Genomic DNA, 55699 nt, shown 5'->3' on the forward strand with positions numbered 1-55699 from the left:
CGCACCAAGGGTCGCGGGATGTCCGGCGCGGCGCTGTTCGCCGCCTTGCGTGCCTCGGCGCGGGAGAAGGGCGTGCAGCTGCAGAGCCAGTGCGAAGTGCGCCGGCTGGTGCAGGACGACGGCGGCCGGGTGGTCGGCGTCGAAGCCTGGCGCCTGCCGCCGGGCAGTTTCGCCGCGCGCCGTCACGCCTGGCTGAGCCGCACCGCGACGGCATTGCATCCCTATGCGCCGCCGCTGGCCGAGCGACTGATCGCGGCCTTGCGGCGTATAGAGGAACGGCACGCTCGACCGATGCTGATCCGCGCACGCAAGGGCGTGCTGCTCAGCGCCGGCGGCTTCATCTTCAACCGCGAGATGCTCGCCGAGCACGCACCGCAATACCTGCCGGGTCTGCCGCTGGGCACGTCGGGTTGCGATGGCAGCGGCATCCGCCTCGGTCTTGGCGTGGGCGCCGCCGCGCAGCGCCTGGACAAGGTCAGCGCCTGGCGCTTCATCAACCCGCCGCTGGCATGGGCGCGCGGAGTGATAGTCAATGCCCAGGGCGAGCGCTACTGCAACGAGGAGGTCTACGGCGCCACCCTCGGCCACGCCATGGTGGAAGAGCAGGGCGGCCGCGCCATCCTGATCCTCGACCGCGCACTGCTCAGGGAGTCCCTGCGCCAGGTCGGGCCGGGCAAGGTCTGGTCGTTCCAGCGCCTGCCGGTGCTGCTCAACCTGCTGTTCAACCGCCGCCGTGGTGAAACCCCCGAAGCGCTGGCCCGCGCCATCGGCGTGCCGGCGCAGAACCTGCGGCGCAGCCTGGAAGAGTACAGCCGGGCCGCGCGCGGCGAGCACACCGACGCCTTCGGCAAGTCCCAGGCGATGCTCGCCGACCTCGACGACGGTCCCTGGTACGCGCTGGACCTGTCGTTCGACAGCAAGCTCTTTCCCTGCCCGGCGATCACCCTGGGCGGCCTGCGCGTCTGCGAGCGCAGCGGGCGCGTGCTGGACGCTGCCGGAGAGCCCATCGCCGGTCTCTACAGCGCCGGCCGCAATGCCGTGGGCGTTGCCTCCAACCTCTACGTATCCGGCCTGTCCATCGCCGACTGCGTGTATTCCGGTCGCCGCGCCGCCGCCCATGCGGCGTCCCGCGCGGCGGCCGTCATCCCCGAAAACGCCTGAAGGAAAACAAGCATGAATCGAGTACAAGGCAAGGTCTGCATCGTTACCGGCGCCGCCAGCGGCATCGGCCGCGAGGACGCGCTGCTGCTGGCCGGCGAGGGGGGCCGCGTGGTTCTCACCGACCTCAACGAGGAAGCCGGCCGCGCGCTGGCCGAGCAGATCGGCGGCGACGCGCTGTTCATCCGCCACGACATCGCCAGCGAAAGCGACTGGCAGCACGTGGTGAAGACCACCCTGGAGCGTTTCGGCCGCCTCGATGTGCTGGTCAACAACGCCGCCATCCTCGCCCTTGGCAGCATCGAGGACACCAGCCTGGAGCTGTGGCGCAAGGTGCAGACCATCAACGGCGAGGGCTACTTCCTCGGCTGCAAGTACGCCATCGCGGCGATGAAGGAGAGCGGCGGTGGTTCCATCGTCAACATGTCCTCGGTGGCGGCGCTGGGCGGCATGCCGATGTTCTGCGCCTACTCGGCGTCCAAGGGCGCGGTGGCAGCCATGACCCGTTCCATCGCCCTGCATTGCAAGCAGCAGGGCTACCGTATCCGCTGCAACAGCGTGCACCCCGATGGCGTCAACACGCCGATGACCCAGGCCCTGGCCGGCGGCCAGCCGATCCCCCAGGAGGCGCTGGACGCCGACCCGCTGAACCGCATGTGCGCGCCGCGGGATATCGCCAATGTGGTGCTGTTCCTCGCTTCGGACGAGTCGCGCTTCATCAATGGCGCCGAGATCCGCGTGGACAACGCCCAGCTGATCAGCGGTATCTGAGATGGACTGCGCGCAGTCCCTGGAGTCCCAGGCGCCGGGCGTCGCCTCCAGCTTCCAGCTGGAGGTGGCGCAGGTCATCGAGGAAACCGCCGACGCCCGCTCGCTGGTGCTGCGCGTACCGGAGCAACTGGCCGGGCGCTTCGCCTACCGGGCCGGGCAGTTCCTCGGTTTCCGCGTCAGCATGGCGGGCAAGTGCCTGCTGCGCTGCTACTCCATGTCCAGCGCGCCGGGGCTCGATGCGGCGCTGCGGGTCACCATCAAGCGCGTCGACGGCGGGCGCGTGTCGAACTGGATGAACGACAGCGTGCGCGCTGGCGATCATCTGGAAGTGCTGCCTCCGGCCGGGCATTTCCACCTGGGCAATGAGGTGCGCGACCTGCTGCTGTTCGGCGGCGGTTCGGGCATCACCCCGGTGTTTTCCATCCTGCGCGAGGCGCTGGCCAGCCGCGATTGCCGCATCCGCCTGGTGTACGCCAACCGCGACGCCGAGTCGGTGATCTTCCGCGAGGCGCTGCGTGAACTGCTGCGTGAGCATGGCGAACGGCTGCAGGTGATCCATGTGCTGGACAGCGTGCAGGGCTTCCTTGCTGGCAGCGATGTGCGCCACCTGCTGCGTGGCTGGGAGGAGGCGGAATGCTTCATCTGCGGCCCCGGACCGTTCATGGAAACCGTGGAGAACGGCCTGCTGGGTGCGGGTGTGCCTCCGGCGCGGGTTCACGTCGAGCGCTTCGTCTCGCCGGTCGATCCGGACGAGCTGGAAGCGGCCGAGCAGAAGGCACGGCAAGCCGTCGCCGGCATCGAGGTGGAGCGCCTGCGCGTGATTCTCGACGGCGCCGAGCACGAAGTCGCCTGCGAGCCCGGCGACACCTTGCTGGACAGCTGCCGCCGCGCCGGACTGGCGGCGCCGTCTTCCTGCGAGGAAGGCTTCTGTGGCGCCTGCATGTGCCAGGTGGAGCAGGGCGAAGTGCTGCTGCCGCGCAACGATGTGCTCAGCGCCGCCGAGCTGGCCGACGGCTGGACCCTGGCTTGCCAGGGCCGCGCCGGCAGCCGCGAGGTGCGGGTGCGCTTCCCGGACTGAATGTCGGACTTGAAAGATTGCTCATGAGTGAGGGGCGGTGCCTGCCCCCTTTTTTGCCCGGCTCCGGCCGGGCTTTTTTCATTCCTGGCACGGGGCCTGTGCGTAGGGCGCATAACGCGCCAGCGTTATCCGCCGGATGACCATCGGCGGATAACCTGTTCCAGCTTATGTGCCCTGCGCTATGCCCTTTCTGGCCCTTGCCAAGGCTCTAGTCCCAATGGACGATTTGCCGCCGCCGCAGGCCCGCTAGTCTGCGGCGCAGAGCAAACCGACAACAACAAGCAGAGGTGTGCGAATGAATCGACTGCAAGGCAAGGTTGCCGTGGTCACGGGTGCTGCATCGGGTATCGGGCTGGCCTGCGCCCGCTGTTTCGCCGAAGAGGGCGCCCAGGTCGTCGGCCTGGACGTGGGCAATGCGCCGGCGGATTTCCCCGGCCTGTTCATGGCCCTGGACGTGCGCAACGAGAACAACATCGAGCAGGTGATGGGCGAGGTGGTCTCGCGCCATGGCCGCATCGACGTGCTGGTCAACGCCGCCGGTGTCGCCAGCCAGGGCAACGTCACCAGCTCGCCGACCAGCGAATGGCAACGCGTGCTGGACATCAACCTCACCGGCAGCATGCTCACCAGCAAGCACGCGGTGGCGCAGATGGTCCGGCAGCGCAGCGGCTCGATCATCAACATCGGCTCGATCTTCGGCCTGCAGGGTTGCGACGGCAACACCGCGTACAACGTCGCCAAGGGCGGCATCAACCAGCTGACGCGCTCCATGGCCATCGACTACGGCCATGCCAACGTGCGCGTCAACGGCCTCTGCCCGGGCCTGATCGAAACCCCGATGACGCAGATGGTCCGCGAGCAGGAAGCTTTCCACGCCTTCTTCGCCTCGCAGCACATGCTGTGCCGCGCCGGGCAACCGGAAGAGGTGGCCAAGGCTGCGCTGTTCCTCGCCTCCGACGATGCCTCCTTCGTCAGTGGGCAGATGATTGCCGTTGACGGCGGCTTCTCCGCCGGCCGCCGCTTCGCGCCGCCCCAGGCCTGATACCGGCCTTGTCAGCGGGCCGGCCCGGTGCCGGCCCACTTTCGATTTCCGTTCGCCCTGAGCTGCCCGCCATGAACTGCCCGTCCTCCGCCCTGACCATTCCCCAGTTGCTCGCCGCCACTGCCGCGGCCTACGCTGACCTGCCGGCCATCGAGGACGGCGACGTCCACCTCAGCTACCGCGAGCTGCACCAGTGGCGCCGCCGTGCCGCCCGCGCGCTGCTGGCGTTGGGAGTCGGTCATGGCGAGCGGGTGGCGGTGTGGGCGCCAAATCTCTGGGAGTGGATAGTCGCGGCCACCGCGCTGCACAGTGTCGGCGCGGTGCTGGTGCCGCTGAACACCCGGATGAAGGGCGCCGAGGCGGCGCTGGTGCTGCGCGAGAGCGGCGCCAGCCTGCTGTTCGTGATGGGCGAATTCCTCGGCATCGACTACCCGGCGTTGCTGGCGGGCGAGGAACTGCCGGCGCTGCGCCAGCGCGTGATCCTGCGCGGCTCGCGCGAGGGAGCGCTGGACTGGACGACCTTCCTGGCGCTCGCCGATGGCGTCGAGGAAGCTGCGCTGGACGCACGCGAAGCCGCGCTGTCCACCGATGACCTGTGCGACCTGCTGTTCACCTCCGGTACCACCGGCAAGCCCAAGGGTGTGATGACCGCCCACGGGCAGAACCTGCAACTGGTGCGCGACTGGAGCGAGATGGTCGGCCTGCGCGAAAGCGATCGCTACCTGATCGTCAACCCGTTCTTCCACAGCTTCGGCTACAAGGCCGGCTGGCTGGCGGCGCTGATGCGCGGTTGCTGCGTGCTGCCGCAGGCGGTGTTCGACGTACCGCTGCTGCTGCAGCGCGTGGCGGCCGAGCGCGTGACAGTGCTGCCGGGCCCGCCGACGCTCTATCAATCACTGCTGGCGCATCCGCATCGTCAGGAGTTCGACCTGTCGTCCCTGCGCGTAGCGGTTACCGGCGCCGCTTCGGTGCCGGTGGAGATGGTCCGGCGCATGCGCAGCGAGCTGGGCTTCGCGACCATAGTCACTGCCTACGGCCTCACCGAGACCTGCGGCTTCGTCACCATCTGCCGGCCCGGCGACGACGCCGAGACCGTCGCCACGACGAGCGGCCGCGCCTTCCCCAACGTCGAAGTACGCTGCGTCGATCCCCAGGGCAACAGCCTGCCGCCGGGCGAGCCGGGGGAAGTGGTGGTGCGCGGCTACAACCTGATGCGCGGCTACTTCGGCAACCCCGGGGCCACCGCCGAAGCCATCGATCCGCAGGGCTGGCTGCACACCGGCGATGTCGGCGTGCTCGACGAGCGCGGCTACCTGCGCATCACCGACCGCCTCAAGGACATGTTCATCAACGGCGGCTTCAACGTCTATCCGGCGGAGGTCGAGCAGGCCATCCTCGGCTACCCCGGCGTGGCCCAGGCGGCGGTGATCGGCATCCCCGACGAGCGCCTGGGCGAGGTGGCCATGGCCTTCCTGCTGCCAGCCGCCGGCCAGGCCATCGACCTCGACGCCTTCCTCGCCTGGTGCCGCGAGCGCATGGCCAACTACAAGGCGCCGCGGCGGGCCATGCTGCTCGACGCACTGCCGCTCAATGCCGCCGGCAAGGTGACCAAGGCGGCGCTGCGGGAGTTGGCGGCGAACTCCTGAATGCAAAAGCCCGGCTCGGGCGGGGCTTTCGGGGAGTCAAACGGACTCTAACTGTTCAGGAACGGATCCTGTGCGAGGTACGTGCAGTAGTCGACCAGCACCTTGCGCGCATCCTGTCGCTCATGGATCACCAGGTGGACCACCACGGCATCATCCAGCACCTGATAGAACACCCGATAGCCGTCCTGCGTAACGTACTCGCGGAACTCCGTCAGGCCGGTGTGCTCGGCTACTTCACGGGAGATCGGATAGCCCAGCGGTGCATTCGATAACGCTTGCACCAGCTCATCCAAAAGAGCGTCGATATGCTGTGCGGCCTTTTCCTTTCCAGCCCTGGCGGCCAGGAAATCTTCCCGGTCGATGATCAGGCTGTCGGCGATCGGCGTAGTGAGGACAGGTCGGCGCTGACTCATCGGATTCCCTTACTGCTCGCTGGAGCGCCTCTTGGCCAGCCGGCTGCGCAGGTCGTCGACGGTGTTGGATTTCCCCTCGGTGTGCTGCCGCGAACTGATGGCGAGCAGCTTGACCAGCGCGAGCGCTTTCTCCCGTCTGACGGACTCCTCGTAGGACTCCACCACCAGCTTGGGCAGGCCATTCTGGGTGACGACCATGGGCTCCGACAGGTCCAGGTCCGCGGCGTGTTTCTTCAGGAAACTGATGGTCTCGATTCGCATGGGGTGTACCTCGATTGCGTGCGCATGCTGAAGCGTAGTGGTCCAAATTTAGGCTGTATATGAGCTTGTGGTCAATTCCTGCCGACCATCGACCGCGTTCACCGGCAGGTGGCACAACCCGCCGGTCCTCATTCCGACCCACGCCCCACGGCCCTTTTGCGCTAGTCCCATTGGACGATGTTGGCCATCTCCCACGCTGTTTGAATCCTCATCACCAGCCGATCCGCACGACGCATCGGCGATGACGATGAGGAGAGCACCATGGATATCCGCGGACTGGGCTACGTGACCGTCCTGGCCACCGACCTGGAGCGCTGGCGCAGCTACGCCAGCGACGTGCTGGGCATGATGGTGGACGCCGCCGCCCCCGAAGGCGCGCTGTACCTGAAGATGGACGAGCGCCACTACCGCGTGCTGGTGCTGCGTGACGAGCGCGACGGCTACGGCGCCAGCGGCTGGGAAGTCGCCGGCAAGGCCGCCTTCGAGCAGGCGATTGCCGAGCTGCAGCAGGCCGATGTCGAAGTTACCCGCGGCAGTGCCGCCGACTGTGCACTGCGCAAGATCCAGGAGCTGGCGCTGTTTCACGATCCCGACGGCAACCGCCACGAACTGTTCTGGGGGCCGTGCCAGGACTTCCGTCCGTTCGTCTCACCGGTGGGTGTCAGCGGCTTCGTCACCGGCGCCATGGGCATGGGCCACGTGGTGCTGCCGGCGCCGGCCTTCGAGCGTTGCCGGGATTTCTACGAACAGGTCATGGGCTTCGGCCTCTCCGACCTGATGAAGGTGCGTTTCACCCCCGACCCGCAGGAGCCGGAGAAGCGCATCCACTTCCTCCACTGCAACAACGCCCGCCACCACTCCCTGGCGATCTTCGAGTGCCCGATCCCCAGCGGCTGCGTGCACATGATGCTGGAGACCGCCGCCCTCGACGACGTCGGCCGCGCGCTGGACCGCATGCACGCCGCCGGCGTGAAGCTCTCTGCGACTCTGGGCAAACACACCAACGACCACATGGTGTCGTTCTACATGCAGAGCCCCGGCGGCTTCGACATCGAGTACGGCCATGGCGGCCTGGAAGTGGACTGGGAGGCGCACACGCCTTTCGAAAGCACCGTGGTCAGCCATTGGGGCCACGACTTCAGCGTCGGCCGCCAGTAAGGAGCACAACATGGACAAACGCATGACGGCCACCGAGATGGTCGCCCAGCTGCGCGACGGCATGACCCTCGGCATCGGTGGCTGGGGCCCGCGGCGCAAGCCCATGGCACTGATCCGCGAGATCCTCCGTTCCGAGCTCAAGGACCTCACCATCGTCGCCTACGGCGGCGCCGACGTCGGCATGCTGTGTGCCGCCGGCAAGGTGAGGAAGCTGGTGTTCGCCTTCGTCTCGCTGGACTTCATCCCGCTCGAACCCTACTTCCGCAAGGCCCGCCAGGCCGGCGAGCTGGAAGTGATGGAGATCGACGAGGGCATGTTGTTGCTGGGCCTGCGCGCGGCGGCCATGCACGTGCCGTTCCTGCCCACGGCCGTGGGCCTGGGCACCGATGTGCTCAGGCACAACCCGCAGATCAAGCTGGTTGCCTCGCCCTACGCCGATGGCCGCGACTGGGTCGCCATGCCGGCGCTGGAACTGGATGCGGCGCTGGTCCATGTCGACCGCGCCGACGCTCGCGGCGTCTGCCAGATCGACGGGCCTGACCACTACATGGACGACCTGTTCGTCCGCGCCGCGAAGCAGACCTTCGTCAGCTGCGACGAGCTGGTGGAGCCTGCGCACTTCCACGCCAACCCGCAGGCCGCGCGCACGGTGTTCTGGGAACGCAACCTCACCGACGGCGTGGTGCACGTCCCCGGCGGCGCCCATCCCAGTTCCTGCGCGCCGCTGTACGGCTTCGACGTGGCGCACTTCCAGCGCTACAACGCTTCGGCCCAGGAGGAGGGCGGCTGGCAGCGCTACTACGACGAGTTCATCCGCGACGGCGAAGCCGCCTACCTGGACAAGGTCGGTGGCATCGAGTCTCTCCGCAAGCTGCCCCTGCCGGTGTTCTGACCATGACTGACGCAACCGCTTCCTGCAGCCTCGCCGAGCTGTTGATCTGCGCCGCCAGCGAGTGCTGGCGTGACGACGGCGAAGTGCTCGCCACCGGCATCGGCGTGGTCCCGCGCCTGGCCGCTTCCCTGGCCATGCTGAGCAGCAATCCTGACCTGCTGATGACCGACTCCGAGGCCTTCATGGTTGCCGAGCCGGTGCCGCTCGGCGCGCGCAACGGCTACGTGCCGAAGTTCGACAGCTGGATGGGCTTCTCGCGCATCTTCGACAACGTCTGGGGCGGGCGCCGCCACGCGCTGGTCGGGCCGACCCAGATCGATCGCTTCGGCCAGGCCAACATCTCCTGCATCGGCGACTACGCCAGACCCAAGGCGCAGATGCTCGGTGTGCGCGGCTTCCCCGGCAATTCCATCAGCCACGCCAACTCCTTCTTCGTGCCGGCGCACAGCCGCCGGGTGTTCGTCGAGGGGGAGGTCGACATGGTCGCCTCGGTCGGCTACAACCCGGCACGCCTGGCCCGTGGCTGGTCGCTGGACGATATCGACATCCGCCTGATCGTCACCGACCTCTGCGTGCTCGACTTCGGCGGCCCGCAGCGGCAGATGCGCGTGCGCTCGCTGCATCCGGGGGTAGAACTGGCACAGGTGCTGGACAACACCAGCTTCGACCTGGCGCTGCCGGCGCAGATCGCCACCACCGCCATGCCCAGCGCCGCGCAGCTGGAAATCCTCCAGCGCCTTGACCCGCACAACCTGCGTGCCCGCCAGCTCAAGGACAACCCACCGGCGCTGCGCAGCGCCGAAGGGGCACGGCCATGAGCCGCTGCGAAGAGGTCGTGCTCTACGAGGTGCAGGGCCCGGTGGCCATCGTCAGCATGAACCGCCCCGAGTACCACAACGCGCAGAACTCGAAGATGACCTACGCGCTGGACGCGGCCTTCCGCCGTGCCTGCGACGACGATGCGGTGAAGGTCATCGTCCTGCGCGGCGAGGGCAAGCACTTCTCCGCCGGCCATGACATCGGCACGCCGGGCCGCGATGTCAACGAAAGCTTCGAGCGCGCGAGCCTGTGGTACGACCATGTGAACAAGCCCGGCGGCGAGTTCCTTTATGCCCGCGAGCAGGAGGTCTACCTGGGCATGTGCCGGCGCTGGCGGGAGATGCCCAAGCCGACCGTGGCCATGGTACAGGGCGCCTGCATTGCCGGCGGGCTGATGCTGGCCTGGGTCTGCGACCTGATAGTCGCCAGCGACGACGCCTACTTCCGCGACCCGGTGGTGCGCATGGGCATCCCCGGCGTCGAGTACTTCGCCCACGTGCATGAGCTGAGCCCGCGCGTCGCCAAGGAGTTCCTCTTCCTCGGCGAGCGACTGCCGGCCGAGCGCGCCTGGCAGCTGGGCATGGTCAACAAGGTGGTGTCGCGCGACGTGCTGCTCGACGTGACCCTGGACATGGCTCGTCGCGTGGCCGAAATGCCGCGCCTGGGCCTGCAGCTGGCCAAGCAGGCGGTGAACAACGCCGAGGACCTGATGGGCAAGCGCGCCACCATGGACATGGTGTTCGGCCTGCACCACTTCGCCCATGCGCACAACGAGCTGGTCAGCGGCGACCGCCTCGGCGGCTACGACGCCCGCGCCATGGCCAGCTCGCAGCGCGAGCCGGTGGAGGGAGGCCGATGAGCCCGGACCTGAGCACCCGCGTCACCCAGCTGCTCGGTTGCCGCTACCCGATCATCCAGACCGCCATGGGCTGGGTGGCCGATCCGCGCCTGGTGGCTGCCACCGGCAACGCTGGCGGCTTCGGCTTCCTCGCCGGCGCGACCATCGAGCCGCAGCAAATGGAAGCGGCAATCCTTGAGACGAAGTCGCTGACCTCGGCGCCATTTGGCGTCAACTTCCATATGTATCAGCCCAACGCCGGCGAGATCGTCGACCTGGTGCTGCGCCATGGCGTGAAGGCAGTGAGCTACAGCCGCTCGCCGGGCAAGCAGATGGTCGCCCGGCTTAAAGACGCCGGGGTGGTCTGCATGCCCACGGTCGGCGCGCTCAAGCACGCGCAGAAGGCCGTGGAGATGGGCGCCGATATCGTCACCATCCAAGGCGGCGAGGGCGGCGGTCATACCGGCTCGGTGCCCACCGCGCTGCTGCTGGCGCAAGTGCGCGAAGCCGTGCAGGTGCCGGTCGTGGCGGCCGGTGGCTTGCACGACGGTGCCGGGCTGGTGGCTGCGCTGGCGCTGGGCGCCGACGGCGTGGCCATGGGGACGCGCTTCCTGATGAGCCAGGAAAGCCCGGTGCCGGATGCCACCCTGGCGCGCTACCTGGGCGTGACGGACCCGGCGAAGGTCATCGTCAGCCGCGCCCTCGACGGCCTGCCGCAGCGGATGATCCGCAACGAACTGCTCGACGCCCTGGAGGCCGCCGGCCCCTGGCGGCGCCTGGGCCTTGCCGTGCAGTGCGCGCTGGCCTACCGGCGCCACTCCGGTATGAGCCTCGCGCAGATGCTCCAGGCCCTGCGCCACCGTGGCGAGCTGACCCTTGCCCAGGCACTGCTGGCCGCCAACGCGCCCATGGTGATCCAGAAGGCCATGGTCAACGGCCAGCCCGCAGACGGCGTGCTGCCGGCGGGCCAGGTCGCCGCGCTGCTGGGCAGCCGCCCGCCGTGCACCGAGATCATCCAGACCATCGTCACCCAGGCCCAGGCCCGGCTCACCGAGCTGGCCCGCCGGGTGCAACCGCAACAGACCCAGGAGAGCCTCCATGCCGCCGTTTCGCGTTGAGATCCACGAGCACATCGCCGAGCTGGTGTTCGACCGCCCGCCGGTGAATGCCTTCGACTGCGCCGGCTGGGCGGCCATCGCCGCGGAGCTGGAACGCCTGGGGCGCGACGACGCGGTGCGGGTCATCGTCATTCGCGCCGAGGGCCGGGGCTTCTGCGCCGGTGTCGACATCAAGGAACTGGCCGCCGACGGCAACCTGATCGTCGCGGTGAACAAGGGCAACTACGACAGCTTCAAGGCTGTGCACCGCAATCCCAAGCCGGTGATCGCCGCCGTGCATGGCTTCGTCCTCGGTGGCGGCATCGGCCTGTGCGGTGCGGCGGACATAGTCCTCGCCAGCGAGTGCGCGACCTTCGGCGTGCCCGAGGTGGATCGCGGCGCCATGGGCGGCGGCGCCCATCTGCAGCGCCTGTTCCCGGTGCAGAAGGTGCGCCACATGTACTTCACCGGTGAGCCCATCGACGCCTATGAAGCCTATCGCCTGGGCGCGGTGGAGCGCGTGGTGCCGCGCGACCAGCTGCGCGACGCGGCCCTGGACGTGGCGCGCCGGATCGCCGCCAAGAGCCCGGCGATGATCGCCCTGGCCAAGGAAGCGCTGACCGGCATCGAGGACGGCAATCTCGAAGACAAGTACCGCTGGGAGCAGGGCTTCACCCTGGAAGCCTACCGCTCGCTGGACTCCCAGGAAGCCCGCGACTCCTTCGTCGAGAAGCGCGAAGCGCAATTCAACTGATCACAGGCAGCAGCCCATGGACCTGAACTACAACAACGAACAACAGGCCTTCCGCGAGGAAGTCCGCGCCTGGCTGGCGGCCAACGTGCCGAAGAACCCCTTGCCCTCGTACGACACCGAGGAAGGTTTCCGCCTGCACCGCGAGTGGGAAGCGCGCCTGCACGACGGCCACTGGGGCATGGTGACCTGGCCGCAGGAATACGGCGGCCGCGGCTGCGACCTGATCCAGTGGCTGATCTTCGAGGAAGAGTACTATCGCGCTGGTGCTCCCGGCCGGGTCAACCAGAACGGCATCTTCCTGCTCGGCCCGACCCTGATGGAGTTCGGCAGCCAGGAGCAGAAGGCGCGCTTCCTGCCGCGCATGGCCCGTGGCCTGGATGTCTGGGCCCAAGGCTGGTCGGAGCCGGGCGCCGGTTCCGACATGGCGGCCATCCGCTCCCGCGCCGAGCGGGTCGGCGACCACTACGTGATCAACGGCCAGAAGACCTGGTCGACCCGCGCCGTGTGGGCCGACTGGCTGTTCGGCATGTTCCGCACCGACCCGGCGTCCAGCCGCCACCACGGCCTGACCTTCATCCTGGTGCCGCTGGACTCGCCGGGCATCACCGTGCGGCCGATCGCCCAGCTCGACGGCCTGCCGGGCTTCGCCGAGATCTTCTTCGACGATGTGAAGGTGCCGGTGGAGAACGTACTGGGCGGCGAAGGGCAGGGCTGGCACGTGGCGATGTCCACTGCCGGCTTCGAGCGTGGGCTGATGCTGCGTTCCCCGGCGCGCTTCCAGGAAACCGCGCGGCGCCTGCTGCAGCTGTACCTGGCGAACCGCGAAGCCGCCGACCGCGACCCGGCCATCGGCGAGGCGGTGATGCGCGCCTGGCTGGACGCCGAGGCCTACACCCTGAGCACCTACATGACCGCCTCGCGCCTGCAGCAGGGTGGACGCATCGGCCCGGAATCCTCGACCAACAAGATCTTCTGGTCGGAGCTGGACCAGCGCATGCACGACACCGCGCTGAGCATCCTCGGTGCCCGCGCCGAGCTGCTGCCCGGCGAGCCGCTGGCCGCTGACGTCGGCCGCTGGCTGGACGGCTTCCTGTTCTCCCTGGCCGGCCCGATCTACGCCGGCACCAACGAAATCCAGCGCAACATCATCGCCGAACGCATGCTCGGCATGCCGCGCGCCTGAGGAGCCGGGACATGGACTTCACTTTCAACGACGATCAGCTGAGTTTCCACGACAGCGTGCGGGCCTTCCTCACCAACCAGGTGACCCCGGAGCGCCAGCGCGAACTCTGGGCCAGCGAAACCGGGCGCAGCGACGAGCTCTGGGCGCAGCTCGCCGAACTGGGCCTGACTGCCCTCAACCTGCCCGAAGCCTTTGGCGGCCTGGGCCTGGACGAAACCGACTGGGTGCTGCCGGCGCAGGAATGCGGCTACGCCGCGCTGGCCGAGCCGCTGCTGGACACCGTGCTGGTGAGTGCGCCCTTGCTGGCCGGATTGGGCGACGAGCACGAGGCACTCAAGGCGGACTGGTTGGGACGCGTTGCGGCGGGTCAGGCGCGCGTGGCTATCGGTCATCCGGACAGCCTGCTGGTGGCCGATGCCCACGTCGCCGACCTGCTGATCCTGGGCAGCCAAGAAGAAATCCACCTGGTGCCGCGCGAGGCCGTGCAGTTAACCCGCAGCCTTGCGCTCGACCCGGCGCGCCGTCTGTTCAGCGTGGCCTGGACGTCCAGCGCCGCTACCCGTGTGGCCAGCGGCGAGCAGGCTTGCGCGCTGTGGGCCGCTGCTTTCGAGCGCGGAGCCCTTGCCTGCGCCGCCCAGCAGCTGGGCCTGGCGCGGCGCATGGTCGACCTGGCGGTGGACTACAGCTTCGAGCGCAAGCAGTTCGGCAAAGCGATCGGCAGCTTCCAGGCGGTCAAGCACCTGATGGCCAACGTCGCGGTGCTCATCGAATTTGCCAAGGCGCCGCTGTACCGCGCCGCGCAATCGCTCGCCGAGGTCCATCCGCAGGCCGCACTGCATGTCTCACAGGCAGCCCTGGCCTGCGCCGAGGCCGCTCAACTGGCGGCGAAGAACGCCATCCAGGTGCACGGCGCCATGGGGTACACCTGGGAGGTCGACCTGCAGCTCTACATGAAGCGCGCCTGGGCGCTGGACAAGGCCTGGGGCGACCGCAGCCTGCACAAGGCGCGGCTGTGCCAGGCGCTGTTCGGTGGTGCGGTCAATGCCGGCGCCGGCCATACCTTTGCGGTCTGAGGAGAACCCAATGGCAGAAGCCTACATAGTCGACGCCCTGCGCACGCCCACCGGCAAGCGCAAGGGTGGCCTGGCGCAGATCCACGCTGCTGACCTGGGCGCCCACGTGCTGCGCGAACTGGTGCAGCGCAACGGCATCCCGGATGCGGACTACGACGACGTCATCTTCGGCTGCGTCGACACCATCGGCCCGCTGGCTGGCGACATTGCCCGCACCTGCTGGCTGGCCGCCGGCCTCGACCAGGGCGTGCCCGGCACCACGGTGGACCGCCAGTGCGGCTCCTCGCAGCAGGCCGTGCACTTCGCCGCCCAGGCAGTGATGAGCGGCACCCAGGACGTGGTGATTGCCGGCGGCGTGCAGACCATGACGAAGATTCCGATTTCCTCGGCCATGACCGCCGCCGAGCCGCTGGGCTTCAGCGACCCGTTCAGCGGCTCGGAAGGCTGGGTGAAGCGCTACGGCGCTGCGCCGCCGAGCCAGTTCCGTTCCGCGCAGATGATCGCCGAGAAATGGGACATCAGCCGCGAGGCGCTGGAAGCCTATTCACTGGAATCCCATCGCCGCGCCCTGCGTGCCATCGAGGCCGGTTGCTTCGCCCGCGAGATCGTCCCGCTGGCGGGCGTGCAGCACGATGAGACGCCGCGCCAGACCAGCCTGGCGAAGATGGCCGAATTGGACACCCTGTTCGGTTGCGACCGGGTCACGGCCGGCGTGTCCAGCCAGACCTGCGATGCTGCCAGCGCGCTGCTGATCGTTTCCGAGCGCGCGCTCAAGCGCTACAACCTGAAGCCACGGGCGCGCATCCACCACCTCAGCGTGCGCGCCGACGACCCGCTGTGGATGCTCACGGCACCGATCCCGGCCACCGCCTACGCGCTGAAGAAGGCCGGCATGCGCCTGGACGACATCGACCGGGTGGAGATCAACGAAGCCTTTGCCTCGGTGGTCATGGCCTGGCTGCAGGAAACCGGCTACCCCCTCGAACGCACCAACGTCAACGGCGGTGCCATCGCCCTCGGCCACCCGCTGGGCGCCACCGGCGCACGGCTGATGACCACGCTGCTGCACGAACTGGAACGCACGGGCGGCCGTTATGGCCTGCAGACCATGTGCGAGGGCGGCGGGCAGGCCAACGTGACCATCCTCGAACGACTGTAACGCGACCACTCCCCGGGGCGTGACGTGGACGGGCCTGACGCCAGGCCATCTCCGCAGCACGGACGGCCCCCTCTCCCTTCAGGGAGATGGTTGGGGAGAGGGCGCTTGCCGCCTGCATTCAACTCTCAGGAGAACCCCATGCAACTCTGCAAAGACCGCGTCGTCATCATCACCGGCGCTGGCGGCGGCCTCGGCCGCGCCTACGCCCTGGCCCTGGCGGCCGAAGGCGCGAAAGTGCTGGTCAACGACATCAACCGCGAAGCCGTGACCGGCGTCGTCGCGTTGATCCGCGACCAGGGCGGCGAGGCCATCGGCGACTGCCACGACATCACCGACTACAACGAGGCCGGCGAGATCGTCCGTGCCGCCATCGATGCCTTCGGCGACCTGCACGCGGTGGTCAACAATGCCGGCATCTGCCGCGACCGCATGTTCGCCAGCCTCACCGAAGCCGACTGGGACGCGGTGATGAACGTGCATCTGAAGGGCCACTTCTGCATCGCCAGCCACGCCGTGCATCACTGGCGTGACCAGGCCAAGGCCGGCGTGAAGGTGCAGGCGCGGATCATCAACACCAGCTCCGGCGCCGGATTGCAGGGCTCCATCGGCCAGTCCAACTACTCGGCGGCCAAGGGCGGCATCGCCTCGCTGACCCTGGTGCAGGCGGCGGAACTGGCGCGCTACGGCATCACCGCCAACGCCCTGGCCCCGGCCGCGCGCACCGGCATGACCGAGCAGGTGTTCGCCGAGGTGATGAAAAAGCCCGAAGACGGCTTCGACCACTTCGCCCCGGAAAACGTCGCGCCGCTGGTGGCCTGGCTGGTCAGCGAAGACTCCCAGCACGTCAGCGGCCGCCTGTTCGAAGTGGAAGGCGGCAAGCTCTCCCTCGCCGACGGCTGGCGCCGCGGCCCGGAACGCGACAAGGGCGCGCGCTGGTTGCCGGCGGAAGTCGGCGCTGTGGTGGCAGAACTGATCGAAAGCGCCGTATCGGCGCAGAAGGTCTACGGCACTTGATCCACTGTGTGACTCGCTCCTGCAAGATCAAAGGCCCCTCACCCTAACCCTCTCCCGCAAGCGGGAGAGGGGACCGTTCGGTGCAGGATCAAATCTCGGCATCAGCCGGCACGATCTGCCCCCTCTCCCTCCGGGAGAGGGTTGGGGTGAGGGGAAGCGCTGGCGCGGAATATTCCGGTGAACAGTTGCTCCTGCATTGCAAACCTTGGCGTGTGGTTCGCGAGCAAGCTCGCTTCTGCAATATCTCGCCAACCCCCTCACTTCCCCCCACGTCCATTCGGACGATTCCCGCCCGAGCATCTCCCGCCAGACTGCGCCCATCCGACACCACAGGGCCGCTTTCCATGGAATTCGCCTTCACCGACGAGCAGCTGATGATCCGCGACAGCGCGGACGGCTTTCTCGCCGATGCTTCACCCTCCAGCGCCGTGCGCGCAGCCATGGCCACCGGCGGGCAAGACCTGGCGCTCTGGCAACGCATCTGCCAGGAACTCGGCTGGCAGGCGCTGCTGGTGCCCGAGGCCCATGGTGGCCTGGGGCTGGGCTTCGTCGAGCTGGCCATCGTCCAGGAACAGCTCGGCCGGTGCCTGGCTTCGCTGCCGTTCTTCACCAGCTCGGTGGCCGTCTGCGCCCTGCGTCTGCTCGCTGATGAGGCGCAGCAGTCGCGCTGGCTGCCGGCGCTGGCCGAAGGCAGTCTGAGCGCCACCCTGGCGCTGGGCGCCGAAGGCGTGCCCGATGCAAGCGCGGTGCAGGTGGTGGCACGCAAGGAAGGCGAGGGGTTCGTCCTCGACGGTCGCCTGCGCCCGGTGCTCGACGGCGCCAGTGCCGACCTGCTGCTGATCCCCGCGCGCCTGGCTGGCAGTCGGGGCGCGGACGGCATCTGCCTGTTCGCGGTTGCCGCCGTCAGCGCTGGCCTGCAGCGTCGCGCACTGCCCACGCTGGACCAGACCCGCCAGCTGGCCGAGGTCGATCTCAATGGCCTGTACCTGTCCGCCGATGCCCTGCTGGGGAATGCCGGCGCTGCCTGGCCGGTGCTGGACAAGGTCCTGCAACTGGCCGCCATCGCCCTGGCCGCCGAGCAGGTCGGCGGTGCGCAGCAGGCGCTCGATCTGACCGTCGCCTACACCCGCGAACGCCAGCAGTTCGGCCGCCCGGTAGGCAGCTTCCAGGCACTCAAGCACCGCATGGCGGACATGATGTTGCAGGTGGAATGCGCGCGTTCGGCGCTCTACTACGCAGCCTGCGTGGCCCAGGAAGCGCTGGATGGGCAGAGCGACTCCACACTCGCTGCCGAGCTGCCACTGGCCGCCGCGCTGGCCAAGTCTCGTGCCTCGGAGGCCTTCTTCCATTGCGCCGCCGAGTCGATCCAGCTGCACGGCGGCGTCGGCTTCACCTGGGAATACGACCCGCACCTGTACTTCAAGCGTGCCCGCGCCGGCGAGGCCCTGCTCGGCACGCCGGCCTGGCACCGCGAGCGCATTGCCGCTGCCATCCTGGAGGAACGCCCATGAAGATCGGATTCGACGCCGCTGACGAGGCCTTCCGCGGCGAAGTTGCCCAGTGGCTGGCGGACAACCTGCGTGGCGAGTTCGCACCGCTGCGTTTCCGTGGCGGGCCGGGCGACGAACACAGCTTCCCCGAACAGCGCAAGGTCTGGGAGCGCAAACTCGCCGAGGGCGGCTGGACCTGCGTGGGCTGGGCCAGGGAGCACGGCGGGCGCGGCCTGTCGATCAACCAGCAGGTGATCTTCCACGAGGAGTACGCCCGCGTCGGCGGCCCCGGCCGCATGGGCCACATCGGCGAGGGCCTGGCCGGACCGACCATCGCCGCCTTTGGCAGCGATGAGCAGAAACGCCGGCTGTTGCCGGGCATCGTCAGCGGCCGGGAGTTCTGGTGCCAGGGCTACTCCGAGCCGGGCGCCGGCTCCGACCTGGCCGCCGTGAAAACCCGCGCCACCTTCGATGCCGAGCGCAACGTCTGGCGCATCAACGGGCAGAAGGTCTGGACCTCGCTGGCCCATGAGTCCGACTGGTGCTTCGTCATCGCCCGCTGCGAGCCGGGCAGCGTCGGTCATCACGGCCTGGCCTTCCTGCTGGTGCCGATGGATCAGCCGGGCATCAGCGTGCGGCCCATCGAGCAGCTCACCGGCACCAGCGAATTCAACGAGGTGTTCTTCGACAATGCCCAGACCGCCGCCGAAAACCTGCTCGGTGCGCCGGGCGACGGCTGGAAGATCGCCATGGCGCTGCTGGGCTTCGAGCGCGGCGTATCCACCCTCGGCCAGCAGATGCAGTTCCACAACGAGCTGGACGAAATCATCCGCATCGCCCGCGCCAACGGCGCCGCCCGCGACCCGCTGTTGCGCCAGCGCCTGGCCGACGCCTGGGGCGGGCTCAAGGTGCTGCGCTACAACTCGCTGCGGATGCTCTCCGGCGCCCAGGACGGCAGCCTGCGGCCCGAAGCGCTGATCTACAAGCTGTGCTGGTCCGACTGGCACGCGCGCCTGGGCAAGCTGGCCATGGACGTGCTCGGCGCCGAGGCGGAAATCCTCGACGCCGCTCCCTACCAGCTCAGCCGCCTGCAGGGCCTGTTCCTGTTCAGCCGCTCCGACACCATTTACGGCGGCAGCAACGAAATCCAGCGCAACCTCATCGCCGAGCGTGCGCTCGGCCTGCCCCGCGAACCCAAGGTTCCCCGTTAGGAGAAAGCTCCATGCTCAAACCCGAATACGTCTCCGGCCGCGGCCTGTTGCGCGGCAAGTCGGTGCTGATCACCGCCGCTGCGGGCGCCGGCATCGGCTTCTCCGCCGCCCTGCGTGCCGCCGAGGAAGGCTGCCGCGCGCTGATGATCAGCGATATCCACGAGGGCCGCCTGAACGAGGCGGTGGAGCGCATCCGCCAGGCCTGCGGGCTGCAGGCGGTCTACGGGCAGGTGTGCAACGTCACCAGCGAGGAGCAGGTGCGTGCCCTGGTGGCCGCTGCCGAAGAGCGCCTGGGCGGGGTCGACGTGCTGATCAACAACGCCGGCCTTGGCGGTTCGCGCACGCTGGTGGAGATGGTCGATGAGGAATGGCAGCGCGTCCTCGACGTCACCCTCACCGGCACCATGCGCATGACCCGCGCCATGCTGCCGCACATGATGGAGCGCCGCGCCGGCGCCATCGTCAACAACGCCTCGGTGCTCGGCTGGCGCGCGCAGAAGGAGCAGAGCCACTACGCCGCGGCCAAGGCCGGGGTGATGGCGCTGACCCGTTGTGCGGCGGTGGAGGCAGCCGAGTATGGCATCCGCATCAACGCGGTGAGTCCGAGCATCGCCCTGCACGATTTCCTGCGCCGTTCCGCGCCGCAGGAACTGCTGGACCAACTGGCCGCCAACGAGGCTTTCGGCCGCGCCGCCGAGGTCTGGGAAATCGCCAACGTGATGATGTTCCTGGCCAGCGACTACAGCTCCTACATGACCGGCGAAGTGCTGTCGGTCTCCAGCCAGAGGGCCTGAGATGACGCGAGTCTTCGAGCATCCCGAAGAGCTTCTGGCCTGTGTCGGCGAGGCCCTCGGCGAGAGCGACTGGCTCAGCGTCGAGCAGTCGCGCATCGACCAGTTCGCGCAGGCGACTGGCGATCACCAGTGGATTCATGTCGACCCGGCCCGTGCGGCCAGCGGCCCCTACGGCAGCTGCATTGCCCACGGCTACCTGACGCTGTCGCTGGTCAACCTGTTCCTGCCGCAGATCGTCGAGGTGCGCGGCATTGCCATGGGCGTGAACTACGGCTGTGACCGCGTGCGCTTCCCCAATGTGGTCAAGGCCGGCGCCCGCGTGCGCGGCCGTGCCGAGCTGGTCGCCGCTGAGGCGGTGAAGGGCGCCGTGCAGGCCACCGTGCGCGTCAGCGTCGAGATCGAGGGCGAAGAGCGCCCTGGCTGCGTGGTGGACACCATCAGCCGTTACTTCTCACTTTGAAAAGCTGCCCACTTTGAAGAGCCACCCCGCCTGACCGGCTCTTCGTAGGAGCGAGCTTGCTCGCGAACCGGCCTTGCAGTGGGGCTGTTCGCGAGCAAGCTCGCTCCTACAGGGCGTCAACCCAGTGCGTAGGGCGAATAACCTGGAACAGGTTACCCGCCGGCTCTGCGGCGGTGGATAACGCTGGCGCGTTATGCGCCCTACGAAGACAGAAAGCCTGGACCAACCTGAGGATTCGCAATGAGAGAAGCCGTCATCGTCTCCACCGCCCGCACTGCCATCGGCAAGGCCTTCCGCGGCGCCTTCAACGACACCGAGGCGCCTGCGCTGGGCGGCGCGGTGGTGGCCGAGGTGGTCCGTCGTGCCGGCGTCGAGCCGGACGAAGTGGAGGACGTCATCATCGGCGCCGCCGCGCAGCAGGGCACCCAGGCCTACAACCTCGGCCGCCTCTGCGCCATCGCCGGCGGCCTGCCGTCCAGCGTCGCCGGCATGGCAGTGGAGCGCCAGTGCGCCTCCGGCCTGATGAGCATCGCCATCGCCGCCAAGTCGATTGCCTGCAACGAGCTGGACATCGCCGTGGCCGGCGGCCTGGAGTCCATCTCCCTGGTGCAGAACAAGCACAAGAACGCCTACCGCAACCAGTCCCAGGCCGTTCTGGAGCGCGACCCGGCGGCCTATATCCCGATGATCGAGACTGCCGAGATCGTCGCTGCGCGCTACAACATCAGCCGCGAAGCCCAGGACGCCTACTCGCTGCTCAGCCAGCAACGTACCGCCGCCGCCCAGCGCGACGGCCTGTTCGCCGACGAGATACTGCCCATGCACGCGCAGCGCCTGGTGGTGGACAAGACCACCGGCGAAAGCCGCCACGAATCGGTGCTGATCGACCGCGACGAGTGCAACCGCGCCGACACCAGCCTGGCCAGCCTCGCCGCGCTGGAGCCGGTGTGGCAGGGCGGCCAGTGGAGCGGGGCGGGGCGCTTCATCACCGCTGGCAACGCTTCGCAACTGTCCGACGGCGCCTCGGCGTCGCTGCTGATGGAAGCCCGCGAGGCCGAACGCCGTGGCCTGCAGCCGCTGGGCATCTACCGTGGCCTGGCGGTGGCCGGCTGCAATGCCGACGAGATGGGCATCGGCCCGGTCTTCGCGGTGCCCAGACTGCTCAAGCGCCATGGCCTGAAGGTGGACGACATCGGCCTGTGGGAGATCAACGAAGCCTTCGCCTGCCAGGTGCTGTTCTGCCAGGACAAGCTGGGCATCCCCGGCGAGCGCCTGAACGTCAACGGCGGCGCCATCGCCATCGGCCATCCGTTCGGCATGTCCGGCGCGCGCATGGCCGGCCACGCGTTGCTGGAAGGTCGTCGCCGCGGCGTGCGCTACGTGGTGGTGAGCATGTGCATCGGCGGCGGCATGGGTGCGGCCGCGCTGTTCGAGGTGGCCTGATGGATACTCAACTGATCCGCCGGCGCATGGCGCGCTATGTGGAGCTGGTGGATGCCGGCGATATCGACGGCATTCTCTCGCTGTATGCCGATGACGCGGTGGTCGAGGACCCGGTGGGGGCGCCGGCATTGACCGGCATCGCGGCCATCGCGCGGTTCTATCGCGAAGGCCTGGGCCGCGCCGAAGTCAGCGCCCAGCTCACCGGGCCGGTGCGGGTCACCGGCAACGGCTGCGGCGCCATGCCGTTCCGTGTCGACATGCACTGGAACGGCGAGCCGTGCAGCCTGCATGTGATCGACGTGATGGAGTTCGACGGGCAGGGGCGCATCCGTTCGATGAAGGCCTACTGGGGCGATCTCAACGTGGAGCGGCGGCCGGAATGAACCTGGAACAGCGCATCGAACGGTTGGAGGCGCTCGAAGCCATCCGCCAGCTCAAGCACCGTTATCTCAACGCCTGCGACCTGAAGGATGTGGACGCGATACGCGGCTGTTTCGCGGTTGGCGTGGTGCTGATCGACTACGGCCCGCTGGGGGTGTTCCGCGACCGCGAGCCGTTCCTGGCGCTGTACCAGGAGCTGGCCTGCGTGCCGCGGGTGATCGACCTGCACCATGCGGCGAATCCGGAGATCGAACTGGAGGATGCCGACAACGCCAGCGCGCGCTGGGCGCTGCATTACCAGAACCGCGACGGCGAGACCGGGGCGACCCGGCAGCTGGGTGGTTTCTACCAGGATCGCTATCGACGTGTGGATGGCCGCTGGGTGATTGTCGAGACGATCTTCCGGGGGCATTTCGAGGTGGCGCGGGATTGATCACGGAAAAGCAGATGCTCTTCGCAGGGTCGAGGGGGACGCCCAGTTTTTGCTCGCGAAGCCATGCCCCGCAGCAGGGTTGGTTCGCGAGCAAGCTCGCTCCTACAGGTGGGCTTGGCGCCTCGTAGGAGCGGACTCTGTCCGAGATGGCATGTCCGCGATGGCATCCGGCGCGATGCGGACTGATCGCGGACGAAGTCCGCTCCTACGCATGGCCAATCTCATGGGACGGATGAGTAATCCGGATTCTGGCTTTCGCCTGTTTCGTAGAACGCCTTGAGGTTCACCGCGATCTTCGCCACGGTCTTGTTCAGCACACCCGCCAGCAACCATTCTCCAACCCGCCCGCCACGCAGGTCGCCGTCCAGGCTGAGGCACAGGCGGGTGCGGCCGTCGTCAGCGGGATGCAGCGCATAGCGGAAGCTGGCCACACGGAAGGGGAAGGGCGGGCCCTGCTCGGCGCGGTGCAGGCGCAGCACCAGGCCCTGGCCTTCGCGCCAGTCCACCACGCTTTCATCAAGGAAGCCGCGCTTCATCCGCACCCGGCGGCTGGCGCCGAGGCCTTCGCGCGGGCCGGGGTGGAAGTCGCAGCCGGTCAGGCCCGGCACATAGTGCGGCGCCAGGCTGAGGTCGCGCAGGCGCGCCCAGGCAGCATCAGGGGGGAGGTCGAGTAGGAGTTCGTGACGGGCGCTGAGCATGATCTTATCCCTGTGCTGCTTCGAGGAAGGCCGGACGTTCGCCACCGCCATGCAGGGCGATCTCGGCGCCGCTGACATACGCCGCCAGCGACGAGGCCAGGTACAGGCAGGCATCGCCGATGTCGCCCGGCTCGGCCAGCCGCCCCAGCGGTATGGTCGCGGCTACGCGTTGCAGGCCATCCTCGTTGCCGTAGTGCAGGTGGCTCTGCTCGGTGCGGATCAGCCCACCGATCACCGCGTTCACCCGCACCTTCGGCGCCCATTCCACTGCCAGCGAACGCCCCAGGTTGAGCAGCCCGGCCTTGGCCGCGCCATAGGCGGCGGTGCCGGGGGAAGGCCGGGTAGCGCTGACGCTGCAGATATTGATGATCGCGCCGCCGCCGACCTGTTGCTGCATGCGCTGGTTGGCCAGCTGGCAGAGGTTCAGCGGTGCCAGCAGGTTGAGCCGGACGATGGCCTCGGAGAAGCGCGGCGAGGCATCCGCCGCATCGGCGTGGGGGGCGCCGCCAGCGTTGTTGACCAGCACGTCGAGGCGCCCGTGGCGTTCGTCGATGGCGGCCATCAGTGCCTGCAACTGCTCGAAGTCGCGCACGTCGCAAGGGATGAACCAGGCTTCTCGGCCCTGGTGTTCGGGCAGGTGGTCAGGCGCTTCGCGTCCGCAGATCACCACCTCGGCGCCCTGTTCCAGAAAGCGCTGGCTGATGCCACGGCCCACGCCCTTGCCGCCGCCGGTGACCAGCACCACCTGGCCGCTGAAATCCACTGTTCTTGTCATGTCCGCTACTCGATGGGGAAGGCTTGCAGCCTAGGCGCGGCGACATATGGCGCCCACGTCCGAAGGGACTAGGGGCACGCGTTTCTAGACACGGGCGATGCCCGCGAGCTCCTGCACCGGTCCGGTTCGCTCACAGGGTTGGCAAATCCGTAGGGCGCATAACGCGCCAGCGTTATCCGCCGTGGGGGCGGCGGCGGATAACCCGTTCCGGGTTATGCGCCCTACGTCTGGCTGAGCACGGGCTTCCCTTGAAACGCCGGAGCGTAGGATGGGTGGAGCGCAGCGATACCCATGCGGTGGCGCGAGGAAAATTGATGGGTATCGCTGCGCTCCACACCATCCTACGAAGAGCGATCGGTGCTCGCCGGGGCCCCCGTAGTCCTCTCGGACGATGTGCCCGCCGCCAAGACGCCCGAATAATCCCGGCACCTTCCACTGCCAGGAGCGACGCCATGGCCGCCTTGCCGCAAGGGCACTTCGTCACCCTCAACGACGGACTCCGATTGCATTACCTGGACAGCGGCAGCGGCGACGCCGTGCTGTTCATCCATGGCAGCGGCCCCGGTGCCAGCGGCCACAGCAACTTCAAGCAGAACTACCCGGATTTCGCCGCCGCCGGCCACCGCGTGCTGGTGCCGGACCTGCCCGGCTACGGTGGCAGCGACAAGCCGGAAAACGACTACACCCTGGACTTCTTCGTCGAGGCGATGTTCGGCCTGCTCGATGCCCTGGACATCCCGCGCTGCACCCTGGTGGGCAACTCGCTGGGTGGGGCCATCGCCATCAAGATGGCCCTCGACCAGCCACAGCGCATCGCGCGCCTGGTGCTGATGGCCCCCGGTGGGCTGATGGAGAAGGAGCAGTATTACCTGCAGATGGAAGGCATCCAGAAGATGGGCGCGGCCTTCGCCAACGGTGAGCTGAACGATGTCGACGGTATGCGCCGGCTGCTCTCGCTGCAGCTCTTCGATCCCTCGCAGATCAGCGACGAGACGGTCAACGAGCGCGTCGCCGTGGTCAAGGAGCAGCCGCGCTGCGTGCTGACCCGCATGCAGGTGCCGAACCTGTCGGCGCAACTGGCCGAGCTGAACTGCCCGATCCTCGGCTTCTGGGGCATGAACGACAAGTTCTGCCCCGCCAGCGGCGTACAGACGCTGATGGAGGCCTGCCGACACATCCGCTTCGTGTTGCTCAGCGAGTGCGGGCACTGGGTGATGGTCGAGCACCGCGCGCTGTTCAACCGCGAAGTGCTGACCTTCCTGGCGGAGACCCCGGCATGAGCCAGTCACTCCAGCAGCAGTACGCCGAGGAGCTCTACCGCGCGCTGGCCGACGGCCGCAGCGTGGCGCCGCTGACCGAGCGCTGGCCACAGATCGCCGTCGAGGATGCCTACCGCATCTCCCACCTGATCCTGCAGCTGCGCCTGGCCGACGGTGACGAACTGGTCGGCAAGAAGATCGGCGTCACCTCCGCGGCCGTGCAGCGCATGCTCGACGTGCACCAGCCGGATTTCGGCTTCATCACCCGCAGGATGTGGTTCGCCAATGGCGCCGACATCTCGCTGGCGGAAAACAGGCTGATCCAGCCGCGCGCCGAGGGTGAGATCGCCTTCCGCCTCAAGCATGACCTCAGGGGCCCAGGCGTCACCGAAGCCGATGTGCTGGCTGCCACCGAGTGCGTGATGGCCTGCTTCGAGATCGTCGATTCGCGCATCCGCGACTGGAAGATCCGCATCCAGGACACTGTGGCCGACAACGCCTCCTGCGGCGTGTTCGTGCTCGGCGAGGTGGAGCGCGACCCGCGCGAGCTGGACCTGCCCAACCTGCGCATGCGCGTGTTCAAGAACGGCGCACCGATCAGCGAGGGCCTGGGCTCCGCCGTGCAGGGCAACCCGCTGACCGCCGTGGCCTGGCTGGCCAACACCCTGGGCGCCTTCGGCATTCCCTTCAAGGCCGGCGAAATCATCCTCTCCGGCTCGCTGGTACCGCTGGAGCCGGTGCAGGCGGGCGACCGTTTCGACCTGGACATCGACGGCCTGGGCAGCGCCCGGGTGTCCTTCCGTGCATAGGAGTCATCCATGAGCAAGAAACTTCGGGCCGCGATCATCGGCCCCGGCAACATCGGCACCGACCTGCTGATGAAGATGCGCAGGTCCGACTGGATCGAGCCGGTCTGGATGGTTGGCGTCGACCCGTCCTCCGACGGCCTGGCGCGCGCCCGCGAGTTCGGGCTGAAGACCACTGCCGACGGCGTCGACGGCCTGCTGCCGCACGTGCTGGACGACGATATCCGCATCGCCTTCGATGCGACTTCCGCCTACGTCCACGCCGAGAACAGCCGCAAGCTCAATGCCCTGGGCGTGATCATGGTCGACCTGACACCGGCCGCCATCGGCCCGTTCTGCGTGCCGCCGGTGAACCTCGCCGAGCACGCCGGCAACCTGGCGATGAACGTCAACATGGTCACCTGCGGCGGCCAGGCCACCATCCCGATGGTGGCGGCGGTGTCGCGGGTACAGCCGGTGGATTACGCCGAGATCGTCGCCACCGTGTCCTCCCGTTCGGTGGGGCCGGGCACGCGCAAGAACATCGACGAATTCACCCGCACCACCGCCGGCGCCATCGAGCAGGTGGGCGGGGCGAAACAGGGCAAGGCGATCATCGTCATCAACCCGGCCGAGCCGCCGCTGATGATGCGCGACACCATCCACTGCCTGACCGCCGGCACACCGGACCAGGGCGCCATCCGCGCCTCGGTGCACGAGATGATCCGCGAGGTGCAGCGCTACGTGCCGGGCTACAAGCTGATCAACGGCCCGGTGTTCGAAGGCAATCGCGTCTCGGTGTACCTGGAGGTGGAAGGCCTGGGCGACTACCTGCCCAGGTCCGCCGGCAACCTCGACATCATGACCGCCGCCGGCCTGCGCACCGCCGAGATGTTCGCCGAACAAGCCCACCAGGGCGTCCTGCAACTGCCGGCCCGCTGAGGAGAGAAATCCATGAACCTGCAAGGCAAGCGCGTGCGCCTGCACGATATGAGCCTGCGCGACGGCATGCATGCCAAGCGCCACCAGATCAGCCTGGAACAGATGGTCTCCGTGGCCACCGGCCTGGATGAAGCCGGCGTGCCGCTGATCGAGATCACCCACGGCGACGGCCTGGGCGGCGCCTCGGTGAACTACGGCTTCCCGGCCCACACCGACCGCGAGTACTTCGAGGCGGTGATTCCCCGGCTGAAGCAGGCCAAGGTCTCGGCGCTGCTGCTGCCCGGCATCGGCACCGTCGAGCACCTGAAAATGGCCCACGGCTGCGGCGTCTCCACCATCCGCGTGGCGACCCACTGCACCGAGGCGGACGTCTCCGAGCAGCACATCGGCATGTCCCGCGAGATGGGGCTGGACACCGTGGGCTTCCTGATGATGGCGCACATGGTCAGCGCCGAGCAGCTGCTGGAGCAGGCGCGGCTGATGGAAAGCTTCGGCGCCAACTGCATCTACTGCACCGACTCAGCCGGCTACATGCTGCCCGCCGAGGTCAGCCAGAAGATCGGCCTGCTGCGCGCCGAGCTGAAAACGAGTACCGAGATCGGCTTCCACGGCCACCACAACCTGGGCATGGCCATTGCCAACTCCCTGGCCGCCATCGAAGCGGGCGCGGTGCGCATCGACGGCTCGGTCGCGGGCCTGGGCGCCGGCGCGGGCAACACGCCGCTGGAAGTCTTCGTCGCGGTGCTCAAGCGCATGGGCGTGGATTGCGGTGTCGACCTCTACGGCATCATGGATGTTGCCGAAGACCGCGTGGTGCCGATGATGGACCAGCCGATCCGCCTCGACCGCGATGCGCTGACCCTCGGCTATGCCGGGGTGTACAGCTCGTTCCTGCTGTTCGCCAAGCGCGCCGAGGCGCGCTATGCGATCTCTGCCCGCGACCTGCTGGTGGAACTGGGGCGGCGCGGCACGGTGGGTGGCCAGGAAGACATGATCGAGGACCTGGCACTGACCATGGCGGCCAAGGCCGGACTGCTGCCGACCTGAGGCACAGCACTCAGTCAGGCAGGCCCGCCTTGCGGAAGCCCTCGACGAAGTGCTCGCGCACGGCCGCATCGCGCAGCGGTTCGGTGGCCACCCAGTGGCGGATGCTGAAGGCCGGGTTGCCCACCAGGAACAACTCGGTTTCCGCGTGCGCTTCCTCCAGCCGGCCCAGCTGGGCAAGGCTGGCGGCGAGGAAGCGGCGCGAGCTGCTGCGGTAGGTTTCCTCGCGGCGCAAGGTGTGGATCGCGCCGAGGTAATCGCGGACGGCGTACTGCGCCTGGCCCAGCGTCAGGTAGTACCAGCCGGCGGGGAAGGGGTTGAGGCGCAGCGCCCGGCGGATGTGCTCCAGGCCCTCGTCGATGCGCCCTGCCAGCACGCTGACGTCGGACAATGCCGTCCAGGCGTCGGCGTCGTTGGGGTCCAGTTCGATGGCGCGCTGGAACTGCGCGTCGCCTTCGGCGTACTGCCGCTCGTAGGTCAGCAGGTAGGCCAGGCTCCAGCGGCAGCCGGCATCGTTGGGGTCGATGGCCACCGCCTCGCGGGCTTGCGCCAGGGCGGTTTCGCGTTCCTGCGGTGTCGGGCCGCCGCTGTGTATCCAGCCCATCCAGTGGTTCATCGCCAGCCAGCGGCGCGCCTCGGCGTACTGCGGGTCAAGGGCGATGGCGCGGCTGAGCAGCAGGTGCGCCTCCTTGGCCGCCAGTGGCGAATCGTCCATCAACTGGCGGGCGCGCACGCAGAGTTCGTAGGCCTCCAGGTTATTCGGCCGGTTGCGCGGCAATGGCCTGCGCAAGTGGCCGAGCAGGGCCTGGAGTATTTGCCCGCAGACCTGGTCCTGCAGGTCGAACAGGTCCTCGACGTCACTCTCGAAACGCTCCGCCCAGACGTGCTCGCCGGTACTCGCGTCGAGCAGCTTGGCGTTGATCCGCACGCGTGCATCGGCGCGCCGGGCGCTGCCTTCGAGCAGGTAGCGCACGCCCAGCTGGCGGGCGATCTCGCGCACGTCCATGGCTTTGCCCTTGTAGGCGAAGGCCGAGGTGCGGGCGATGACGAACAGCCCGCCGGCGCGGGACAGTTCGGTGGTCAGGTCTTCGCTCAGGCCGTCGGCGAAGAAGGCCTGCTGCGGGTCGTCGCTGAGGTTGACGAAGGGCAGCACGGCAATCGACGGTTGTTCGGGCAACGCCAGCGCGACCGGCTCCAGCGCCGCGACCTGCCGCACTGCCGCGCTGAATCGATAGCCCACCCGCGGCAGCGTGACGATCCACTGGCCGCCGTCCGCCGCCGGGCCAAGGGCCTTGCGCAGCTGGGCAATCTGCACCGTGAGGTTACCTTCCTCGACCACCAGGCCGGGCCAAGCGGCTTCCAGCAACTCGGCCTTGGAGATGGCTTCCCCGGCCCGCTCCAGCAGCGCCGCCAGCAGCTGCAGCGCGCGATTGCCCAGGATGACCGGCGCGCCATTGCGCGTGAGCGTGCCCGCTCGAGTATCGAGCAGGAAGTCGCCGAAGGCAAAGCCCGGTTGCGCCATGAAGGTCTCCGTTTGCAAGTTTTCGCAATGCTTTGGACGCGCTTAAGGACCGCGCGCCCGGCGTTCGCCATGCTCCTGCTAAACCCGTGGAGGGTTGTACAGGAGGCTGTGATGAACCATAGCGCGATGACAGGCGAGCGGATGGAAATCAGCTCGACGCAGTTGCTGCGCCAAGCTCCGCCACTGTGCCCCAGCCCTGCTGCGCTGGGCCAGTTGTTCGCCCTCTGGCAGGCGCGCGTCCAGTTGCGTCGGCAACTGGCGCGGATGGCGCGGGCCAATCCCTACCTGATCGAGGACATCGGCCTGACCCGTGCGCAGGTCGCGGCCGAGATTGCCAAGCCGTTCTGGCGTGGCTGAGCGTCGCGGCCTCAGAAGTCGTAGCGGGTGCTCAGCATCACGTTGCGCGGGTCGCCGTAGTAGCCGCTGTAGAAGGTGGTATCCAGCGCGCTCAGGTACTTCTTGTCGAACAGGTTGTTGACGTTGAGCGTGGTGGAAAGCTGGTCGGTCAGCTGGTAGCGGGCCATCAGGTCGAACACTGCGTAGTCGTCCTGTCGGGCCTTCACCGTGCCGGGCAGGCCGGACGGCGTCGCGGTGAAGTGGATGCCGCTCTGCCAGTTCATGCCGCCGCCAACGGTGAGGTGGTCCAGCTCGCCGGGCAGGCGATAGGTGCTCCACAGCTTGACGGTGTTGGCCGGGCTGACGCTGTTGATGCGCTCGCCGTCGGCGTCCTTGGTGATGCTGTGGTTGTAGCTGGCACTGAGGTTCCAGTTGGGCAGCAGCTCACCCTCCAGCTCCATCTCGAAACCCTTGGTGGTGGCGCCGTTCACGGCGCGGTAGGCCGCCGTGGTGGTGCCCGGCACGACCTGGCCCGGGTCCGCTTCGGCGAGGTTGTCCTGCTTGATGACGAAGGCCGCGACGCTGGTGTTCAGGCGCCCGCCGAAGTACTCGCTCTTGAAGCCGATCTCGTAGTTGTCGCCCTCGCGCGGTTTGAGGGTCGCACCGGTGCGGTCACGCACGCTCTGCGGCTTGAAGATATTGGTGTAGCTGGCATAGACCGAGTGGATGTCGTCGAGGTCGTAGACCACCCCGGCGTAGGGCGTGACTACGCCGCTTTCCTTGTATTTGGTGACGCGGTTCGAGGCGGGCGTCAGGACGTAGCTCAGGTCGTAGGTGTAGTCGTAGTCGCTGGTGCGGGCGCCGAGGATCACCGACAGGTCGTCAGTGGGGCGCAGGCGGGTCGCGAAGTAGGCGCCGCGCTGGTAGATGGTGGTGTCGCCGTCATAGAGCTTGCCCAGCGAGGTGTTGGGCCGCGCGGTGTAGTTGTCCCAGGTGTAGAAGTTGACGTAGCGGCCCTCGACGGCGGTGCCGCGCAGCGGGCTGTGGCGGTTCTCGTACTTCGAGTAGTTGTAACCGACGATGGCCTCGTGACGGCGGCCGAACAGCTCGAACGGTCCCTGGGCCTGCAGGTCCACGCCGGTCTGCTTCTGCCAGGTACTGCCGGCGCCGCCATAGAGGCGCACGCCTTCGCCGCTGACCTTGTCGGGGAAGCCCCAGCTGGCGGTGGCCAGTTCGTAGTCGCTGCGGTCGATGTACATCTGGTTCAGCGAGGCCTTCAGCGACCAGTCGTGGTCGAGCTTCTGCTCCAGGCTGAGGAAGCTGTTGAGGGTGTTCTGCTGGTTGGAGCTCCAGCGCGCGGCGCTGTTGGTGGAGCGGGAGAAGTCGGTCTGCTCGCCGTTGCTGTAGAACAGCGGGAAGGCCACCGAGGAAGAACCCTCGGGCTTGTTCTTCTGGTAATCCATGCCCAGGGTTAGCAGGGTGCTGTCGGTGAGGTCGGCTTCGAGGATGCCGTAGTAGACCTCGCGCTCCTGGTGGTAGTGGTCCATGAAACTGTCATTCTGCTGGTAGGCCAGCACGGTCCGTCCACGGATGTTGCCGGTGGGCGTCAGCGGACCGGACAGGTCGACCTCGCCGCGGTACTTGTTCCATGAGCCGAGGCCGCCGCTGACGTGGCCCTGGAACTGCGCGGTGGGGCGCTTGCGTACCATGTTGATGGTCGCCGACGGGTCGCCGGCACCCGTCATCAGGCCAGTGGCGCCGCGCAGGACTTCGACGCGGTCGTAGATCGCCATGTCGGCCAGGCTCTGCGCCGAGACCTGGCTGACGATATCCAGCGTGGTGGGGATGCCGTCGAACTGGAAGTTGTCGACCGAGTAGCCGCGCGAGTAGATGTTGAAGCGCTCGCTGCCCAGGTTCTGCACGGTGATGCCGGGCGTCTGTTCGAGAACCTCGGGCAGGCTCGCGAGGTTCTGGTCATCCATCCGCTGCCGGGTCATCACGCTCACCGACTGCGGCGTCTCGCGCAGGGACAGGTTCATCTTCGTCGCGGTGCTGGAGCTGCCGGTGGTGTAGGAGCCGCTGCCCTCGGTGGTGGCGCCCAGGGACTGGCCGGTGATGCTGGTGGCGTCCAGTTCGAGCACGTCGTCGCTGCCGCGCGGTGCCAGCAGGTAGTCGCCGGAGTCGCCGCGGGTGACCTTCAGGCCGCTGCCGGCCAGCAGCTGGGCGAAGCCCTGTTCCAGCGTGTAGCTGCCGTTGAGGCCCTGGCTGTGCAGGCCGCTGGTGAGCCCGGCGTCGAACGACAGCACCACGCCGGATTCGCTGGCGAAGCGGCCCAGCACGGCGCCGAGCGGGCCTGGGGCGATGGCGTACTGGCGGGCAGCCGACGCGGCCGCAGCCTGGCTGCCGGAGCTGAACAGGGGCTGCAGCACGCCGGCCTGCAACGCCAGGCTGGCGCCGAGGATGGCGATGGCCAGCGGTTTGCGGGAATGGGGTACGCAGCGGAAAAGCGGGCGGGTGGCGCGGAACATGAAGACTCCTTCGGATGCCTTGAGGCTGTTTTGCAGAAGGAGTCGTGCGAGCGGCTGCAAATCGACAATCGGCAATGAGAATATTTTTCGAAAAGGTCCGGAAGCCCGTCAGCTGCGGGGTTGCACGCGGACCCAGAAGCGCGTGCGGGTTTCGATGCGTACCGGCAGCGCCTGGCTGATGGCGGCCAGTGCCCGGTCGCTGTCATCCAGCGGGAAGGCGCCGGAGACGCGCAGGCCGGCGACTTCCGGGGCGCACTGGATGAAGCCCGACCGGTAGCGCTGCAGTTCTTCCAGGGCGCGTTGCAGCGGCCAGTCGTCGATCACCAGCCGACCGTTGCGCCAGTCGGCCTGCTGCGGGCTGGAGGGCCGCGGGTCGGGCAGGGGGCTGGCACCGAAATCGAGGCGGCTGCCGGCCTGCACGATGAGTTCGGCGCGCTCCGGTGCGTTGCGCACGGCGACGGCGTGCTCGAAGACGTCGAGCTGGGTGTGGTCGTCGAACTGGCGCACACTGAAGCGCGTGCCCAGCGCACGCATCTCGCCCTGGGCGCTGCGCACCTTGAGTGGGCGCGGGTCCTTGGCGGTCTGCAGCCAGATTTCCCCGGCGCGCAGGATGATCAGGCGCTGGTTGGCGTCGTAGCGGATGTCCACGGCGCTGGCGGTGTTCAGGGCGATCTGCGTGCCGTCGTCGAGTGTCAGATTGCGGCGCTCGCCGGTGCGCGTGCGCAGGTCAGCCATCCACACCGGCATCTGCCGGTAGCCGGACCATGCCAGGCCGGCGCTGCCGATGCCCAGCAGCAGGCCCTTGAGTACGCTGCGGCGATCCAGGCGCGGCTCGCCTGCCAGCAATGTGTGTCGCGCCAGCGGCCCGGACAGCCCGGCCAGTTCCGCCTGGAAGTTCTGCAGGCGCTGCCAGGCCCACTGGTGCAGGGCGTCCTGCTGGTGCCAGGCCTGCCACTGGCCCTGGGTGGCCGCGCAGCCCGGAGCAGCGCCGAGGCGTGCGTGCCATTGAGCGGCGTCGCGCAGGGCCAGGCGCTGCTTGGCAGCGCTCATGCTTCGGCATCCAGGGCGAACAACAGGCATTGCTCGGTGGCCTTGGCCATGTACTTGGTGACCGAACTGACCGACACGCCGAGGCGCCTGGCGATCTCCGCGTACCCCAGCCCGTCGAGCTGGGCCAGGAGGAACGCCTGGCGCACCTTGTGGCCGAGGCCGTCGAGCATGGCGTCGAGTTGCAGGAGGGTTTCCAGCACCAGCAGTTGCTGTTCGGGCGAGCAGGCCTGCAGTTCCGGTTCCCGCGCCAGGGCTTCCAGATAGGCCTGTTCCAGGCTGCGCCGGCGCAGGTGGTCGATCATCACCCGTTTGGCCACGGTGGCGAGGAAGTGGCGGGGTTCGCGCAGTGGGTGGGCGACGGTGCCGGTGAGCAGGCGCAGGAAGGTGTCGTGGGTGATGTCCGCGGCCTTGTCGCGGTCGGCCAGGCGCTTGCGCAGCCAGCCGGTGAGCCAGCCGCTGTGGGCGCGGTAGAGGCTGTCCAGCTGCTGGTGCTGTAGCGAGGGCGGCAGAACTGCGGACACCGCGAACTCCCTTTCTAGTGCGGATAAGAATTAATCGCAATTGTAGGGAGGGCATCGGGATTTGGGAATAGGGCGAAGGGATTGATCAGCCGGGTGCCGTGGACTGGGGGAACACGAACCCCCAGTCGGGCACCGGCTGTGGTCAGTCGAACACGCCGCGCAGGGTGAGGGTGAAGTTGCGCGGCTCGCCGTAGTAGTTGCCGTACTCCGAGGTGCCGACGCTGGCGTAGTAGCGGCGGTCGAACAGGTTGTTGCCGTTGGCGGCCAGCGTCCAGTGCTGGTCGACCTTGTACTCGACCAGGGCGTCGTAGACCACATAGCCGGACTGGCTGAAGTCGTAGGCGCGGCTGTCGATGGTGTTGCCATTGGCATCGAAGCGATAGGCGGTGCCGCTGACGTAGGTCGGGCTCTGGGTGGTCACGCCGGCACCGACACGCCACGCGGCGAAATCGCCCGGCAGGGTGTAGGCGGTCCAGAGCTTGAACAGGTGCTTGGGCGTGACGGTGCTGTAGAGGGTTTCCTCGGTGTCGTTGCGCACCTGGTTGTAGGTGTAGCCGGCGAGCACTTCCCAGCCCGGCGCGATCTCGCCGGTGGCTTCCAGGTCGATGCCCTTGCTGGTGATCTTGTCCTGGGCGACGAAGCAGCACGAGCCGCTGTAGCTGAACGGCGGGTTGGGGTAGTTCGGGTCGGTGGCGGCCTGGTGCTCACGCTGGGTGTAGAACAGCGCGGCGCTGAGGTTCAGCTTGCCGTCCAGCAGCTCGCCCTTGATGCCGGTCTCGTAGGTCTTGCCGGTCATGGGTTCGATGGAGCTGGGAGCGTCCTCGGGGCCTTTGAATTTCTGCGCCTGGGGCTTGAACACTTCCGAGTAGCTGACGTAGGTCGACCAGTTGTCATCCAGCGCGTAGATCAGGCCGCCGAAGGGCACCAGGGTGGTCGGCTCGCGGTCCGCCACCTTGTCCTGCAGTACCCAGGGGCCGCTGCCGTCGCTGTTGCGCATGCTGTAGGCCTGCTCGAACTTGTAGCGCTGGGCGCGGGCGCCGACCACCAGCTTGAGCGGGTCGCTCAGCTGCAGGCGCAGGGTCGAATAGACGCCGTACTGCTCGCGGGTGTTGGGCGAATAGTCGCGGAACAGGTTGTGGTTCGAGTCATTGCTCGGCAGCGGTGTCGACGACGGGTCCCAGAGGTCGATCAGGCCGCCCTTGTCGATCATGCCCTGGGCGGAACTCCAGCGGCTGGTGACCTTCTGGTAGTCGGCGCCCAGCAGCAGCTCGTGCTGGCGGCCGAAGGCATCGAAGTGGCCGGACAGGTTGACGTCGAACACCGATTGCTCGCTCCAGCTCTCGATGTAGCTGCCCCACCAGTAGGGGCCGGTGTTGGTGGTTTCGTCCACCGAGCCGTAGGGGATCACCCCTTCGGTGGTCGAGCCGTTATAGGACCAGGTGTAGGAGCTGTTGAGCTTCCAGTTGTCGTCGAGGTAGTGGTCGACCTTGGCGAACCATTCGCGGGTGTAGCTATCGGCCCAGGCGCTGTTGCTGGTGTACCAGCTGTGCCGTGGCAGGTGCACGTCGCCGCCGGTGCTGTAGCGCGGCAGGCCGTCGCCGGTGCCGTTTTCCTTGACCTTGTCGTAGCTGCCGCCGACGGTCAGTAGGGTGGCGTCGCTGATGTCCGCTTCGAGGGTGCCGAACAGGTAGGGACGCTCGGTGCTGCGGTTGTCCATGAAGTACTGGCGGTCGGTGTAGGCCGCCACCATGCGCCCGCGCAGCCGGCCGTCGAAGGCCAGCGGGCCGGTCAGGTCGACTTCGCTGCGGTAGTTGTCCCAGGAGCCGGCCGAGGTTTCCAGCTTGAGCTGGTAGTGGTCCAGAGGGCGCTTGCGCACCAGGTTGACGATGCCGCCGGGGTCGCCGGTGCCGCCGAGCAGGCCGCTGGCGCCGCGCAGGACTTCGACGTGGTCGTAGCCGGCCATGTCGTACTGGCGGTTGCTGTAGAAGGTGCCGATGCCGCTGCCGATGTCCATCGGAGCCGCGCCGTCGATCTGCAGGTTGTCGATGGGGAAGCCGCGGGAATAGTACTGCTGCGAGTTGTAGCTGCCATTGCGCACGGTGATGCCGGGCGTGCTCTTCATGGTCTCGGGCAGGGTCGTCAGGTTGCGGTCCTGAATCATCTTGCGGGTGACGACCGACACGCTCTGCGGGGTTTCCTTCAGGCTCACCGGGGTCTTGGAGCCGACGCTGACCAGCCCGGTGGTGTAGGAGTCGGAGTTCTCCGTCACCTCGCCCATGCCCTGGCCCATGATCACGGTTTCGCTCATCTCCAGGGCATTCTGCGCAGCAGGGTTCAGCGGTTGCAGCGTAAAGCTGCCGGCCTGCCGCTGCGAGGCCTGCAGGCCGCTGCCGTCGAGCAGCAGCATCAGCGCCGTGCCGGCGGCGAAGCGCCCGCGCACGCCTGGCGATTGCCGGCCGTGGGCTGCGCCGGGCTCGTAGGACACGGTGACGCCTGCGGTATCGGAGAACGCCGCGATGGCGTCTTCCAGCGGGCCGGCGGGGATGTCGAAGGCGTATTCGGCCTGGACGCTCTGTGCCCAGCTCGGCGCGGCGACCAGCGCAGCCACCGGCGCGGTGAGCAGGGCGCCGCTCAGGGCGCCACTCAGAGAGAGGTAAATGGGGTGGAACCGGGATCGACGGAATTGCGGGTGGTTGCCTGACATGACTGCGCTCTTCTCCATTGGCAGATTGCGGCGTCTCTGCGCCTCTACTGTCCTTGTCGAGCGAGAATCAGAATCACCAACACCTCGCGGAATTATTTTTTCTCCCGGGGATTTCGCTTTCGGTCACGCCGCTCTGATCGGTGGCGGCGGATCAGCGTCTTTCCACCCGTGCCCACCAGCGCGTCAGGCGCCGCGTACGCACTGGCAGCGTGCCGCTGAGGTTGTCCAGCACGGTATCGATCTCGTGCAGCTGGAAGGCCCCGGAGATGCGCAACGCGCCGGCATCGGCGGCGCAGCCCAGATAGCCGGGGTGGTAGCGCGACAGCTCGGCGATGAAGTCCTCCAGCCGCCAGTCGTCGACCAGCAGCTGCCCGCGCGCCCAGGCGTCCGCCCCGCGCGGCAGTGGTCCGGGCTGGCTTAGGGTTGCTGCGCTGAAGTTCAGCTGTTGCCCGGCCTCGACCCGTGTGACCCGCTGGTGGGCGTCGCGCGGGCGAACCTCCACCGCATGCTGCAGCACGCCGACTCGCGCCCCGTTGTCGTCGCTGCGAACCAGGAAGCGCGTGCCGAGGGCGCGCACGCTGCCGTACGGCGTATGCACGACGAAGGGGCGGGAAAGGCTGTCCGGCGCGGTCTGGATCAGCACTTCACCTTCGCGCAGATCGAGCCGTCGCAGGGCGCTGTCGTACTTCAGGTCGACGGCGGTGCGGGTATTCAGGGTCAGGCGGCTGCCATCGGGCAGCTCGACGTCGCGGGTTTCTCCGGTGCTGGTGCGGTAGTCGGCCAGGGCGTCGCGCGTTGGGCCGTAGCGAGTGCCGAGCAGCGTCGCGCCGCCGGCAGCGAGCAGCACGGAAAGCACCTTGAGCGCCGCGCGGCGCTTGATGCGCGAATTCTGCAGGGTCGGTCGGGCGATGTCCGCTGTGACCCGGCCGAGTTTCGCCTGCAGGCGTTCCACCCGCGCCCAGGCCTGGGCGTGCCGCGGGTCGCTGGCCAGCCAGTGGCTGTGGGCTTCGCGGGCGGCCTCGCCCTGCTCGGCGAGGGTGACGTACCAGTGGGCGGCGGCTTCGAGGGTCTTCAGGTCGAGGGCGGAGGACATCGGTTCAGTCGTCCAGCAGCACGAGGCAGTGGGTCATTGCCCGGACGAAATGCTTGCGCACCGAGTTGGCGGAGAGGCTCAGGCGCTTGCCGATCTCGACGAAGCTCAGGCCGTCGAGCTGGGCCATGAGGAAGATTTCCCGAGTGCGCGCGGCCATGCCGTCGAGCAGGGCGTCGATCTCCATCAGCGTCTGCAGGATGATGCAGCGGGTCTGCGGGGAAATTTCCAGCGGCTCGGGCAGGGCCGCGAGGGTTTCCAGGTAGGCCTGTTCCAGGGTCCGCCGGCGGTAGTGGTCGACCACCAGGCTGCGCGCCACCGTGGTCAGGTAGGCGCGCGGCTGGCGCAGCTCCAGCTGCTTGCGCTGGGTGATGAGGCGGATGAAGGTGTCCTGCGCCAGGTCCGCCGCCTGTTCGCGGCAGCCGAGCTTGCGCCGCAGCCACTGCTGCAGCCAGCCGTGATGGTCACTGTAGAGTTGGTGCAGGGCCTGCTGGCTGATGGCGTCGGTCATGGAAGGCGCGGAGTGCTGATGTGATAAATGATAATCTATCGCATTTGTAGCCTGCCGCGCGACTGCTGTCTTCGATTCTCCCGCTGGCACGCCTGTGCCTGGGTTCATCGCCTCATGGCGTGGCCCGCAACCCGGCGATACCCGCCTTGGCCACCCGCGCATCCTGCTCCGCGCGCACGCCGGAGACGCCCACCGCGCCGACCACCTGGCCGTCCACCAGGATCGGCACGCCACCTTCCAGCGAGGTCAGCAGCGGGGCGCTGAGGAAGGCCGTGCGGCCGTCGTTGACCATGTTTTCGTAGTCGCGGGTTTCGCGGCGGCCGAGGGCGGCGCTGCGGGCCTTTTCCGTGGCGATATAGGCGCTGGCCTGGGCGCAGCCGTCCAGGCGCAGCAGCGCCAGCGGGTGGCCGCCGTCGTCGGCCACGGCAATGGTCACGGCCCAGCCCTGGCGCCGGGCTTCGTCGGTGGCGGCGGCGAGGATGCGCTTGACGTCGAGTTGGTCGAGTACGGCTTTGTGTTGCATGGAAGCTCTCTGTGGATGCGGCGCCGGGCGCCGCGGGTCTTGTGAAGCGGCGCGCGGCGCCGGACGGGAGTACAGGGGAATCAGACCACCGAGCCTTCCGGCGGCTGCTCCAGCACCGCTACCACCACGGCACTGCCGACGATCAGCAGGATGCCGACCAGCGACAGCAGGCTCAGCACTTCGCCCCAGATCACGTAGCCGAACAGGCTCGCCCAGATGATGCTGGTGTAGGTGTAAGGCGCCAGTGTGGCGGCGTGGGCGCGGCGCACGGCGATGGTGAACAGCAGCTGGCCGAAGGTGGCGAGCAGGCCGAGGGCGAGCATCAGGCCGAGGTCCGGCAGGCTCGGTGTGCTCCAGGAAAACGGCAGCGTGGCGCCGGTGACCAGGGTGCCGACCACGGTGAAATACAGCACCGTGGTGGTGGAGTCGTCGCTGGCGCGGATGCGCCGAATCTGGATCATCGACAGCGCGCCGAAGAAGGCGCTGGCCACCAGCAGCGCCGGGCCGAGCAGGCTGGCGTCGGCGTTGTCCGGCTTGACCACCATCAGCACGCCGAGGAAGCCGAGCACCGCCGCCAGAGCATTGCGCGGCAGCAGGCGTTCACCCAGCAACAGCGGCGCCAGCACGATCACCAGCAGCGCCTCGGAGTAGGCGATGGAGATGGCCTCGCTCAGCGCCATGTACGGCAGGCCGGCGAAGAACAGCGCCGAGGAGCCGAGCAACGTCACTGCACGGATGCTCTGCCCGCGCACGTCGAGCTGCCGCCAGCGCTGCGCCAGCGGTCGCCCGCGCAGGCAGAGGAGGAAGGCCGGCAGCACGCCGAAGGCCATGCGGAAGAAGGTCACCTCGTTGGCCGGGTACTTCAGTGCTACCACCTTGGCCAGGGCATCCACCACGGCGAAGCAGAACATCGACAACAGCATCAGGCCGACGCTGCGCAAGACATGGCTGCGGGGGACGGCGAGGGTCAGCTGGGGCATGTCGTGTTCTCCTTCTGTTGGGGTGAAAGCCGGTACTTCAGAGCGAGCCGAAGCGACGGGCGAGGAAGGGTGTCACCGGTACGCTGGTGACCTGGTCGCTGGCCTGCTCGGCGAGCAGCTGGCCGGTGATCGCGCCAAGGGTCAGGCCGATGTGGCCGTGGCCGAAGTTGTAGAAGACCTGTGGCAGCCGCCGTGACGGGCCGAGCACCGGCATGCTGTCCGGTACCGAGGAGCGGAAGCCCATCCACTGCGATACCGGCTCGTGTTGCAGGCGCAGGAAGCGCCGCGCGCCACGGGTCAGATAGCGGTAGCGCGCCGGGCTCGGCAGCGCGTCCAGCCCGGCGAATTCCACCGTGCCGGCGATGCGCAGGCCCTGGGCCATGGGCGTCATGTAGAAGCCACCGGCGCCCCAGCAGACCGGGCGGTTGAGCACTTGCCCGGCATGGCCGAAGAGCACGTGGTAGCCGCGCTCGGTGTCCTGCGGCACGGCATCGCCGAGCTGCTCCACCAGGGTGCGCGACCAGGCGCCGGTGCACAGCGCCACGCGGTCGGCGGCCAAGCGCTCGCCGGTCGCCAGTTGTGCGAGCACCGCATCGCGCCCCGAGCCGGCCGGCTCGATGCCCAGCAGCTCGCCACGGCGGAATTCGCCGCCCATGGCGAGGAAGCGCTCGAACAGGCGCAGGCTCAGCGCGTAAGGGTCGAGCGTGCGGCTCACCCCCGGCAGCTCCACTGCGCAGCTGGCGCGGGCGTTGAGTGCCGGTTCCAGTTCGCGCAGCTCGGGGCCTTCGACGAGGCGGATCGGCACCTCGAAGCGCCGGTGGTAATCCACCATGGCCTCGGCGTCGCCGCGCTCGTGGCTTTCGAAGATGTACAGCGAACCGTCGTGGCGGATCAGGTCGTTGGCGCCGGCGTCGTCGAACAGCTTCTGCCAGGCGCCCATGCACGGGCGCAGCAGGGTGTTGAGGTCGTGGCCGATGGCTTCCACCCGCTCGCGCCGCGAGGCCGCGAGGAACTGCAGCAGCCAGGGTGCGATGCGCGGCAGGTAGGCCGGGCGGATCGCCAGCGGGCTGTCCGGGCGCAGCAGCATGCCCGGCGCCTTGCGCCAGATGCCGGGGGTCGCCACCGGCTCCACCGAGTAGGTAGCGAAGGTGCAGGCATTGCCGAAGGAGGTGGCCAGGCCCGGCGGGTTGCGGTCCAGCAGGGTCACGCGCAGGCCAGCGCGCTGCAGTTGCAGCGCGCTGGCCAGGCCGACCACGCCGGCGCCGACCATCAGGGCGTGGCGGCGCGTGTCGTGGGCGTGGGTCATTTGCCGCTCATCACGCGGGTCCACAGGCGGGTGCTCATGCGCATGCCGGAGGGCGACAGGGTCTTGATCGGGAACAGGGTGTCGAGCACTTCCTGCGGCGGGTAGACGGCCGGGTTGCTGCGCAGCTCGGGCTTCACGTACTGGGTCGCGGCGGCGTTGCCGTTGGGGTACTGCACGGCGTTGCTGATGTTGGCGATCACTTCGGGTTGCAGCAGGTAGTCCATGTAGGCGTAGGCGTTGTCCAGGTGCGGCGYGCCCTTGGGAATGACCACGGTGTCYACCGCGATGGTGCTGCCTTCGCGCGGCAGGCTGTAGTTGATCTTCACGCCGTTGCCGGCCTGCTGGGCGGTGGTCATGGCCTGCAGCACGTCGCCGCTGAAGCCGATGGCGACGCAGATGTTGCCGTTGGCCAGGTCGCTGACGTACTTGGACTGGTGGAAGTAGCGGATCGACGGGCGCACGGCCTGCAGCGCCGCCTCGGCGGCCTTGAAGTCGTCCGGGTTCTGGCTGGCCGCGTCGCGGCCGAGCACCTTGAGGGTGATGGGGACCATCTGGGTGGCGTTGTCGATCACCGCGATACCGCACTGTGCGAGCTTCTCGGCGTTCTTCGGGTCGAACAGCAGCTGCCAGCTGCGGGTCACGTCGGTGTTGCCGAAGATGGCCTTGATCTTGTCCTCGTTGTAGCCGATGCCCACGGTCACCCACAGGTAGGGGATGGCGTAGCGGTTACCCGGATCGCTGGTTTCGAGGATCTTCATCAGCTTCGGGTCGAGGTTGTTCCAGTGCGGCAGCTTGCTCTTGTCCAGCTCCTGGATGGCGCCAGCCTTGATCAGCCGCGGCAGGAAGTGGTTGGACGGGCTGGCCAGGTCGTAGCCGCTGGCGCCGGTCATCAGCTTGGCTTCGGTGGTCTCGTTGCTGTCCACCAGGTCGTAGGTGGTCTGGATGCCGGTCTGCCTGGTGAAGTTGGCCAGGGTGTCGTCGGCGATGTAGCTGCTCCAGTTGGCGATGGTGACGGTCTGCGCCGCATGGACGGAACCGCTGCCTGCCGCAAGCGCGAGGCCGGCCAGGGTGAAGCTGGCCAGGGTCTTGGAACGATTGATCATGCTGCCCTCGGATTTTTTGTTCTTGGAGATGGTTTTTTTTGGCGGATTGTCGTGATGGATCGTTTGCGTGGGTAAACGGTTTGTCAGGCCTCGGCGCGCGCGCGGCGCACTTCCCAGGCCATGCGCAGCGAGGCGCCGATATCGAAGAACGGGCTGGGCGGCAGGTAGCCGGGGTTGGCATGGGCCAGCACATCGCTCAGTACCGGCGAGCTGCCGCCGCTGGCCATTTCCACCAGCAGGCGGCCCCACAGGGTGCCGCGGGCGACGCCCGAGCCGTTGCAACCGGCCACGGCGTGCAGCCCCTGGTCGACGCGGGCGAAGTACGGCTCGCCGGAGCGCGTGCCGCTGAGGTGGCCGGTCCAGCTGTAGGCGATGTCGGCCTCGACCAGGCCCGGGAAACGCTTCTGCAGGCCGGCGAAATGGCGCTGGCGGCGCTCGGCGAGGGCGGCGTTGTCGAGGTCGCGATGACGGTACTCGACGGTGTTGCGCATCAGCAGCCGGCGCCCCGGCAGCAGGCGCACGGTGCCGCCGCCGGGCAGGGGCGCGAGCACGCCCCACTGGCGCTCGCCGAACAGGCTCTGCCAGTGCGGCTCGTCCAGCGGGCGGGTGATGCTCGCGCTCAGCTCCAGCGGGAAGGCGCCGCTGTCGCGCAGGCCGGCGCGGGCGATGAAGGCACCCAGGCAGACCAGTACCTGTGGCGCCTGCACCTCGCCCTGCGCGGTGCGCGCGACCCAGCCCTGGCCGCTGCGGCGCAGGTCGGTCACGCCGCTGTTCTCGAATACGTCCACCGAGTTGGGCAGGCTCGCGGCCAGGCCCTTCACGTAGCGCGCCGGTTGCAGCAGGGCGTTGCCGCCCGCGCAGTGGATGGCCCGCGCATAGAACTCGCTGCCCAGGCGCTGCTGCAGCGCCGAACCTTCGTAATAGCGCGCGCTGGCGCCAACCGCGGCGAGGGTGGCGATGATGCCGTCGATGTCTTCCAGGTGCTCGGCGCGGTGCGCGGCGAAGTGGTAGCCGTCCTCGTACAGCTCGCAGTCGATACCCAGTTGGGCGACGCGCTGGCGGACTTCCTCGGCGGCAGCGACGCTGACCCGCGTAGACACCTGGTAGGCGGCGTGGCCGGGTTGACCGAGACGTTCGGCAGGTGCCGGCATTTCATGGGCGACGACGAAGCCGGAGTTGCGCGCCGAGGCGCCCTGGGCGATGCGCTGGCGCTCCAGCAGCACCACGCGTTGTTGCGGGAAACGCGCCGCCAGCGTGTGCGCGGCGGACAGCCCGGTGATGCCGCCACCGATGATCAGCCAGTCCGCCCGCTGGGTCCCGCCGAGGGACTCGCGCTCAGGCAGTTCGCCCGCCAGGGCGATCCAGCCGCAGTGATTGTTCATTGCCCGGCACTCCTTCACAATCCATGCGCCGGATGTATCCAGGGGTATTTCCCCGTTGGCGCGTCATGGCCAGAATCTACGGGGAGTTGAGCGCGATCAGCCAACGCTCATTTTTCATCCTTCCATTCCCATCTCGCATAGATCGCTGCACGGTCAGGCACCCGGACGACTCGCATGGACAAACTGCTTCGCGTTCCCTCCCTGCAGGCCTTGCAGGCCCTGGTGCAGGTCGCCGAGGCCGGCAGCTTCACCGCCGCCGCGCGCCAGTTGCACCTGACCCAGAGCGCCATCAGCCGCCAGGTGCAGCAGCTGGAGGAGTACTACCGGGTGCCGCTGTTCGACCGCACCAGCCGCAAGGTCGCGCTCAACGAGGCCGGCCACGAGGTCTATGCGGTGGCGCGGGACATGCTCAGGGAGCTGCTGCGCCTGGAGGAGCGCCTGGCCCCGGCGGTGCAGGACCGGCCGTTCCGCATCCGCATCTTCGTCTCGCTGGCGGTGCGCTGGCTGCTGCCCCGGCTCAGCTCGTTCTATACCGAGCACCCGGAGCTGTGCCTGTCCATCGAGACGGTGGGCGGCGAAGTGGTGGACGACGGCGGCGACTGCGACGCCTACGTGCTCTACCTGCCCAGCGGCAGCGACCCGCAGGACCGCGCACTGACTCCGCTGTACGACGAGTACCTGATCCCGGTGTGTGCGCCGCGCCTGAACGACGGCCAGGAGCCGCCGCGCTCGCTGGACGAGTTGGCCCGCCATGCGCTGATCCACTCATCCACCGGCCGCCTGGAGTGGCCGCAGTGGCTGCGCGCCCAGGGCGACCCGCCGCCGACGCAGTTCAAGCACATCCTCTTCAACCTCGACGACCTGGCGCTGGACGCCGCCACCCGTGGCATGGGCGTGGCCATGACCGACCGCATGCTGGCCCACGACGCCCTGCAGCGCGGCGACCTCATCGTGCCCTTCGGCGCAGCGCTGAAGACCGGCGGCCGCTACGCCCTCTGGGTGCGTGACAGCGGCGCCGCGCACCCGGCCTGCCAGGCGGTGCTGGACTGGTTCGAGCTGCAGCGCAACAACCTCGATTTCTGAACCTGCACAGGCTCAGTGGGAGGAGACGAACTGCGCCGCCTCCTGCGCGGGCGGCACAGCGAAGTGCTCGCGCATGCGCCGTGCCTCCGCCAGCGGCGAGCGGCCGAACAGGCGCTTGAACTCGCGGTTGAACTGCGAGGCGCTGGCATAACCCACCGCCAGGCTGGCGGCCTGGGCAGTCATGCCCTGGCGGGCGATCAGCAGGCGCGCCTGGTGCAGGCGGGTGCACTTCACGTACTGCATGGGAGAGGTGCGGGTGATGGCCTTGAAGTGGCTGTGGAAGGACGGCGCGCTCATGCCTGCCACGGCGGCCAGTTGCGGCAGGTCCAGCGCCTGCGCGTAGGCGCTGTGGATGTGGCGCAGCGCGCGGGCGATGTTGCCGAAGCGCCCGCGCATGCCCAGCGCCGCGCGCATGGCGCTGCCCTGGGCGCCGGTGAGCACGCGGAAGTACAGCTCGCGCAGCAGGCCCGGCGCGAGGATCGCCGACTCCAGCGGATCGCCCAGCGCTTCGAGCAGGCGCAGCACTGCTTGCGTCACCGGCCCATCCATCGGGCTGGACATCAGGCTCTGCGCCGCCTCTTCGGGGGCTGCGTCCTGGCCAGTGCCGGGGCTGCGCAGCTGGTCGATCTGCAGCATCAGCTCGGCGGCCAGCTGGAAGTCCAGGTGCAGGTAGATCGCCAGCAGCGGCTGTTCGGCCGTGGCATCGGTCTCCATGGTGAAGGGCACCGGCACGGCCACCGCCAGGTACTGCTGCTCGTCGTAGACGTAGACCTGCTCGCCGAAGTAGCCGCGCTTGCGGCCCTGGCAGACGATCACGATGCCTGGATCGTAGAGCACCGGGGTGCGCGCCAGCGGCCGGTTCGAGCGCAGCAGGCGCACGCCGGGCAGGGCGGTGAGGTTGTAACCCTCCTGCGGCGCCTGGGCGGCGAGCAGGGCGATCAGGCGTTCCTGCTCGGCGCTGCGCGGCGGGGTATTGTCGGTGGCAGGTTGGGGTGTCTTCATAGAATCAGGCAATGAAGTCAGCGGATCAGGTCTCTGAATGCTTGGGTGTGATGAGTATTGTGCACTCATTCCCGACGCAATGGAGTCACTCTCATGTCCTCAGGCAAAACCCTTCTGATCACCGGCGCCAGCAGTGGCTTCGGTCGCGCCCTGGCCGAGCAGGCTGTGGCCGCCGGCCATCAAGTAGTCGGCACCGTCCGCAACGAGCAGGCCCGCGCCGAGCTGGAGCAACTGGCGCCGGGGCGTATTTTTGCGCGCCTGCTCGACGTCACCGACCTCGCGGCCATCGAGCCGCTGGTGGCGGCCATCGAAGCGGACATCGGCGCCATCGACGTGCTGGTGAACAGCGCCGGCTATGGCCACGAAGGCATCCTCGAAGAATCGCCGCTGGAAGAGATGCGCCGGCAGTTCGAGGTCAATGTGTTCGGCGCGGTGGCGATGATCCGCGCGGTGCTGCCGTTCATGCGCCAGCGGCGTCGCGGGCACATCCTCAACATCACTTCCATGGGCGGCTACATCACCATGCCCGGCATCGCCTACTACTGCGGCAGCAAGTTCGCGCTGGAGGGGATTTCCGAAACACTGGGCAAGGAGGTGGCCGGCCTCGGCATCGCCGTGACGGCGGTTGCGCCGGGTTCCTTCCGCACCGACTGGGCGGGGCGCTCCATGGTGCGCAGCCCGCGCTGCATCGCCGATTACGACGCGCTGTTCGACCCGGTACGCCAGGCGCGGCAGGAGAAGAGCGGCAAGCAGCTGGGCGACCCGCAGAAAGCCGCGCAGGCGATGCTGGCGGCCATCGACGCCGAACAGCCGCCCAGCCACCTGCTGCTGGGTAGCGACGCGGTGGGGCTGGTGCGGCAGAAGCTCGCCGCGCTGGAGGCGGAGATCACTCGCTGGGAAGGCCTGAGCCTCTCCACCGACGGCTGAATCCGCGCTGCTGAATCATTGCTCTTCGGGGCGCAGGGTGAGCACTTCGAAGCCAGTCGCGGTGACCGCCACGGTGTGCTCGAACTGCGCCGAGAGCTTGCCGTCGAGGGTGACCACGGTCCACTCATCCTTCAAGGTCTTCACCCCGGAGTGGCCCTGGTTGAGCATCGGCTCGATGGTGAACACCATGCCCTCGCGCAGCACCCGGCCGGTGTTCGGGCGGCCGAAGTGCAGCACCTGCGGCTCCTCGTGCATCTCGCGGCCGATGCCGTGGCCGCAGTAGTCCTCGACCACGCTGTAGCCGTGCTGGCGGGCGTGCCGCTCGATGGCGTGGCCGACATCGCCCAGGCGCGCGCCGGGCTTCACCGCGCGGATGCCTTGCCACATGGCCTCGTAGGTGATTTCCACCAGGCGCCTGGCCGCCGGGGCGACGTTGCCGATCAGGTAGGTCTTGCTGGAGTCGGCGATGAAGCCGTTCTTCTCCAGGGTGATGTCGAAGTTGACGATGTCGCCGTCCTCCAGGCGCTCCGTCGGCGATGGCACGCCGTGGCAGACCACCTGGTTGCGCGAGGAGTTGAGCACGTAGGCAAAGCCGTACTGGCCCTTGCTGGCCGGGCGCGCGGCGAGTTCTTCGACTATGTAGCGCTCCACCGCATCGTTCACTTCCAGGGTGCTCATGCCCTGCAGCGGCAACTGGTCGACGAAGCCGAAGACCTTCGCCAGCAGCCGCCCGGATTCCGCCATCAGCGCCAGTTCGGCCGGAGTCTTGATCACTTCGCCGCTCCCGCCAGGGGATAGCTGACCCCGGCTTCCTGCAACTCGCGGGCGACTATCTGGTTGAAGCTCAGGGTCGGGTTCAGCTCGCAGGCCATGCCGATCCTGATCCAGAACGCCGCCTGGGCGTTCACCGAGCGGCAGCTGACCGAGCTGGCGCGGCGCAGCTGGTCGTGCAGTTCGTCATCGAGGTTGATGATGCCCATGGGTGGATTCCTATATGAAACATAACAAAAGATATATGGATCATATGGGATGCCGGCCGCCGATGCAAAACCGCCCGCCACTGCGCTGGGGTATGATCGCCGGGTTGGCCGGAACGCAAGGGTTCCGCCTGAACCAGTCTGGATCGGCCGGAAGCCCGCCATGATCAACATCCCCCTGCACAGCGTCGACGCCACCGACCGGCCGGTGCTGGCCATTGCCACCGATTACCCGCTGGCCAAGCTGCTCACCGCCCACGCCCACCGCCGGGCGCAGTTCCTCTATGGCATGAGCGGCCTGATGGAGGTCGAGACCGAGGACGGCGCCTGGGTGATTCCGCCCTACAGCGGCGTGTGGATTCCGCCGGGCAAGAGCCATCGCGTGCTGATGCGCGGGGTGAGCACGCGCAGCCTGTACATCGAGCCGGATGTGCCGGTGCGCGACAGCGCGTTGTGCGAGGCGGTGGTGGTGTCGCCGCTGCTGCACCAGTTGCTGCTCTCCAGCGCTACGGTGCCGGCCGCGTATGACGAGCAGGGCCGAGATGGCGACCTGGTGCGCCTGCTGCTCCACGAGCTGCGCGGCGCGCCGAGCCTGCCGCTGTTCGCGCCGTTCCCGCGGGATGCGCGGCTGGCCGAGCTGTGCCGCGAGTTCATGCGCGAGCCGGGCATCGGCGTGCTGGAGGACGACTGGGCCGCGCGGCTGAGCTGCAGCGCGCGGACCTTCCGCCGGCTGTTCCGCCAGCAGACCGGGTTGTCGTTCGGCGCCTGGCGCCAGCAGGCCTGCCTGCTCGCAGCGGTCACCCGCCTGGCTGCCGGCACGCCGGTGACGCGGGTGGCGCTGGAGCTGGGCTACGATAGTCCCAGCGCCTTTTCCAGCATGTTCCGCCGTTGCCTGGGCAGCGCGCCGAGCGCCTACCTGCGCGCGCTGAGCGTGGCCGAGGAGGGCACGGCCTAGCCGGCCTCAGCGCTTGATCTTCGGCTTCGGCCGGCCCTGCACGCACTTGAAGCGCGGGTTGGATTTGCAGATCACGTAGACCCGCCCGCGGCGCCGCACCACCTGGCAATCGCGGTGGCGCAGCTTGGCGGTTTTCAGCGATGCGAGGACTTTCATCAGGCGCCCTTGTTGCCGGCAAACCCGGCGAAGCGCTTGTTGAAGCCAGCCACGCGGCCCTCGGACTTGGTCTTGCGCTGCTCGCCGGTATACACCGGGTGCGAGGCGCTGGAGACGTCCAGGGTCATGTAGGGGTAGGTCTGGCCGTCGCTGTGGGTGAAGGTCTTGTCCGTCTGCACGGTGGAGCGGATGAGGAAGAACGCATCGGCGGTGGTGTCGTGGAAGAGCACCAGGCGATAGTCGGGGTGGATGCCGGGTTTCATGGGGAATCTCCTTTCTGTGATGTAATAATATTACATTATCCTTCCCGGAAAGACGAGATTCATTCCCAACGGTGCCGATCAATGGTCGGCGCGGCGCTCTCGAGTCCGGCTTGTCAGCGCTCCAGCCCCAGCCGTTCGTGCCACTGCGCGATGGACTCCTCCGGGTAGCCGTCGAACTGCAGATCGTGCGGCCCGGCCTGTACCTCGACCCACTCCGCTTTCGAATCCAGCAGCAGGTGGGTGTGTTCCGGCGGCACCGGCAACGGCGTGTCGATGGCCGAGGCGAACGGGTGGATCAGCTCCGGCCACTGCGCGTCATACAGCCACAGGCCGCTGCCGCAGAGGCTGCAGAAATGCCGCTCGGCGCCGCTGGTGCGGGTGCGCTGGCCGGGTTCGCGTAGCTTCGCGTGGTAGATGCTGATGTGCTTGCGCCCGCGCACCTTGAGGCTGGCGGCATCGCCGCCGAGGTTGATGGCGTAGCCACCGCCACCCTGGGTCTTGCGGCAGATCGAGCAGTAGCAGCGCTGGTAGGGGTAGGGATGGGCGCTGTGCAGGCTGAAGTGCACGGCGCCGCAGTGGCAGGAACCTTCGAGCAGCATGGGGATTCTCCCGGACGGGTGTCTGGGGGTTGACCGTAGCGCGGGTGAAGGATTCAGCCATGCCGACAGCTTGATGTCGCTTACTCAAGGCAAGAGCCCCTCACCCTAACCCTGGCTGCGCGCCCCGCTCCTCAAGCGGGAGAGGGGACCGTACGGTGCAGGGTGAAACTTCAGCGTCAGCCGGCACAATCTGCCCCCTCTCCCTCCGGGAGAGGGTTGGGGTGAGGGGAAGCACCAGCACGGACTTCCCGGAAGCGGCCGATACATCGCGCAATAAAAACGCCACAGACCTAACAGGAGCCTGCGGCGTTTACGTGAATGAACAGCGTCACGTCAGTGGTGGGCTTCGAGGGCACGCGTGAGCGGGCCTCTGCGCGCCGCCCAGGCATTGAAGCGCTGCTGCAGCTGCTCGCCGTGGTCGGCCCAGAAGCTGGCGTCCATCGCCAGTTGCTTGCTGAGGTTCTCCGGCGCGCTGGGCAGGTCGCGGGCCTGGGCCGGGGCGATCTCGGCGGCGGCGGCGAGGTTTACCGGGCCGTAGGCGATGTGGTCGGAATAGGCCTTCTGCTGCTGGGTCTGCAGGGCGAACTCGATGAACTTGCGGCCTTCGGCGGCGTTCTTCGCGCCCTTGGGAATGGCGTAGGTCTCGATGTCGTAGATACCGCCGTCCCACACTACCTTCAGGTTGCTCTCGTTCTGCACCGCGGCGATGCGGCCGTTGTACACCGCGCTCATCACCACGTCACCGGACATCAGGTATTGCGGCGGCTGCGCACCGGCTTCCCACCACTGGATGTACGGCTTGATCTCGTCCAGCTTGCGGAAGGCGCGGTCCTGGCCTTCCTGGGTGGCGAGCAGGCTGTAGATGTCCTTGTACGGCACGCCGTCGGCCATCAGCGCGTATTCCAGGGTGTACATCGGGCTCTTGCGCAGGCCGCGCTTGCCCGGGTACTTCTTCACGTCCCAGAAGTCGACCCAGCCGGTGGGGGCGACCTTCAGCTTGTCGGCGTTGTAGGCCAGCACCGTGGACCAGACGAAGATGCCGGCGCCGCAGGGCTGGATGGCGCCCTTGACCACCTTGGAGGTCATCGCGCTGATGGCCGGGTCGCTGCTCAGGTCCTCCAGCAGGCCCTCGTCGCAGGCGCGCGTCAGTTCCGGCATTTCCAGCTCCACCACGTCCCAGGTGACGCTACCGGTGTCGACCTGGATCTTCACCTTGGCCATCTCGCCGTTGAACTCGTCGGCGATGATCTTGCTGCCCGTCTGGGCGCTGTAGGGCTCGTAATAGGCTTTCTGTTGCGCGGCCTTGTTGGCGCCGCCCTGGGAGGCGACGGTGATGTCGGCCAGGGCGAGGCCGGAGAGGCCGGTAAGAGGAAGGCAGGCGAGGGAAAGAACGAGGGCGCTGCTCAGAGACTTTGGCATTGTTATGGGCTCCGATGGGACGTTTTGTGGCTGCGTGAGGCAGTGGGCCGGGCGTTCGTGGCGAGCCGGCCTGTGCTGCAGTCTCCGCCCGGTTCGCCTGGCGAAACATCAGACGGATTTACAAAACACCCCTGGCTGGTTCATACCTTTGTACGGATTCCACTCCCGATGGCCGATGGGATGCTCTGTCGGCCCTGCGTTTGTCGCGGGACTGCCCGTTTGCCGGAGACAACATGCCGATTTCGATCCAGGACATTCTCGACGATCCCGCCCTGGCTACGCGCCTGGCCAGCGGCGCCAGCCACGTCACGCGAACGCTGCGTTGGGCCCATGTGTGCGAGCTGCCCGACCCTTCGCAGTGGCTGGGCGAAGGCGAGTTGCTGATGACCACCGGCATGGGCATTCCGGCGGGTGCCAAGCCGCAGCGCGAGTACGTCGAGCGCCTGGCTGCGGCGCGCGTTGCCGGGCTCATGCTGGGCGAGAACATGCAGGCGCCAAGGGACATCGAGACGCTGCTGGCCACCGCCCGGCAGCTGGATTTCCCCTTGCTGCTGATCCACAAGTCGGTGCCGTTCTCCGCGGTGGCGCGGGCGATCATCGACACCAGCAAGCAGGAAGAACTGGAGCGCCGCAGCGCGGTGACGCGCATCTACGAAAGCGCGCGCATGGCCCTGCGCAACAACGGCCTGGAGTTTCTCCTGCAGCGCCTGGCGGCAGACCTGCGCACGCGCCTCTACCTGTTCGACGCGCAGACCCTGGAGCCCTGGCATCCGGGCCTGGAACCCTTGCCGCAGGAGTGGTGCGAACGCCTGGCCAAGCGCAGCAGCACGGCGACCACGGTGACCCGGCACGCGTCGGAGGAGGGCGACGCGCTGTCCATGGCGCTGCCGTCGATACCGGCGTGCAAGATTCTCGCGTGCGGCGGCCTGCTCGATTACGGCCTGCTGCACCACGTCACGGCGGTGCTGGGCATCGAGCTGGAACGTCAGCAGCTCGAACAGGAGCGCGTGCTGCGCCAGGGCTGGGAGCTGCTGGATGACCTGCTGCAGCAGCGCCTGAGCGAGCGGCCCGCCCATGAACGCCTGAGCGCGATGGGCTACCCGGTGGGCAAAGCGCTGTTCGCCATCGCCCGTGGCCAGAAGGAGTTGCCCGAGCGCTGGAACCAGCGCCTGCATTTGCAGGGCGTGGCGGTGCTGGCGCGGGCCCAGGGCGAGGAGATGATCCTGCTGCTGGCGAATGCCGAATCGGCGCCGGCGGTGCAGCAGGTGCTGGGTTGTCCGCTGGGCCTGTCCGACCCGCTGGGGCATGCGGGGCGTACCAGCGAGGCCCTGCGCGAAGCGCGCCTGGCCTTGGCGCACACCTCGGCGAGCCGCCCGCTGGCGCATTACGCGCGGGCTGCCGGCGAGCTGCTGTGGTTGCCTTCCAGCCTGGAGGAGGCGCTGCTGGTGCATCGCCGTGCGCTGGGTGCGCTGGCCGACTACGACGGCGAGCACAGCGCCCAGCTGCAGCAGACCCTGCAGGTGTTCCTGGAACAGAACCGCTCGTGGCAGAAGACCGCCGAGCGGCTCAGCGTGCACCGGCAGACGCTGGTCTATCGTATCCGCCGTATCGAGGAGATCACCGGCCTCTCGCTGGACTCCACCGAGGACGTCGCCGTCCTCTGGATCGCCCTGCGCGCGGCGCAGATCGCCGGGTTGGGCAACGACCTCAGGGAATGATCACGAAGCTCTTGCGCAGGGTTTCGCGGATATCCCAGGTGCCCTGGCAGTTTTCCGGGAAGAGGATGGCGTCGCCGGCGCGCAGCTCGATGGGCTCGCCACCATCGGGGATGAAGAAGCCGTGGCCGCTGATGAAGTGGCTGAACTCGCGCTGCAGGATCTGCCGGCGGAAGCGCCCCGGCGTGCATTCCCACACCCCGGTGAGCAGGCCGCCCTGGCCCTCGGCGGCATGGGTGGCCGCTTCGGCGATGGGTGTGCCGACCGGCTCCTTGGCCGGCACGGCGGCGGGCAGGGCGAAGCGAGCGGTATCGGGCAGGTGGATCGGCTGGTTCATGGCGGTCTCCTTGCGCACTCAGGCGCTCTTGTCTTCCAGGCCCACGGGGGCGAATTTGGCCAGTCGCAGGTCGATCCACGACGGCTTGCGGTTCTGCGCTTCGGCCTGTTCCTTGCGCTGCACGGCACCGCGCACCATCAGGCCGCCGACGTAGCGCACCGGCTCGGGCGGGAAACGCTTGGGCTGGCGGCCGACCAGGCCGCAGCGGCTCCACTCGTCGTTGCGCCCCAGCACCAGGCTGGCGAGGATGCGCCCGCCCAGGCGGGTCGGGCCGACGCCGTTACCGCTCCAGCCGATGCCGTAGAAGATGTGCGGCGCGCCGTCGAGGTGGCCGAACACCGGCATGCTGTCGTAGGTGCGGTCGATCGGGCCGCACCAGGCGTGGGTGATGGCTTCGTCGGCAAGGTTGGGGTAGGTGCGGCGGAAGTCCTGCTCGGTTTCCTCGGTCAGGCGCGGGTTGTCGTCGAAGCTGTCGTCGATCCTGCTCGCGTAATTGATCATCCCGGTGCCCTTGCCGAAGGCGATGCGGCCGTCCTGGGTGGTGCGGTAGAAGTCGACCATCAGCTGCGAGTCGGTGATGGATTCGCCGCCGGTCCAGCCGATCTGCTCCAGGCGCTCGGGCATTGGTCGGGTGGCGACAATGGTGCTGGTGACCGGCAGCACCATGCGGCTCAGCTCCGGAACCTGCGCGGCCCAAGCGTTGGTGGCGAGCACCACGCGCGGCGCGGTGACCGAGCCATAAGGCGTGCGCAGAACGGCCGGCTGGGTGCGCTGGATTTCGTCCACCGGGGTGTTCTCGAAGATGCGCACGCCCTTCTCCAGGGCGACTCGGCGCAGGCCGCGGGCGAGGCGGGCGGGCTGCACGGTGGCGTTGCTGTCCTCGATCACCCCTTCCAGGTGCTGGCGCGAACCGGCGCGACGTTCCACCTCGTTGTCCGGCAGGGTGCGGAAGACGTTGGCGCCCAGGCTTTCACAGGTGCGCTGCACGCCCTTCCAGGAGCCGCGCTGGGCGGCAGTGGTGGCGGTCCACAGCCAGCCACCACGACGGAAGTGCGCGTCGATGCCGTGCTCCTCGCAGAACTGGCCGATCTCGGCGATGTTCGCCTCCGAGGCGCGGGCCAGGCGCAGCGCTTCTTCCTGGCCGCACTGTTCCACCAGCGAGCTGATCTTCGGCCACCAGGACATCACGAAGCCGCCGTTGCGCCCCGAGGCGCCGCCGCCGCAGATATCCCGTTCGAGGATCACGATGCGGCAGGTCGGGTCCAGCTCCAGCAGGCGCAGGGCCGTCCACAGGCCGACGAAGCCGCCGCCGATGATGGCGACGTCGGCATCGAGGTGTTCCCGCAGCGGTTCGGTGGGGGTGAGTTCGTCGGCGATTTCCTGGAGCCAGAGGGAGCGCTTCATGGTGGGGGTCCATGGGTTGTTGTTTGCGCTTACTTTGGCGGGGATGGGCCTGCGGCCCTATCGTGCATTCCTAAGTATTTGACGCACCCTTTCATACAAAAATACGAATGGCGGCTCAGCCCTTCAGCGCCCGCCGGTGCTCGATGGGCGCGATGCCGAACCAGCGGTGGTGGGCGCGGCAGAACGAGGTGGTGCGGCGGTAGCCGAGTTCCAGGGCGATCTGGTTGATCGGCAGGTCGGACTGGCCGAGCAGTTGTTCGGCACGCTGGCGGCGGATGCGGTCGACGTGTTCCTCGAAGTCCAGGCCATCGCTGGCCAGGCGTCGCTGCAGGGTGCGCGGGTGCAGGTCGAGCAGCTGCGCCACCTGCTCCAGGCTGCAGCGCTGCTTGGGCAGCAGCGCGTGGATGTGCCGCTCGACTTCGAAGCCGAGCTTTTCGTCCGTGCCGGTGTGCGCTTCCAGGTAGAAGCGGACGATGCCGTGCAGCACCGGGTCGTGGCGCACGCAGGGGCGCTGCAGGTCGCGCTGGTGGATGGCCAGGGCGTTGTGTTCCTGGCCGAACAGCACCGGGCAGCCGAAGTAGCGGCGGTACACCGCCAGCTCGGCCTGGGGCTGGTGGCGCAGCAGCACGCTGGCCAGCTGTACCGGCGCGCCGAGCAGTTCGGCGATCAGCAGGCGGCCGTGCAGCAGGGACTTCTCGACTATCTGCGGAATGTCCTCGATACACGGCAGGGCGTTGTCGAAGCAGAGCAGCGTGCTGTCGTTGCGGCGCTCCAGGTGGAAAAGGATCGACGGGCTGTACACGCGCATGTAGCGCACCACCGCGGCGAGCCCTTCGCCGGCGGTGGCGGCGGTCTGCGCCAGGTGCTGCAGCGGGCCGAGCAGGCTGGATTGCTGCCGGCTGGCCAGCTCCAGGCCGAGTTCCGGCATGCCCAGGGCATGGGCGCTGCCTTCGAAGATCTGCACGAGGCTGCGGTAGGAGAACTTGCGTTCATAGTTGCCGACCACGTTGAGGTCGATGTGGTGCGGCGAGAGCTGGCTGCGCAACGAGGCGCCGCGTTCGGCGAGCAGCTCGCCGAACTGGAGGAGGGCGGTTCCGCGCACGCTGTCCATTTCGGCAGGGCTCCAGGTAGTCGGGAATGGTGACAGCCCGGCGGCGTGCGCCGCCGGGCTGCCTGTTGCGGCCCGGTCAGGGCGTGACGATGTTGAACCAGAAGTCGAAGTTGTCCAGGTAGCT

At 68.0% G+C, this 55699-nt stretch carries 58 protein-coding genes (1 of these 58 cut by a window edge); 31 read left to right on the forward strand and 27 right to left on the reverse strand.

Annotated features, from left to right (window positions below):
- The 5 genes from QO207_RS19670 to QO207_RS19690 all read left to right on the forward strand — a co-directional run.
- Nucleotides 1–1161, forward strand: a 1161-nt coding sequence (locus QO207_RS19670) for an FAD-binding protein (RefSeq protein WP_301533997.1), incomplete at its 5' end; no start/stop codon positions are given.
- A gap of 12 nt (nt 1162–1173) precedes the next feature.
- Entirely contained in the window at nt 1174–1929 is a 756-nt protein-coding gene (locus QO207_RS19675; RefSeq protein WP_301533998.1) for a glucose 1-dehydrogenase, read from the forward strand.
- Between the two features lies 1 nt (nt 1930).
- Complete coding sequence (locus QO207_RS19680; RefSeq protein ID WP_301533999.1) at nt 1931–3007, forward strand: ferredoxin--NADP reductase; 1077 nt, start codon at nt 1931–1933, stop codon at nt 3005–3007.
- Between the two features lie 295 nt (nt 3008–3302).
- Entirely contained in the window at nt 3303–4049 is a 747-nt protein-coding gene (locus QO207_RS19685; RefSeq protein WP_301534000.1) for an SDR family NAD(P)-dependent oxidoreductase, read from the forward strand.
- Nucleotides 4050–4120: 71 nt separating this feature from the next.
- A complete protein-coding gene (locus QO207_RS19690; protein ID WP_301534001.1) occupies nt 4121–5695 on the forward strand; it encodes a FadD3 family acyl-CoA ligase in 1575 nt (524 codons plus the stop codon).
- A 47-nt stretch (nt 5696–5742) separates the two neighbouring features.
- On the opposite strand, the gene QO207_RS19695 is transcribed toward QO207_RS19690, so the two are convergent.
- A complete protein-coding gene (locus QO207_RS19695) occupies nt 5743–6108 on the reverse strand; it encodes a type II toxin-antitoxin system RelE/ParE family toxin (protein ID WP_301534002.1) in 366 nt (121 codons plus the stop codon).
- Between the two features lie 9 nt (nt 6109–6117).
- Nucleotides 6118–6369 carry a type II toxin-antitoxin system Phd/YefM family antitoxin gene (locus tag QO207_RS19700; RefSeq protein ID WP_301534003.1) on the reverse strand — a complete coding sequence of 84 codons (252 nt, stop codon included), beginning with the start codon at nt 6367–6369 and terminating at the stop codon, nt 6118–6120.
- A gap of 261 nt (nt 6370–6630) precedes the next feature.
- Here QO207_RS19700 and QO207_RS19705 point away from each other — a divergent pair, with 261 nt between their 5' ends.
- The 17 genes from QO207_RS19705 (at nt 6631) to QO207_RS19785 (ending at nt 22568) form a co-directional block, all read left to right on the forward strand.
- Nucleotides 6631–7527, forward strand: a complete 897-nt coding sequence (locus tag QO207_RS19705) for a VOC family protein (protein ID WP_301534004.1) — start codon at nt 6631–6633, stop codon at nt 7525–7527.
- Between the two features lie 10 nt (nt 7528–7537).
- Nucleotides 7538–8419, forward strand: a complete 882-nt coding sequence (locus tag QO207_RS19710) for a CoA transferase subunit A (RefSeq protein ID WP_301534005.1) — start codon at nt 7538–7540, stop codon at nt 8417–8419.
- 2 nt (nt 8420–8421) lie between these two features.
- On the forward strand, nt 8422–9237 hold the full coding sequence (locus tag QO207_RS19715) for a CoA-transferase subunit beta (RefSeq protein ID WP_301534006.1): 816 nt from the start codon (nt 8422–8424) through the stop codon (nt 9235–9237).
- Complete coding sequence (locus tag QO207_RS19720; RefSeq protein WP_301534007.1) at nt 9234–10097, forward strand: enoyl-CoA hydratase; 864 nt, start codon at nt 9234–9236, stop codon at nt 10095–10097. Before QO207_RS19715 ends, QO207_RS19720 begins: the two co-directional genes overlap by 4 nt.
- Nucleotides 10094–11194, forward strand: a complete 1101-nt coding sequence (locus QO207_RS19725; protein ID WP_301534008.1) for a nitronate monooxygenase family protein — start codon at nt 10094–10096, stop codon at nt 11192–11194. The genes QO207_RS19720 and QO207_RS19725 overlap by 4 nt, the downstream gene beginning before the upstream one ends.
- Complete coding sequence (locus tag QO207_RS19730) at nt 11175–11927, forward strand: enoyl-CoA hydratase family protein (protein ID WP_301534009.1); 753 nt, start codon at nt 11175–11177, stop codon at nt 11925–11927. Before QO207_RS19725 ends, QO207_RS19730 begins: the two co-directional genes overlap by 20 nt.
- 16 nt (nt 11928–11943) lie before the next feature.
- Nucleotides 11944–13110, forward strand: coding sequence for an acyl-CoA dehydrogenase (locus QO207_RS19735; protein ID WP_301534010.1), 1167 nt, complete (start codon nt 11944–11946; stop codon nt 13108–13110).
- 11 nt (nt 13111–13121) lie between these two features.
- A complete protein-coding gene (locus QO207_RS19740; protein ID WP_301534011.1) occupies nt 13122–14183 on the forward strand; it encodes an acyl-CoA dehydrogenase family protein in 1062 nt (353 codons plus the stop codon).
- A gap of 10 nt (nt 14184–14193) precedes the next feature.
- On the forward strand, nt 14194–15342 hold the full coding sequence (locus QO207_RS19745; RefSeq protein WP_301534012.1) for an acetyl-CoA C-acetyltransferase: 1149 nt from the start codon (nt 14194–14196) through the stop codon (nt 15340–15342).
- 138 nt (nt 15343–15480) lie between these two features.
- Entirely contained in the window at nt 15481–16356 is an 876-nt protein-coding gene (locus QO207_RS19750) for an SDR family oxidoreductase (protein WP_301534013.1), read from the forward strand.
- A 344-nt stretch (nt 16357–16700) separates the two neighbouring features.
- Complete coding sequence (locus tag QO207_RS19755; RefSeq protein ID WP_301534014.1) at nt 16701–17867, forward strand: acyl-CoA dehydrogenase family protein; 1167 nt, start codon at nt 16701–16703, stop codon at nt 17865–17867.
- Entirely contained in the window at nt 17864–19057 is a 1194-nt protein-coding gene (locus QO207_RS19760) for an acyl-CoA dehydrogenase family protein (RefSeq protein WP_301534015.1), read from the forward strand. The genes QO207_RS19755 and QO207_RS19760 overlap by 4 nt, the downstream gene beginning before the upstream one ends.
- A gap of 11 nt (nt 19058–19068) precedes the next feature.
- Nucleotides 19069–19851, forward strand: coding sequence for an SDR family oxidoreductase (locus QO207_RS19765; protein ID WP_301534016.1), 783 nt, complete (start codon nt 19069–19071; stop codon nt 19849–19851).
- 1 nt (nt 19852) lies between these two features.
- Nucleotides 19853–20311: a MaoC family dehydratase gene (locus QO207_RS19770; protein WP_301534017.1), complete on the forward strand. Its 459-nt coding sequence runs from the start codon at nt 19853–19855 to the stop codon at nt 20309–20311.
- 240 nt (nt 20312–20551) lie between these two features.
- Nucleotides 20552–21754, forward strand: coding sequence for an acetyl-CoA C-acyltransferase (locus tag QO207_RS19775; protein ID WP_301534018.1), 1203 nt, complete (start codon nt 20552–20554; stop codon nt 21752–21754).
- Complete coding sequence (locus tag QO207_RS19780) at nt 21751–22137, forward strand: nuclear transport factor 2 family protein (protein ID WP_367620480.1); 387 nt, start codon at nt 21751–21753, stop codon at nt 22135–22137. Before QO207_RS19775 ends, QO207_RS19780 begins: the two co-directional genes overlap by 4 nt.
- A complete protein-coding gene (locus tag QO207_RS19785; protein ID WP_301534020.1) occupies nt 22134–22568 on the forward strand; it encodes a nuclear transport factor 2 family protein in 435 nt (144 codons plus the stop codon). Before QO207_RS19780 ends, QO207_RS19785 begins: the two co-directional genes overlap by 4 nt.
- 221 nt (nt 22569–22789) lie before the next feature.
- On the opposite strand, the gene QO207_RS19790 is transcribed toward QO207_RS19785, so the two are convergent.
- Complete coding sequence (locus QO207_RS19790; RefSeq protein ID WP_301534021.1) at nt 22790–23266, reverse strand: SRPBCC family protein; 477 nt, start codon at nt 23264–23266, stop codon at nt 22790–22792.
- Between the two features lie 4 nt (nt 23267–23270).
- Nucleotides 23271–24041, reverse strand: a complete 771-nt coding sequence (locus tag QO207_RS19795) for an SDR family oxidoreductase (RefSeq protein ID WP_301534022.1) — start codon at nt 24039–24041, stop codon at nt 23271–23273.
- A gap of 452 nt (nt 24042–24493) precedes the next feature.
- Between QO207_RS19795 and QO207_RS19800 the strand changes: the two genes are divergently transcribed.
- Genes QO207_RS19800 through dmpG form a run of 4 tightly spaced genes read left to right on the forward strand, consistent with a single transcriptional unit; the run spans nt 24494 to nt 28074 of the window.
- Nucleotides 24494–25321: an alpha/beta fold hydrolase gene (locus tag QO207_RS19800; protein ID WP_301534023.1), complete on the forward strand. Its 828-nt coding sequence runs from the start codon at nt 24494–24496 to the stop codon at nt 25319–25321.
- A complete protein-coding gene (locus tag QO207_RS19805) occupies nt 25318–26109 on the forward strand; it encodes a fumarylacetoacetate hydrolase family protein (protein WP_301534024.1) in 792 nt (263 codons plus the stop codon). Before QO207_RS19800 ends, QO207_RS19805 begins: the two co-directional genes overlap by 4 nt.
- 9 nt (nt 26110–26118) lie before the next feature.
- Complete coding sequence (locus tag QO207_RS19810) at nt 26119–27027, forward strand: acetaldehyde dehydrogenase (acetylating) (RefSeq protein ID WP_301534025.1); 909 nt, start codon at nt 26119–26121, stop codon at nt 27025–27027.
- A gap of 12 nt (nt 27028–27039) precedes the next feature.
- The gene (dmpG, locus tag QO207_RS19815; protein ID WP_301534026.1) at nt 27040–28074 is read left to right on the forward strand and encodes a 4-hydroxy-2-oxovalerate aldolase; all 1035 of its coding nucleotides are present in this window, start codon (nt 27040–27042) and stop codon (nt 28072–28074) included.
- 10 nt (nt 28075–28084) lie between these two features.
- On the opposite strand, the gene QO207_RS19820 is transcribed toward dmpG, so the two are convergent.
- The gene (locus QO207_RS19820) at nt 28085–29593 is read right to left on the reverse strand and encodes a FlgO family outer membrane protein (protein ID WP_301534027.1); all 1509 of its coding nucleotides are present in this window, start codon (nt 29591–29593) and stop codon (nt 28085–28087) included.
- Between the two features lie 111 nt (nt 29594–29704).
- Between QO207_RS19820 and QO207_RS19825 the strand changes: the two genes are divergently transcribed.
- Complete coding sequence (locus QO207_RS19825; RefSeq protein ID WP_301534028.1) at nt 29705–29950, forward strand: DUF1127 domain-containing protein; 246 nt, start codon at nt 29705–29707, stop codon at nt 29948–29950.
- Between the two features lie 11 nt (nt 29951–29961).
- Here QO207_RS19825 and QO207_RS19830 read toward each other — a convergent pair whose 3' ends face one another.
- The 11 genes from QO207_RS19830 to QO207_RS19880 all read right to left on the reverse strand — a co-directional run bounded on the left by QO207_RS19830 (nt 29962) and on the right by QO207_RS19880 (nt 43627).
- Nucleotides 29962–32457, reverse strand: coding sequence for a TonB-dependent receptor (locus QO207_RS19830; RefSeq protein WP_301534029.1), 2496 nt, complete (start codon nt 32455–32457; stop codon nt 29962–29964).
- Between the two features lie 108 nt (nt 32458–32565).
- Entirely contained in the window at nt 32566–33507 is a 942-nt protein-coding gene (locus tag QO207_RS19835) for a FecR domain-containing protein (RefSeq protein ID WP_301534030.1), read from the reverse strand.
- A complete protein-coding gene (locus QO207_RS19840) occupies nt 33504–34028 on the reverse strand; it encodes a sigma-70 family RNA polymerase sigma factor (protein WP_301534031.1) in 525 nt (174 codons plus the stop codon). The genes QO207_RS19835 and QO207_RS19840 overlap by 4 nt, the downstream gene beginning before the upstream one ends.
- A gap of 142 nt (nt 34029–34170) precedes the next feature.
- Entirely contained in the window at nt 34171–36732 is a 2562-nt protein-coding gene (locus QO207_RS19845; RefSeq protein WP_301534032.1) for a TonB-dependent siderophore receptor, read from the reverse strand.
- A 151-nt stretch (nt 36733–36883) separates the two neighbouring features.
- Nucleotides 36884–37825 (reverse strand): FecR domain-containing protein, encoded by a 942-nt coding sequence (locus QO207_RS19850; protein ID WP_301534033.1) that lies wholly within the window; start codon nt 37823–37825, stop codon nt 36884–36886.
- 4 nt (nt 37826–37829) lie between these two features.
- Complete coding sequence (locus tag QO207_RS19855) at nt 37830–38333, reverse strand: sigma-70 family RNA polymerase sigma factor (RefSeq protein WP_301534034.1); 504 nt, start codon at nt 38331–38333, stop codon at nt 37830–37832.
- A 112-nt stretch (nt 38334–38445) separates the two neighbouring features.
- Nucleotides 38446–38856 carry a heme-binding protein gene (locus QO207_RS19860; protein ID WP_301534035.1) on the reverse strand — a complete coding sequence of 137 codons (411 nt, stop codon included), beginning with the start codon at nt 38854–38856 and terminating at the stop codon, nt 38446–38448.
- Between the two features lie 80 nt (nt 38857–38936).
- Nucleotides 38937–39836 (reverse strand): DMT family transporter, encoded by a 900-nt coding sequence (locus QO207_RS19865; protein WP_301534036.1) that lies wholly within the window; start codon nt 39834–39836, stop codon nt 38937–38939.
- 37 nt (nt 39837–39873) lie between these two features.
- A complete protein-coding gene (locus tag QO207_RS19870; protein WP_301534037.1) occupies nt 39874–41142 on the reverse strand; it encodes an FAD-binding oxidoreductase in 1269 nt (422 codons plus the stop codon).
- The gene (locus QO207_RS19875) at nt 41139–42245 is read right to left on the reverse strand and encodes a polyamine ABC transporter substrate-binding protein (RefSeq protein ID WP_301534038.1); all 1107 of its coding nucleotides are present in this window, start codon (nt 42243–42245) and stop codon (nt 41139–41141) included. Before QO207_RS19875 ends, QO207_RS19870 begins: the two co-directional genes overlap by 4 nt.
- A gap of 83 nt (nt 42246–42328) precedes the next feature.
- Nucleotides 42329–43627: an FAD-binding oxidoreductase gene (locus tag QO207_RS19880; RefSeq protein ID WP_301534039.1), complete on the reverse strand. Its 1299-nt coding sequence runs from the start codon at nt 43625–43627 to the stop codon at nt 42329–42331.
- A 174-nt stretch (nt 43628–43801) separates the two neighbouring features.
- On the opposite strand from QO207_RS19880, the gene QO207_RS19885 reads away from it, so the two are divergent.
- Nucleotides 43802–44710 (forward strand): LysR substrate-binding domain-containing protein, encoded by a 909-nt coding sequence (locus QO207_RS19885; RefSeq protein WP_301534040.1) that lies wholly within the window; start codon nt 43802–43804, stop codon nt 44708–44710.
- Between the two features lie 12 nt (nt 44711–44722).
- Here the strand turns inward: QO207_RS19885 and QO207_RS19890 are convergent, their stop codons facing one another.
- Nucleotides 44723–45712: an AraC family transcriptional regulator gene (locus tag QO207_RS19890; protein WP_301534041.1), complete on the reverse strand. Its 990-nt coding sequence runs from the start codon at nt 45710–45712 to the stop codon at nt 44723–44725.
- 93 nt (nt 45713–45805) lie between these two features.
- On the opposite strand from QO207_RS19890, the gene QO207_RS19895 reads away from it, so the two are divergent.
- Entirely contained in the window at nt 45806–46639 is an 834-nt protein-coding gene (locus tag QO207_RS19895) for an oxidoreductase (protein ID WP_301534042.1), read from the forward strand.
- Nucleotides 46640–46654: 15 nt separating this feature from the next.
- On the opposite strand, the gene map is transcribed toward QO207_RS19895, so the two are convergent.
- Nucleotides 46655–47413 (reverse strand): type I methionyl aminopeptidase, encoded by a 759-nt coding sequence (gene map / locus QO207_RS19900; protein WP_301534043.1) that lies wholly within the window; start codon nt 47411–47413, stop codon nt 46655–46657.
- A complete protein-coding gene (locus QO207_RS19905; RefSeq protein ID WP_184594641.1) occupies nt 47410–47619 on the reverse strand; it encodes a ParD-like family protein in 210 nt (69 codons plus the stop codon). The genes map and QO207_RS19905 overlap by 4 nt, the downstream gene beginning before the upstream one ends.
- Nucleotides 47620–47779: 160 nt before the next feature.
- Between QO207_RS19905 and QO207_RS19910 the strand changes: the two genes are divergently transcribed.
- On the forward strand, nt 47780–48571 hold the full coding sequence (locus QO207_RS19910; protein ID WP_301534044.1) for a helix-turn-helix domain-containing protein: 792 nt from the start codon (nt 47780–47782) through the stop codon (nt 48569–48571).
- Between the two features lie 6 nt (nt 48572–48577).
- On the opposite strand, the gene ykgO is transcribed toward QO207_RS19910, so the two are convergent.
- The 4 genes from ykgO to QO207_RS19930 all read right to left on the reverse strand — a co-directional run bounded on the left by ykgO (nt 48578) and on the right by QO207_RS19930 (nt 51008).
- Complete coding sequence (ykgO, locus tag QO207_RS19915; RefSeq protein ID WP_301534045.1) at nt 48578–48727, reverse strand: type B 50S ribosomal protein L36; 150 nt, start codon at nt 48725–48727, stop codon at nt 48578–48580.
- Complete coding sequence (locus tag QO207_RS19920) at nt 48727–48990, reverse strand: type B 50S ribosomal protein L31 (protein ID WP_301534046.1); 264 nt, start codon at nt 48988–48990, stop codon at nt 48727–48729. Before QO207_RS19920 ends, ykgO begins: the two co-directional genes overlap by 1 nt.
- A 113-nt stretch (nt 48991–49103) precedes the next feature.
- Entirely contained in the window at nt 49104–49589 is a 486-nt protein-coding gene (locus QO207_RS19925; protein ID WP_301534047.1) for a GFA family protein, read from the reverse strand.
- Between the two features lie 333 nt (nt 49590–49922).
- Complete coding sequence (locus QO207_RS19930; protein WP_301534048.1) at nt 49923–51008, reverse strand: ABC transporter substrate-binding protein; 1086 nt, start codon at nt 51006–51008, stop codon at nt 49923–49925.
- A 233-nt stretch (nt 51009–51241) separates the two neighbouring features.
- Here QO207_RS19930 and QO207_RS19935 point away from each other — a divergent pair, with 233 nt between their 5' ends.
- Nucleotides 51242–52726 (forward strand): PucR family transcriptional regulator, encoded by a 1485-nt coding sequence (locus tag QO207_RS19935; protein WP_301534049.1) that lies wholly within the window; start codon nt 51242–51244, stop codon nt 52724–52726.
- Here the strand turns inward: QO207_RS19935 and QO207_RS19940 are convergent.
- The 4 genes from QO207_RS19940 to QO207_RS19955 all read right to left on the reverse strand — a co-directional run.
- On the reverse strand, nt 52716–53060 hold the full coding sequence (locus QO207_RS19940) for a cupin domain-containing protein (protein ID WP_301534050.1): 345 nt from the start codon (nt 53058–53060) through the stop codon (nt 52716–52718). The genes QO207_RS19935 and QO207_RS19940 overlap by 11 nt on opposite strands.
- An 18-nt stretch (nt 53061–53078) precedes the next feature.
- Nucleotides 53079–54464 (reverse strand): FAD-binding oxidoreductase, encoded by a 1386-nt coding sequence (locus QO207_RS19945; RefSeq protein ID WP_301534051.1) that lies wholly within the window; start codon nt 54462–54464, stop codon nt 53079–53081.
- Between the two features lie 115 nt (nt 54465–54579).
- Nucleotides 54580–55575, reverse strand: coding sequence for an AraC family transcriptional regulator (locus tag QO207_RS19950; RefSeq protein WP_301534052.1), 996 nt, complete (start codon nt 55573–55575; stop codon nt 54580–54582).
- Nucleotides 55576–55651: 76 nt separating this feature from the next.
- On the reverse strand, nt 55652–55699 hold the end of the coding sequence (locus QO207_RS19955) for an alkyl/aryl-sulfatase (RefSeq protein WP_301534053.1). Its footprint extends 1974 nt past the window's final position; only the last 48 of its 2022 coding nucleotides appear in the window; the start codon falls outside the window, past its right edge — the gene reads right to left on this strand; the stop codon is at nt 55652–55654.

Origin of the sequence: Pseudomonas sp. CAN1, assembly GCF_030462585.1 — a bacterium.
In the GTDB taxonomy this organism is placed as follows: domain Bacteria; phylum Pseudomonadota; class Gammaproteobacteria; order Pseudomonadales; family Pseudomonadaceae; genus Pseudomonas.

Coding starts and splice junctions, on each gene's coding strand:
- QO207_RS19675 (WP_301533998.1), top strand. CDS start 1,174: ATGAATCGAGTACAAGGCAAGGTCTGCATCGTTACCGGCGCCGCCAGC.
- QO207_RS19680 (WP_301533999.1), top strand. CDS start 1,931: ATGGACTGCGCGCAGTCCCTGGAGTCCCAGGCGCCGGGCGTCGCCTCC.
- QO207_RS19685 (WP_301534000.1), top strand. CDS start 3,303: ATGAATCGACTGCAAGGCAAGGTTGCCGTGGTCACGGGTGCTGCATCG.
- QO207_RS19690 (WP_301534001.1), top strand. CDS start 4,121: ATGAACTGCCCGTCCTCCGCCCTGACCATTCCCCAGTTGCTCGCCGCC.
- QO207_RS19695 (WP_301534002.1), bottom strand. CDS start 6,108: ATGAGTCAGCGCCGACCTGTCCTCACTACGCCGATCGCCGACAGCCTG.
- QO207_RS19700 (WP_301534003.1), bottom strand. CDS start 6,369: ATGCGAATCGAGACCATCAGTTTCCTGAAGAAACACGCCGCGGACCTG.
- QO207_RS19705 (WP_301534004.1), top strand. CDS start 6,631: ATGGATATCCGCGGACTGGGCTACGTGACCGTCCTGGCCACCGACCTG.
- QO207_RS19710 (WP_301534005.1), top strand. CDS start 7,538: ATGGACAAACGCATGACGGCCACCGAGATGGTCGCCCAGCTGCGCGAC.
- QO207_RS19715 (WP_301534006.1), top strand. CDS start 8,422: ATGACTGACGCAACCGCTTCCTGCAGCCTCGCCGAGCTGTTGATCTGC.
- QO207_RS19720 (WP_301534007.1), top strand. CDS start 9,234: ATGAGCCGCTGCGAAGAGGTCGTGCTCTACGAGGTGCAGGGCCCGGTG.
- QO207_RS19725 (WP_301534008.1), top strand. CDS start 10,094: ATGAGCCCGGACCTGAGCACCCGCGTCACCCAGCTGCTCGGTTGCCGC.
- QO207_RS19730 (WP_301534009.1), top strand. CDS start 11,175: ATGCCGCCGTTTCGCGTTGAGATCCACGAGCACATCGCCGAGCTGGTG.
- QO207_RS19735 (WP_301534010.1), top strand. CDS start 11,944: ATGGACCTGAACTACAACAACGAACAACAGGCCTTCCGCGAGGAAGTC.
- QO207_RS19740 (WP_301534011.1), top strand. CDS start 13,122: ATGGACTTCACTTTCAACGACGATCAGCTGAGTTTCCACGACAGCGTG.
- QO207_RS19745 (WP_301534012.1), top strand. CDS start 14,194: ATGGCAGAAGCCTACATAGTCGACGCCCTGCGCACGCCCACCGGCAAG.
- QO207_RS19750 (WP_301534013.1), top strand. CDS start 15,481: ATGCAACTCTGCAAAGACCGCGTCGTCATCATCACCGGCGCTGGCGGC.
- QO207_RS19755 (WP_301534014.1), top strand. CDS start 16,701: ATGGAATTCGCCTTCACCGACGAGCAGCTGATGATCCGCGACAGCGCG.
- QO207_RS19760 (WP_301534015.1), top strand. CDS start 17,864: ATGAAGATCGGATTCGACGCCGCTGACGAGGCCTTCCGCGGCGAAGTT.
- QO207_RS19765 (WP_301534016.1), top strand. CDS start 19,069: ATGCTCAAACCCGAATACGTCTCCGGCCGCGGCCTGTTGCGCGGCAAG.
- QO207_RS19770 (WP_301534017.1), top strand. CDS start 19,853: ATGACGCGAGTCTTCGAGCATCCCGAAGAGCTTCTGGCCTGTGTCGGC.
- QO207_RS19775 (WP_301534018.1), top strand. CDS start 20,552: ATGAGAGAAGCCGTCATCGTCTCCACCGCCCGCACTGCCATCGGCAAG.
- QO207_RS19785 (WP_301534020.1), top strand. CDS start 22,134: ATGAACCTGGAACAGCGCATCGAACGGTTGGAGGCGCTCGAAGCCATC.
- QO207_RS19790 (WP_301534021.1), bottom strand. CDS start 23,266: ATGCTCAGCGCCCGTCACGAACTCCTACTCGACCTCCCCCCTGATGCT.
- QO207_RS19795 (WP_301534022.1), bottom strand. CDS start 24,041: ATGACAAGAACAGTGGATTTCAGCGGCCAGGTGGTGCTGGTCACCGGC.
- QO207_RS19800 (WP_301534023.1), top strand. CDS start 24,494: ATGGCCGCCTTGCCGCAAGGGCACTTCGTCACCCTCAACGACGGACTC.
- QO207_RS19805 (WP_301534024.1), top strand. CDS start 25,318: ATGAGCCAGTCACTCCAGCAGCAGTACGCCGAGGAGCTCTACCGCGCG.
- QO207_RS19810 (WP_301534025.1), top strand. CDS start 26,119: ATGAGCAAGAAACTTCGGGCCGCGATCATCGGCCCCGGCAACATCGGC.
- dmpG (WP_301534026.1), top strand. CDS start 27,040: ATGAACCTGCAAGGCAAGCGCGTGCGCCTGCACGATATGAGCCTGCGC.
- QO207_RS19820 (WP_301534027.1), bottom strand. CDS start 29,593: ATGGCGCAACCGGGCTTTGCCTTCGGCGACTTCCTGCTCGATACTCGA.
- QO207_RS19825 (WP_301534028.1), top strand. CDS start 29,705: ATGAACCATAGCGCGATGACAGGCGAGCGGATGGAAATCAGCTCGACG.
- QO207_RS19830 (WP_301534029.1), bottom strand. CDS start 32,457: ATGTTCCGCGCCACCCGCCCGCTTTTCCGCTGCGTACCCCATTCCCGC.
- QO207_RS19835 (WP_301534030.1), bottom strand. CDS start 33,507: ATGAGCGCTGCCAAGCAGCGCCTGGCCCTGCGCGACGCCGCTCAATGG.
- QO207_RS19845 (WP_301534032.1), bottom strand. CDS start 36,732: ATGTCAGGCAACCACCCGCAATTCCGTCGATCCCGGTTCCACCCCATT.
- QO207_RS19850 (WP_301534033.1), bottom strand. CDS start 37,825: ATGTCCTCCGCCCTCGACCTGAAGACCCTCGAAGCCGCCGCCCACTGG.
- QO207_RS19855 (WP_301534034.1), bottom strand. CDS start 38,333: ATGACCGACGCCATCAGCCAGCAGGCCCTGCACCAACTCTACAGTGAC.
- QO207_RS19860 (WP_301534035.1), bottom strand. CDS start 38,856: ATGCAACACAAAGCCGTACTCGACCAACTCGACGTCAAGCGCATCCTC.
- QO207_RS19865 (WP_301534036.1), bottom strand. CDS start 39,836: ATGCCCCAGCTGACCCTCGCCGTCCCCCGCAGCCATGTCTTGCGCAGC.
- QO207_RS19870 (WP_301534037.1), bottom strand. CDS start 41,142: ATGACCCACGCCCACGACACGCGCCGCCACGCCCTGATGGTCGGCGCC.
- QO207_RS19880 (WP_301534039.1), bottom strand. CDS start 43,627: ATGAACAATCACTGCGGCTGGATCGCCCTGGCGGGCGAACTGCCTGAG.
- QO207_RS19885 (WP_301534040.1), top strand. CDS start 43,802: ATGGACAAACTGCTTCGCGTTCCCTCCCTGCAGGCCTTGCAGGCCCTG.
- QO207_RS19890 (WP_301534041.1), bottom strand. CDS start 45,712: ATGAAGACACCCCAACCTGCCACCGACAATACCCCGCCGCGCAGCGCC.
- QO207_RS19895 (WP_301534042.1), top strand. CDS start 45,806: ATGTCCTCAGGCAAAACCCTTCTGATCACCGGCGCCAGCAGTGGCTTC.
- QO207_RS19905 (WP_184594641.1), bottom strand. CDS start 47,619: ATGGGCATCATCAACCTCGATGACGAACTGCACGACCAGCTGCGCCGC.
- QO207_RS19910 (WP_301534044.1), top strand. CDS start 47,780: ATGATCAACATCCCCCTGCACAGCGTCGACGCCACCGACCGGCCGGTG.
- ykgO (WP_301534045.1), bottom strand. CDS start 48,727: ATGAAAGTCCTCGCATCGCTGAAAACCGCCAAGCTGCGCCACCGCGAT.
- QO207_RS19920 (WP_301534046.1), bottom strand. CDS start 48,990: ATGAAACCCGGCATCCACCCCGACTATCGCCTGGTGCTCTTCCACGAC.
- QO207_RS19925 (WP_301534047.1), bottom strand. CDS start 49,589: ATGCTGCTCGAAGGTTCCTGCCACTGCGGCGCCGTGCACTTCAGCCTG.
- QO207_RS19930 (WP_301534048.1), bottom strand. CDS start 51,008: ATGCCAAAGTCTCTGAGCAGCGCCCTCGTTCTTTCCCTCGCCTGCCTT.
- QO207_RS19935 (WP_301534049.1), top strand. CDS start 51,242: ATGCCGATTTCGATCCAGGACATTCTCGACGATCCCGCCCTGGCTACG.
- QO207_RS19940 (WP_301534050.1), bottom strand. CDS start 53,060: ATGAACCAGCCGATCCACCTGCCCGATACCGCTCGCTTCGCCCTGCCC.
- QO207_RS19945 (WP_301534051.1), bottom strand. CDS start 54,464: ATGAAGCGCTCCCTCTGGCTCCAGGAAATCGCCGACGAACTCACCCCC.
- QO207_RS19950 (WP_301534052.1), bottom strand. CDS start 55,575: ATGGACAGCGTGCGCGGAACCGCCCTCCTCCAGTTCGGCGAGCTGCTC.